The 57,671-nt window shown below is 46.7% G+C and carries 51 protein-coding genes and 1 pseudogene (2 of these 52 running past the window's edge); 7 read left to right on the top strand and 45 right to left on the bottom strand.

All coding sequences use genetic code 11. From position 1 onward, the window contains the following. The 3 genes from gltB to MHB43_RS06710 all read right to left on the bottom strand — a co-directional run. Positions 1–2,615, bottom strand: the 5' portion of a protein-coding gene (gene gltB, locus MHB43_RS06720) for a glutamate synthase large subunit (RefSeq protein WP_339182679.1). 1,984 nt of this gene lie to the left of the window's left edge; the window shows 2,615 of its 4,599 coding nt (coding positions 1–2,615); it begins with the start codon at positions 2,613–2,615; the stop codon falls past the left edge of the window. Positions 2,616–3,287: 672 nt separating this feature from the next. After that, positions 3,288–5,570, bottom strand: coding sequence for a YhgE/Pip domain-containing protein (locus MHB43_RS06715; RefSeq protein ID WP_339182677.1), 2,283 nt, complete (start codon positions 5,568–5,570; stop codon positions 3,288–3,290). A gap of 207 nt (positions 5,571–5,777) precedes the next feature. Continuing rightward, positions 5,778–6,359: a TetR/AcrR family transcriptional regulator gene (locus MHB43_RS06710; RefSeq protein WP_237176596.1), complete on the bottom strand. Its 582-nt coding sequence runs from the start codon at positions 6,357–6,359 to the stop codon at positions 5,778–5,780. 382 nt (positions 6,360–6,741) lie between these two features. Here MHB43_RS06710 and MHB43_RS06705 point away from each other — a divergent pair, with 382 nt between their 5' ends. Further along, complete coding sequence (locus tag MHB43_RS06705) at positions 6,742–7,956, top strand: MGDG synthase family glycosyltransferase (protein ID WP_221819331.1); 1,215 nt, start codon at positions 6,742–6,744, stop codon at positions 7,954–7,956. Positions 7,957–8,231: 275 nt separating this feature from the next. Here MHB43_RS06705 and MHB43_RS06700 read toward each other — a convergent pair whose 3' ends face one another. Then, on the bottom strand, positions 8,232–9,089 hold the full coding sequence (locus MHB43_RS06700; RefSeq protein ID WP_091033869.1) for a cell wall hydrolase: 858 nt from the start codon (positions 9,087–9,089) through the stop codon (positions 8,232–8,234). 130 nt (positions 9,090–9,219) lie between these two features. Continuing rightward, a complete protein-coding gene (gene thpR / locus MHB43_RS06695; protein ID WP_221819109.1) occupies positions 9,220–9,822 on the bottom strand; it encodes an RNA 2',3'-cyclic phosphodiesterase in 603 nt (200 codons plus the stop codon). A 207-nt stretch (positions 9,823–10,029) separates the two neighbouring features. On the opposite strand from thpR, the gene MHB43_RS06690 reads away from it, so the two are divergent. After that, a complete protein-coding gene (locus tag MHB43_RS06690; protein WP_221819108.1) occupies positions 10,030–10,986 on the top strand; it encodes a D-2-hydroxyacid dehydrogenase in 957 nt (318 codons plus the stop codon). A 178-nt stretch (positions 10,987–11,164) separates the two neighbouring features. On the opposite strand, the gene MHB43_RS06685 is transcribed toward MHB43_RS06690, so the two are convergent. From MHB43_RS06685 to MHB43_RS06560, 26 genes are all read right to left on the bottom strand, one after another. Then, complete coding sequence (locus MHB43_RS06685; RefSeq protein WP_260632579.1) at positions 11,165–12,142, bottom strand: TRM11 family methyltransferase; 978 nt, start codon at positions 12,140–12,142, stop codon at positions 11,165–11,167. 270 nt (positions 12,143–12,412) lie between these two features. Beyond that, positions 12,413–14,125, bottom strand: coding sequence for a methyl-accepting chemotaxis protein (locus MHB43_RS06680; protein ID WP_405131582.1), 1,713 nt, complete (start codon positions 14,123–14,125; stop codon positions 12,413–12,415). Positions 14,126–14,410: 285 nt separating this feature from the next. Then, positions 14,411–15,436 carry an MsnO8 family LLM class oxidoreductase gene (locus MHB43_RS06675; protein ID WP_221819106.1) on the bottom strand — a complete coding sequence of 342 codons (1,026 nt, stop codon included), beginning with the start codon at positions 15,434–15,436 and terminating at the stop codon, positions 14,411–14,413. 21 nt (positions 15,437–15,457) lie between these two features. Further along, a complete protein-coding gene (locus MHB43_RS06670) occupies positions 15,458–16,873 on the bottom strand; it encodes a deoxyguanosinetriphosphate triphosphohydrolase family protein (protein WP_076209597.1) in 1,416 nt (471 codons plus the stop codon). Positions 16,874–17,464: 591 nt separating this feature from the next. Then, the gene (gene htpG / locus MHB43_RS06665) at positions 17,465–19,345 is read right to left on the bottom strand and encodes a molecular chaperone HtpG (RefSeq protein ID WP_339182661.1); all 1,881 of its coding nucleotides are present in this window, start codon (positions 19,343–19,345) and stop codon (positions 17,465–17,467) included. Positions 19,346–20,068: 723 nt separating this feature from the next. Further along, positions 20,069–20,968 (bottom strand): nickel transporter permease, encoded by a 900-nt coding sequence (gene nikC, locus MHB43_RS06660; protein WP_076209596.1) that lies wholly within the window; start codon positions 20,966–20,968, stop codon positions 20,069–20,071. Positions 20,969–21,009: 41 nt separating this feature from the next. Beyond that, a complete protein-coding gene (locus MHB43_RS06655; protein WP_017690144.1) occupies positions 21,010–22,014 on the bottom strand; it encodes an ABC transporter permease in 1,005 nt (334 codons plus the stop codon). A gap of 207 nt (positions 22,015–22,221) precedes the next feature. Beyond that, positions 22,222–23,868, bottom strand: coding sequence for an ABC transporter substrate-binding protein (locus MHB43_RS06650; protein ID WP_339182655.1), 1,647 nt, complete (start codon positions 23,866–23,868; stop codon positions 22,222–22,224). Between the two features lie 924 nt (positions 23,869–24,792). Then, positions 24,793–25,749 carry a glycoside hydrolase family 25 protein gene (locus MHB43_RS06645; RefSeq protein WP_339182653.1) on the bottom strand — a complete coding sequence of 319 codons (957 nt, stop codon included), beginning with the start codon at positions 25,747–25,749 and terminating at the stop codon, positions 24,793–24,795. A 385-nt stretch (positions 25,750–26,134) separates the two neighbouring features. Next, entirely contained in the window at positions 26,135–26,635 is a 501-nt protein-coding gene (locus MHB43_RS06640; protein ID WP_339182651.1) for a phage holin family protein, read from the bottom strand. Positions 26,636–26,902: 267 nt separating this feature from the next. Next, entirely contained in the window at positions 26,903–27,343 is a 441-nt protein-coding gene (locus MHB43_RS06635) for a hypothetical protein (protein ID WP_339182649.1), read from the bottom strand. A gap of 21 nt (positions 27,344–27,364) precedes the next feature. Then, positions 27,365–27,928 carry a hypothetical protein gene (locus MHB43_RS06630; protein WP_339182647.1) on the bottom strand — a complete coding sequence of 188 codons (564 nt, stop codon included), beginning with the start codon at positions 27,926–27,928 and terminating at the stop codon, positions 27,365–27,367. Next, positions 27,929–28,543, bottom strand: a complete 615-nt coding sequence (locus MHB43_RS06625) for a hypothetical protein (RefSeq protein WP_405131581.1) — start codon at positions 28,541–28,543, stop codon at positions 27,929–27,931. It lies immediately after the preceding gene. Then, a complete protein-coding gene (locus MHB43_RS06620; RefSeq protein ID WP_339182643.1) occupies positions 28,543–29,154 on the bottom strand; it encodes a pyocin knob domain-containing protein in 612 nt (203 codons plus the stop codon). The genes MHB43_RS06625 and MHB43_RS06620 overlap by 1 nt, the downstream gene beginning before the upstream one ends. Then, complete coding sequence (locus MHB43_RS06615) at positions 29,154–29,744, bottom strand: YmfQ family protein (RefSeq protein WP_339182641.1); 591 nt, start codon at positions 29,742–29,744, stop codon at positions 29,154–29,156. Before MHB43_RS06615 ends, MHB43_RS06620 begins: the two co-directional genes overlap by 1 nt. A gap of 137 nt (positions 29,745–29,881) precedes the next feature. After that, positions 29,882–31,021, bottom strand: a complete 1,140-nt coding sequence (locus tag MHB43_RS06610) for a baseplate J/gp47 family protein (protein WP_339182639.1) — start codon at positions 31,019–31,021, stop codon at positions 29,882–29,884. Between the two features lie 4 nt (positions 31,022–31,025). Further along, positions 31,026–31,481 carry a DUF2634 domain-containing protein gene (locus tag MHB43_RS06605; RefSeq protein ID WP_339182637.1) on the bottom strand — a complete coding sequence of 152 codons (456 nt, stop codon included), beginning with the start codon at positions 31,479–31,481 and terminating at the stop codon, positions 31,026–31,028. Next, positions 31,474–31,884: a hypothetical protein gene (locus MHB43_RS06600; protein ID WP_339182635.1), complete on the bottom strand. Its 411-nt coding sequence runs from the start codon at positions 31,882–31,884 to the stop codon at positions 31,474–31,476. Before MHB43_RS06600 ends, MHB43_RS06605 begins: the two co-directional genes overlap by 8 nt. Further along, positions 31,877–32,863 carry a phage portal protein gene (locus tag MHB43_RS06595; RefSeq protein ID WP_339182633.1) on the bottom strand — a complete coding sequence of 329 codons (987 nt, stop codon included), beginning with the start codon at positions 32,861–32,863 and terminating at the stop codon, positions 31,877–31,879. Before MHB43_RS06595 ends, MHB43_RS06600 begins: the two co-directional genes overlap by 8 nt. Continuing rightward, a complete protein-coding gene (locus MHB43_RS06590; protein WP_339185358.1) occupies positions 32,860–33,492 on the bottom strand; it encodes a LysM peptidoglycan-binding domain-containing protein in 633 nt (210 codons plus the stop codon). Before MHB43_RS06590 ends, MHB43_RS06595 begins: the two co-directional genes overlap by 4 nt. A 54-nt stretch (positions 33,493–33,546) precedes the next feature. Next, positions 33,547–35,277: a hypothetical protein gene (locus tag MHB43_RS06585; protein ID WP_339182631.1), complete on the bottom strand. Its 1,731-nt coding sequence runs from the start codon at positions 35,275–35,277 to the stop codon at positions 33,547–33,549. 182 nt (positions 35,278–35,459) lie between these two features. Next, entirely contained in the window at positions 35,460–35,894 is a 435-nt protein-coding gene (locus MHB43_RS06580; protein ID WP_017690174.1) for a phage tail assembly chaperone, read from the bottom strand. 173 nt (positions 35,895–36,067) lie between these two features. Continuing rightward, positions 36,068–36,475, bottom strand: coding sequence for a phage tail tube protein (locus tag MHB43_RS06575; protein ID WP_036611426.1), 408 nt, complete (start codon positions 36,473–36,475; stop codon positions 36,068–36,070). 51 nt (positions 36,476–36,526) lie between these two features. Continuing rightward, positions 36,527–37,990 (bottom strand): phage tail sheath subtilisin-like domain-containing protein, encoded by a 1,464-nt coding sequence (locus MHB43_RS06570; RefSeq protein ID WP_339182628.1) that lies wholly within the window; start codon positions 37,988–37,990, stop codon positions 36,527–36,529. Further along, on the bottom strand, positions 37,990–38,190 hold the full coding sequence (locus MHB43_RS06565) for a hypothetical protein (protein ID WP_017690177.1): 201 nt from the start codon (positions 38,188–38,190) through the stop codon (positions 37,990–37,992). The genes MHB43_RS06570 and MHB43_RS06565 overlap by 1 nt, the downstream gene beginning before the upstream one ends. A 401-nt stretch (positions 38,191–38,591) precedes the next feature. Continuing rightward, on the bottom strand, positions 38,592–39,515 hold the full coding sequence (locus MHB43_RS06560; RefSeq protein WP_339182625.1) for a hypothetical protein: 924 nt from the start codon (positions 39,513–39,515) through the stop codon (positions 38,592–38,594). Between the two features lie 437 nt (positions 39,516–39,952). Here MHB43_RS06560 and MHB43_RS06555 point away from each other — a divergent pair, with 437 nt between their 5' ends. Beyond that, a complete protein-coding gene (locus tag MHB43_RS06555; protein WP_339182623.1) occupies positions 39,953–40,297 on the top strand; it encodes a DUF3139 domain-containing protein in 345 nt (114 codons plus the stop codon). Between the two features lie 4 nt (positions 40,298–40,301). On the opposite strand, the gene MHB43_RS06550 is transcribed toward MHB43_RS06555, so the two are convergent. After that, complete coding sequence (locus MHB43_RS06550; protein ID WP_339182621.1) at positions 40,302–42,152, bottom strand: DUF4127 family protein; 1,851 nt, start codon at positions 42,150–42,152, stop codon at positions 40,302–40,304. A gap of 344 nt (positions 42,153–42,496) precedes the next feature. On the opposite strand from MHB43_RS06550, the gene MHB43_RS06545 reads away from it, so the two are divergent. Next, a complete protein-coding gene (locus MHB43_RS06545; protein WP_339182619.1) occupies positions 42,497–42,979 on the top strand; it encodes a hypothetical protein in 483 nt (160 codons plus the stop codon). Between the two features lie 95 nt (positions 42,980–43,074). Here MHB43_RS06545 and MHB43_RS06540 read toward each other — a convergent pair whose 3' ends face one another. From MHB43_RS06540 to MHB43_RS06490, 11 genes and pseudogenes are all read right to left on the bottom strand, one after another. Continuing rightward, a complete protein-coding gene (locus tag MHB43_RS06540) occupies positions 43,075–43,728 on the bottom strand; it encodes a hypothetical protein (protein ID WP_339182617.1) in 654 nt (217 codons plus the stop codon). Beyond that, complete coding sequence (locus tag MHB43_RS06535) at positions 43,679–44,026, bottom strand: hypothetical protein (protein WP_339182615.1); 348 nt, start codon at positions 44,024–44,026, stop codon at positions 43,679–43,681. The genes MHB43_RS06540 and MHB43_RS06535 overlap by 50 nt, the downstream gene beginning before the upstream one ends. A gap of 126 nt (positions 44,027–44,152) precedes the next feature. Further along, a complete protein-coding gene (locus tag MHB43_RS06530; RefSeq protein ID WP_339182613.1) occupies positions 44,153–44,788 on the bottom strand; it encodes a VOC family protein in 636 nt (211 codons plus the stop codon). Further along, complete coding sequence (locus MHB43_RS06525) at positions 44,785–45,243, bottom strand: VOC family protein (protein ID WP_339182611.1); 459 nt, start codon at positions 45,241–45,243, stop codon at positions 44,785–44,787. Before MHB43_RS06525 ends, MHB43_RS06530 begins: the two co-directional genes overlap by 4 nt. A 46-nt stretch (positions 45,244–45,289) precedes the next feature. After that, positions 45,290–45,865 (bottom strand): NAD(P)H-dependent oxidoreductase, encoded by a 576-nt coding sequence (locus tag MHB43_RS06520; RefSeq protein ID WP_339182609.1) that lies wholly within the window; start codon positions 45,863–45,865, stop codon positions 45,290–45,292. 188 nt (positions 45,866–46,053) lie between these two features. Further along, a pseudogene (locus tag MHB43_RS06515) lies at positions 46,054–46,788 on the bottom strand (response regulator). Positions 46,789–46,806: 18 nt separating this feature from the next. Beyond that, positions 46,807–48,474, bottom strand: coding sequence for a GAF domain-containing sensor histidine kinase (locus tag MHB43_RS06510; protein ID WP_339182607.1), 1,668 nt, complete (start codon positions 48,472–48,474; stop codon positions 46,807–46,809). A gap of 119 nt (positions 48,475–48,593) precedes the next feature. Next, positions 48,594–49,091, bottom strand: a complete 498-nt coding sequence (locus MHB43_RS06505; RefSeq protein WP_339182605.1) for a protein-export chaperone SecB — start codon at positions 49,089–49,091, stop codon at positions 48,594–48,596. Between the two features lie 26 nt (positions 49,092–49,117). Then, the gene (locus tag MHB43_RS06500; RefSeq protein ID WP_339182603.1) at positions 49,118–49,390 is read right to left on the bottom strand and encodes a hypothetical protein; all 273 of its coding nucleotides are present in this window, start codon (positions 49,388–49,390) and stop codon (positions 49,118–49,120) included. Positions 49,391–49,396: 6 nt separating this feature from the next. Beyond that, on the bottom strand, positions 49,397–50,008 hold the full coding sequence (locus tag MHB43_RS06495; RefSeq protein ID WP_339182601.1) for a hypothetical protein: 612 nt from the start codon (positions 50,006–50,008) through the stop codon (positions 49,397–49,399). Positions 50,009–50,197: 189 nt separating this feature from the next. Beyond that, positions 50,198–50,680, bottom strand: coding sequence for an ArpU family phage packaging/lysis transcriptional regulator (locus tag MHB43_RS06490; protein WP_017690187.1), 483 nt, complete (start codon positions 50,678–50,680; stop codon positions 50,198–50,200). Positions 50,681–51,607: 927 nt separating this feature from the next. Here MHB43_RS06490 and MHB43_RS06485 point away from each other — a divergent pair. From MHB43_RS06485 to MHB43_RS06475, 3 genes are all read left to right on the top strand, one after another. After that, a complete protein-coding gene (locus tag MHB43_RS06485) occupies positions 51,608–52,051 on the top strand; it encodes a helix-turn-helix domain-containing protein (RefSeq protein WP_082219000.1) in 444 nt (147 codons plus the stop codon). Positions 52,052–52,093: 42 nt separating this feature from the next. Beyond that, the gene (locus tag MHB43_RS06480) at positions 52,094–52,510 is read left to right on the top strand and encodes an ImmA/IrrE family metallo-endopeptidase (protein ID WP_017690190.1); all 417 of its coding nucleotides are present in this window, start codon (positions 52,094–52,096) and stop codon (positions 52,508–52,510) included. A 173-nt stretch (positions 52,511–52,683) separates the two neighbouring features. Then, positions 52,684–54,483 carry a 5'-nucleotidase C-terminal domain-containing protein gene (locus MHB43_RS06475; RefSeq protein WP_221819069.1) on the top strand — a complete coding sequence of 600 codons (1,800 nt, stop codon included), beginning with the start codon at positions 52,684–52,686 and terminating at the stop codon, positions 54,481–54,483. Positions 54,484–55,082: 599 nt separating this feature from the next. Here MHB43_RS06475 and MHB43_RS06470 read toward each other — a convergent pair. Together MHB43_RS06470 and MHB43_RS06465 are read right to left on the bottom strand one after the other, a co-directional pair. Continuing rightward, on the bottom strand, positions 55,083–56,867 hold the full coding sequence (locus MHB43_RS06470) for a proline--tRNA ligase (RefSeq protein WP_339182597.1): 1,785 nt from the start codon (positions 56,865–56,867) through the stop codon (positions 55,083–55,085). A 369-nt stretch (positions 56,868–57,236) separates the two neighbouring features. Then, positions 57,237–57,671: the final stretch of an FAD-dependent oxidoreductase gene (locus MHB43_RS06465; protein WP_260632574.1), read on the bottom strand. Its footprint extends 1,512 nt past the window's final position; 435 of the gene's 1,947 nt are visible here — the last part of the coding sequence; its start codon lies beyond the right edge, outside the window; the stop codon is at positions 57,237–57,239.

Raw genomic sequence — 57,671 nt, 5'->3', positions numbered from 1 at the left:
TCTTCGAGTGGAATGGAAGCTCCCACCGGTTTCAGTTTCAGCATGGAGCGAATGGTCAACAATTGATCATTCTCACCTTGTACAAGTTTGGAATATTTTTTATACAGCTTGTAATCCCCGGTGCGTACTGCATGTTGCAGGGTATGAATGGTTTGCGGATTGAACAGATGCTCTTCTCCGTCGTTACGCCATTGATAATCCCCACCGGAATCCAATACTTTATCGTTACCGTCTTTTTCCGTAAAGGCACGGTTATGATGTGTCAACGCTTCGGCTGCCACTTCTTCCAACCCAATTCCACCGATACGGGAAGGTGTCCAGGTAAAGTAACGGTCAACGAAGTCTGATTTCAGACCTACCGCTTCGAAGATTTGAGCTCCACGATACGATTGAATCGTAGAAATCCCCATTTTGGACAACACTTTAGTAACGCCTTTGGTAGCTGCTTTAATGTAGTTTTTCACTGCTTTCTCATGCGAGATGCCACGCAGCAACCCTTGCTGAATCATGTCATCCAGCGTTTCAAAGGCCAGATAAGGGTTCACCGCACTTACACCGTAACCCAGCAGCAACGCGTAGTGGTGAATATCACGCGGTTCTGCCGATTCAAGCATAATGCTGACTTTGGTTCTGGTTCCCTGGCGAATCAGATGGTGATGCAGACCTGCTACAGCAAGCAATGCAGGAATGGCAGCATTCTCTGCGTCCACACCGCGGTCAGACAGAATCAGAATGTTATGACCTTTATCGATGACACGGTCTGCAGCTTCGAAGAGCAAATCCATCGCTTTGCGAAGTCCTTCTGCTCCTTCCGCAGCGGTGAAGAAGATTGGAATCGTCATGGAGCGGAACCCTGGGCGACGCACATGGCGAATCTTCGCAAAGTCTTCATTGGACAATACCGGTGTATCCAGACGGATCTGGCGACAACTCTCCGGTTCAGGGTTCAGCAAGTTGCGCTCAGGACCAATGGTTGTTGCCGTAGACGTTACAATCTCTTCACGGATTGCATCGATTGGCGGGTTGGTTACCTGGGCGAACATCTGTTTAAAGTAGTTGTACAGACGCTGCGGACGATCCGACAGCACAGCCAGCGGTGCATCATAACCCATCGAACCCGTAGCTTCCATACCTGTTGTTGCCATGGGCTCCAGGATTTTACGCAGTTCTTCAAATGTATAACCATATGCCAGCTGAAGCTGGGTCACGTTATCATGTTTTGGATCAGGAAGTTCCGGTGCTTCCGGCAACTCGCTCAGATCCATTAAATGCTCATCAAGCCAATCCTGATACGGATTCTCGGCTGCAATGATTGCTTTTACTTCCTCATCCGCGATGATGCGGCCTTCTTGTGTATCCACAAGCAACATCCGACCTGGACGCAGACGATCTTTGTACAGGATCTCTTCCGGCGCGATATCAAGTACCCCAACTTCGGAGGACAGGATAATACGGTCATCCTTGGTTACATAATAGCGAGCTGGACGCAATCCATTACGGTCAAGTGTTGCACCAATTTGCAAACCATCTGTGAAGGCCATTGCTGCTGGTCCATCCCAAGGCTCCATCATCGTGCTGTGATATTCATAAAATGCTTTTTTGGCAGGGTCCATGCCCTCATCTGTGCTCCAAGGTTCAGGAACCATCATCATCGCCACGTGTGGCAGGGAACGACCACTCAGATACAGGAACTCCAGCGTGTTATCAAACATGGCTGTATCCGAACCGTCCGGATTGATAACCGGTTTTACTTTCGCGATGTCGTTACCAAACAACTCGCTCTCAAACAAGGACTGTCTAGCATGCATCCAGTTCACGTTACCACGCATCGTGTTGATCTCACCGTTGTGGATCATGAAGCGATACGGGTGGGCACGTTCCCAGCTTGGGAAGGTGTTAGTACTGAAACGGGAATGCACAAGTCCAATGGCCGATTCCACGAGTTCTTCCTGCAGATCCAGATAGAACCCGCCAACTTGTTCAGTTGTCAGCATGCCTTTATATACAATTTTGCGACAAGACATGCTCGGAAGGTAGAACGAACCACCTTCTGCTTCATCTGCCGAATAACGAATAGCCAGCTCAGCGCGTCTGCGAATAACATACAACTTACGCTCGAATCCAAGCTCATCCTTCACATCTGCGGATCTTCCAATAAACACCTGACGTACATAAGGTTTCGCTGCAAGCGCAGAACGGCCAAGCATTTCATCAAAAGTAGGAACATCCCGGAAACCCAGGAACGTCTGACCTTCTTCTTCAATAATCTTCTTGAGGCTCTCTTCATGCGCACTGCGAATGGCAGGGTCTTGGGAAAGGAACAACATACCTACGCCATAGAATCCCTGTTCAGGCAATGCAAAACCAAGGCGTTTCGCTTCCTCTGCAAAAAAGCGATGTGGAATCTGAATCAGGATACCTGCTCCGTCACCGGAATTCGGCTCACTTCCCTGTCCTCCACGGTGCTCCATGTTACTGAGCATGGTCAGTGCCTGACTAACGATATCGTGTGAAGGTACTCCTTTGATGTTGGCAACAAAACCCATTCCGCATGCGTCTTTTTCGAACTGTGGGTCATACAGACCCTGTTTTGGAGGTAATCCGATGTGTCTCATGGAACGCAACCTTTCTATAATGAAGTATTTCGGAAAGATCAAGAACATAGGCAACAGGCAACAATGAAACGGGAGGAGCTGGCCTTTCGCTTGCGATAGAGCCTGCTAGATAGAAGAGGTGACAGCATGAGACTGTCAAAAATAATGCCTGCTATTGGGCAGAAGCCATTGTAATGAGATGAGCTGATCCGGACGATCCGGCAAACAGCCTGTATAAATCAACACGCAGCCGCTGGCACGGCTACTGAAATGGAGCGACGTTTTTTTGATATAGTTCTATTATTTTAACACCGACCTAACATCAGCGCAATTTAAACTTTTTAATACCTCTGATAAGAAATGTTTTGCAGTACAGCTTTACAGTAGTGACGTTTAAATTCATCTCTTTTTCGAATAATTATACACTTTTTAAGCCAGAGTACAACTGAATTAAATTGCTGACAGAAGAAAATCGTTCCATGTGCAGCCTACGTTTATCCATAATTCCACCAAATTTTCACTGCTTAAGCCAGCGAAACTTTACTTCTCTATGCATTTGTATACAAAATAGCCTGCAACCCCTTTTTGGGGTCACAGACTATTTGCACTATTTGACTACTATATTGCATAATTTCACTACAAGAAAATAAAGTTTTTCTCAAAAATATGTCCCTGCTGAAGATCAGGTTCGACTTATGCCGTCACAACTTGACCAGAATCAGCCTGTTCGACTTCTTTTTTCGGACGTCTGCCATTCCAGAGGAAGTAAGCAAGCGTCAGCAGAATGGATACCCCTGCATAGATGCTAAGAATACCTGCCTGATGCCACATCACATCCAGATTACCACTCGATACCACGGCTTTGAAGCCCATAATGCTGTGTGTCATTGGCAACCAAGGGCTAAATGCCTGAAGCCATGATGGAATCAGTTCTACCGGGAAGGTTCCTGCACTAGCCGCAAGCTGGAAGACCAGCAGCAGAATGACAACATAACGTCCAGGCAGATCCAGCCAGGTTACAAGTGCTTGAACAATCAACATGAAGGTCAGCCCCGTAATAATGGTAAACAGGTAGAACAGCCCTACGCTGTGTGTCTCCAGTCCAAGACCATATAACATGAAACTTGCCACAATAACCGATTGGAAAATGCTCACGGACCCAAATACCAATGTCCGGCTGACAAAACGATTCCAGCCTGTTGCACCAGGTACGGACGTTTCCCGCATTTTCAATACAATCGTGGAAATCAACGATCCCACAAACAAACCGATCGACAGGAAGAACGGTGTCAATCCTGTACCATAATTGCTCACGTTCTCTGCTGTGTTCTCCGAGGAGTTCACCGGTTCAGCGAACATGTTCACTACATCATCCGTTTTCTTAACTTCGGATGTTTTCTGAGCGGCGTCATTCAGCTTGGTTGCCAGTTCACTTGAGCCATCTTTTAGCTCGGTAAGACCGTCAGCCAGTTTGCCCGCGCCATCACCCAATTGCTTCGAACCATCGGTTAGTGAATTAACGCCACCACTTAGTTTACCTACACCCGTTTGCAAAGCTGTTGTCCCTGAGCCCAGCTGCTTGGCACCATCTGCAAGCAATGTACCGCCACTTGCAGCATCACCCAACTTGCCGCTGAACTGCTTCAGGCCATCGGAGAGCTGTGCTCCTCCTTGACTAAGCTGCCCGGCACCAGCCAGCAATTGTTGCTGACCATCCACTAACTGGTTCGCACCAGCCAGAAGTTGCTCCTGACCTCCATGAAGCTCGGCTGCACCCGCAGCCAGTTGCTGGTTACCCTGATGCAGCTGATCTGCACCCTGCGCCAACTTCTGCTCGCTCTCATGCAGTTGTGCACTGCCATCAGCAACAGCTTCACTTGCCGCAAGCAGTTTCTGTACATCTGCATTTTCGGCCAGTTCCGGATTTGATGCAGCAAGCTGTTTCAATCCGGCGGCTACACCCTGTGCACCATCAGCAACCTTGGAACTGCCATCTACTGCCGATTGTAGGCCTGTTGCCAGTGTACCGCTGCCCTGAACGGCACTTTGCAGACCATCCGACAGCTTCGCACTGCCCTGTTCTGACGATTTCAGGCCAGCCTGCAACTTACTTGTGCCATCCAGTGAAGACTGGAGTCCGGTTTCCAACTTGGCGCTGCCATCCTTCAACTGATCTGCTCCGCTCTGAAGCTGGCTCGAAGCAGCTGCCTGAAGCTGTTGCAGACCGGATACAAGATTCGATGTTCCACTTTCAAGCTTGGTTGCCCCTGTATGCAGCGCGTTAACACCATCACTTAATGGAGAAAGTCCTTCCTGAAGTTCAAGCGTTCCTGATGCAAGCTTCGCCAGATTATCCTTGAGCTTAACAGCACCATCATCCAGTTTGCCTGCGCCGGTATTCAGTTCACCAGCCCCATCACCTGCCTCAGCCAAGCCATCGGATACTTCGGAGAACTTGTCGAGCAATGTCTCTGCATAGGATTCAGTTACTTTGGCGGAAACTTTTGCTTTCAGGTCCTTAATAGCGGTCTTACCGATCTGCGCACCGACAAAGCTGTAATTGCCATTCGGTTCATAGATCAGATCAGCCGGCTCCGGCTTGTCATCGAGCAATGTTGTTGCTTGGGATGAGAAGTTCTCCGGAATCGTAATTTGCATATAATATTTGTCATTACTCATGCCTTCTTTGGCTTGACTCGCACTGACAAAGTCCCATTTGAAATCGGCATTTTTCTTCAGTTCATCCACTAGATCACTACCCACATGGAGGGATTTGCCCTCCAGCTCAGCGCCTTTATCCAGATTGACAACAGCAACCGGCATCTCATCCACATGACCATACGGGTCCCAATAGGCCGCAAGATAGATGCCACTATACAGGATCGGTATAAACATAATTGCAATAACAGGGATCAACACCTTCGGGTTTCTCACGGCCGATCCCACATCCTTGAAAAACACGGATAAAGATTTCATGTCATTTTCTCCCCTTAATCTCTCTGCTCCATGAGCAGGAATAACCATAATGAAATACAATGCGGCATTCCAGAAAACATACTGAAACACGAACTGACCACTTTCCTCAAACGGTCATTTTAGGACAAAAAAACAACCTGTCTTCCGACAAGCCTCCCTGCTTGATACGCGTGATAATCCATATATTATAGTAGATATAAATTCGGATTACGTTATAGCAGCAATTCCTTCCATTAAGAAAAGGCGAAAGTAAGTCTTGATTTCCTCTTTGCTCAGCGGTTGATGTTGTTTGCTCCAGTCTGAGGTGAGTGCAATGTACAGGCGAATCATCATAAATGCGACGACTTGCGGATCACAATCTCGAATCTCTCCATTGTCTTTTGCTTTCTCAAGCTCCTTAGCCAGAAAATCGGAGATTACTTTCTCCACCTTGTCCAAACCTTCCTTGGCCTGCAGCGTTCCAAAGTCCTTCAGCTCCTGAGATAACTTAACGAGCAGGTCGTGATCACGACGAAACTCTAACAATGCATCCAGTACCCGGAACAGATTATCGAAAAATGCACTTTCCAGATGTACTTCACGATGCGCGATGTTCTTCATTTCCTGAATCACTTCTATCAGGATCTGATCAAACAATTGTTCCTTATTGGTGAAAAACGTATAGATCGTTCCTTTGCCAACGTTCGCAATCTTGGCAACCTGATCCATCGTCGTTGCTTTGTATCCAAACATGGCAAACGACTGGGCTGCTGCATGAATAACCTGCTGTCTCCTGTCAATCGGAGCCATCGTATCCCTCCTTTAATCACATTCATGGTTCAATCGCTCTACATAAATGACCAGAAATACGATTCGGTCATTCGGTCAAAAACTACAATACCACCTTCGAAAACAGATTGCAACCCTAACATTTTAAAAATTGTGTTAATATTTTTTAACCTAAATGCAGTGGAAACTACTTCTGTCGTCGTCTATAGTGTAAGATGACTCAAATAATACGTATATATAATGAAGTTTAGGTTGTCTCATTGTATGATATATGGTGTAAATATTCATAGAAGAAACATGATTTTACGCTTCAATGTATATTCATGTAATAACGCATTCCCTAGCTAGAATAAACAATGAATATCTTCATTTTGAATTAAAACTTATGAATAAAGGTGAACTCATGCGAAAACCAAGAGTGCTCTTATTATCGGAAGGTTTCGGTACCGGTCACACTCAGGCCGCTCATGCGCTGGCACATGGCATCAAAAAAGTCAGTCCACATGTTCACAGTCGTGTCATTGAACTAGGCAAATTTTTGAACCCAACGGTAGCTCCACTAATTTTCTCTGCATATCGAAAGACACTATCGGTTCAACCCAAACTGGTCAGCCTGTTGTACCGCACACAGTACAATAAATCATTAAATGGTTTTACCAAGCTGGCGTTGCACCGAATTTTCTATACACAGACGGCACAGGTCGTATCCCAACTGAAACCCGATGCGGTCATCTGTACCCATCCTTTTCCGAATGCGGTCATTTCCCGGCTCAAACGCCAGGGTCTGAATATCCCGCTCTATACGGTCGTGACGGATTATGACGTGCACGGAACATGGATTAATCCGGAAGTGAACAAATATCTGGTCTCTACCCCTCAGGTCAAAGCATTGCTTGAGATTCGGGGCGTCGATCCCTCCCATATTCAGATCACGGGAATCCCTGTGCATCCAGACTTCTGGGAAGCAGGAGATAAGGTGAAGCTACGGGAAGAGATGGGGCTTCAGAACATGCCTACGGCGCTGCTTATGGGTGGTGGATGGGGACTTTCGTTTGATGAGGACCATATGAAAGCTCTCACGTCCTGGGCAGATCGTGTTCAATTGGTCTTTTGTCTAGGAAGCAATGAAAAAATGATCGCAAAAATGAAGGAAATGCCTTGCTTCCAGCATCCGAATATTCGTATTCTGGGATATACACGGGAAGTAAGCAAACTGATGGATGTATCCGATGTGCTGATTACGAAGCCAGGTGGCATGACATGCACCGAAGCACTGGCCAAGGGTCTACCGATGTTGTTCATTCCTCCGATTGCAGGTCAAGAGGAAGAGAACTGTGAATACTTTGTACAAGCCGGATACGGCCAGGTCATTCATTCTGCCGACGTGATCACCAATCGTTTCAGACAACTAGTTGAGCAGGTATCTACTCAAACTGAAAGCCCGCTGAACGTAGCACATATTTCAGGTAATCAGTCGGCCTATGATCCGAAGTGCTGTGCTCAAGCTGTTCATAACTTATTGTTCCCGACTACAGCCGAAGTCACAACAACCTCCGTGGAGCGCTTCACAGCCGGAATTGCTGCCACGTCCTTGTCAGGTACCAGAATACCATTCTGACGCCTCTAGGGGCCTATAGAACAGCTCTCACGAGGTGTTATAGGGCACAAGACAATTACTCAAGATATACAAAGAAGGTTCCCTTCCGAATTTTTGGAAGGGAACCTTCTTTTATTTTCACTAATTCCACCGTATGATTTGGCAGAAAAAAGGGTAATTTAGAGTATAACGATATTTTAAAATAACGAAATAAAACTACGATTCAGGCTTTTTCAAGGGCCGTGTGATGCCCACACAGTTAACTACCCTGCCTGTTTGCAGAATTTACGGGTCGATTACTTGTAAAAAGTATGATGACCGATCGTTTTTACTTTTTTCTGCGAGCGGGCAACTGTCAGATCGTCGGCAAGCGTCAATGATAAGAAATAATACGTATCATCGGCGACTTCCTTCTTCCCGTTCAACGCAGCATTCACTGCTTTGATGCTGTCCTCGTTAGGAACCACACGTTTCATACGTCCGTTCGCTACAGGACTAAACTGGGATTTCTGATAGATGACCTTGTAAATGGTATCGGGAAAATTGGCTGACCGCAGCCGGTTTAAGACAACATTGGCAACTGCCACTTTGCCTTCGTACGGTTCACCTTCTGCTTCTGCCATGACGATTTTTTGCAGCAGATGCAGTTCTTTATCGGACACACTGTATGACCAGGTTGCGAGTTTCGAGTCTTCCTGGTTCAGAAGTTTGGTCCGTGTAAAGTATAGTTTTTGGGGGGGAGTTGTTACAGCAGCAACTTCTTTGGCACGTTTCACTTTGGCCAATTTCAGTGCAGCTTCTTTTTTGGCTTTGGCCGCAGCTACCGCTCTAGCTTTGTTCTTGGCCTTCGCTTCTTGCAGTTCCTGCTCTTCCTGAGCAGTCGTAAGCCAGTTCTTCGCTGGCAGAGATTCAGTCCACGCTACGGTTTGGGCAGACAGATTAGAGGACAGACTTGTCCCATCTTCCATCATGCGCCTCTCTTCTTGCGTAGATGTTTGGTTATTTTGCACAGAAGCCGCAAGTTCGGTCATCTGTTTACTATCACTAGCTTCATTCCACTTCCCCGTCGCCTGAACGACATTTACCCCCACTATACATACAAGCAGCACTGATAACATCGGTGCTACCCAACGATTTTTGCTTATAATGTTCATTCGAAGATTCCTCCTGTCGAAACAATTCCCTTAACTAAGTAACCCAAAAAAAAGAATTTGAATAACGTTGGCTAATATTACATAGGGATAAACGTTATGTCAATGTGATTTTATGGCATAAAAATGATTATCAGGAAAAAGTGAACGTATCCACGACCTCATACATTGGCGATTGCCCCAGCCTTGTCACATAAAGTACAATGTCCTCCACCATCCATGAATTAGCACCTGTGGAATGTTCCGGAAGCACGCCAGATACCCCTTTATTCTCATTACCTGGAACTTGTCCCAGATATTTTCTGGCAACGGTAATATGGGGAGCATACGGTCTTAATTCAGCTTCATACCCAAGGGGCGAAGTCGCCTGCACGATTTGTTTTTGTAATGAAAACAAGTGCTCTATCTCTCCGCTAACACCTTTCCAAAGTACTTTAGGGGCTTCTTCAAGTCCAAATGTACCCCAGTTCGAAAGCTGAAGTTCAAATGGCTGAAATCCGCTTGTTGCTGAGCGCAATGCTTTTCGCAGGTGTCCGATGTCACTAACTAACGTATCCCCCAGAAATTGCAAGGTTATATGATAATCTCTATGATCTGTCCATTTACGAAAATCCAGCTTGTTCTGTACAAGCCTCGCATCCATCTGAAGAGACTGCTGAACAGCAACAGGAAGACGAATTGCTACAAACAATCTTTCCCGTCGGGATGATTGATCCTGATGTGATTGGTTATTCATTGCATACACCTCTCTAAAGTTCGCTCTATTATTTCATAACTATACATATCGTTTCAAGTTGGGTAAGTATAGATTGACACAAATATAACCATTTGCAAATAAGGCTAGATTCCTGCATTTCCCACCTTAATGCACATCCAACATCAAATCTGATACACTTTAATTATCAAACTCATCAAACTATTTATCTCAGGAGGACCACACATTATGGGTAAAATTGTATGTTTTCCATCTCTATCCGAAGAACAGCAACAACGCATTCAGAATGCTGCACCGGGATACACCCTGAAATTCGGAAAAGCCAAGGAATTGGACCCCGCTGAGTTGAAAGAAGCTGAGATTATTCTCGGCTGGTCCCCACTCGTCACAGAACATGCATTAAAACAGGACAGCCTGTTGAAGTGGGTTCAGGTCTGGTCTGCTGGTGTGGACAATCTCCCCTTCGCAGATTTGCAACAAAAAAACGTTCAGGTCACCAGTGCAAATGGAGTTCACGCGATTCCAATCACCGAAATTATTCTGGGCATGATGTTATCCCACAGTCGCTGGCTGAGACAAGCTATGCTGCATCAACAGCAGGCCGAATGGAAAGCTCCTGCCCAACCACTGCCAGAACTGCATGGCAAAACAGCGGTCATCGTTGGTGTAGGCGAGATCGGTACGGAAACAGCCCGTATTCTCAAAGCACTCGGCATGCGCACGATCGGAGTTCGCCGCTCAGGTAAGGATGTCTCCAATGTGGACCAAATGTACGACATGACCGGTTTACATGAAGCCTTGAACCAGGGCGATTATGTAATTAACATTTTACCGCTAACTGATGAAACCAAACATATATATGATCAAACTGCATTTGAGCAGTTCCGATCCGGTGCCTGCTTCGTTAATGTGGGCCGTGGCCCCAGTGTGAAAACGGAAGCGTTGCTGAATGCACTCCAAAACGGCCAAGTTGCCTTCGCTGCACTGGACGTGTTCGAAGAAGAACCTCTTCCTGCAGACCACCCGCTATGGGGCATGGATAACGTGTTAATTACGCCTCATATCGCAGGAAGTACAGAGCAATACACGAATCGAGCAGTCGATATTTTCGTCAAAAATCTGGAAGCTTACGTCGCTGGCGATACTCTGCCGTTGAACCTTGTGGATTATAGTCATAAATATTAACACAAACACCCGTTCCCATGCAATATTGTGCAAATCAGATCAACGATATCAATGGAACTAAAGAAATATTTCTGTCCTCTACGTTCTAGTGTAAACTGTTAGTTCAATGGATATGTAAGCAATAAAAAAATCTACCTCTGGAAATTTCCCTAGAGGTAGATTTTTTGTTTTTTTACGCTTACATACACAGCCAAATATGACGTACAAACGTGCCTTTATGTACTGTTCGGTACTCTTTTACAGTCCATCCTACTTCCAACAAGTGCTCTTCTACCCACTCTGTGGAAACAATCACTGCCCGTTTTGCCAATCTGCGCAAACTCTCCAGCATGGCTCGTTGCTCAGCATCCGGAAGTACAGAGCAGAGATTATAGGGCATGTCCAGAATTGCTGCATCATACAAATCTTGCAGTTCATTCATATCCCCGAGTGTGATTCGATCCGAATCATATCCATAATGCGGCAGATTGATACGTGCACCTCGGACAGCCAGAGGATTGAGATCGTTACCTTTTGCGTCAATTCCCATGGATAAAGCTTCAATCACAACCGTTCCCATACCACAGCATGGATCAAGCAATCGATGATTTTCTACTCTCGGAACAGCAATATTAACCAGCGCTCTCGCAAGCGTGATGCCAAATCCAGTTGAGTAATTTTGCGGCTTCTGCCGATGAATCTGCCATGATCGATCCGCTTCTGTCCACTGGCCCAAGATCCATTTTTCTCCTGTTCGGATTAGGCCGAAAGTCACCTTAGGTTGTTTCATCTGTGCCTTGCCTTTAATGCACATGCCAACTTCTTTTTCCAGTTGACGAGACTGTGCATAATCAGGGGCTTGATCCCCTTCTTTCAAACAAATCACCTTAAATGTCTCTTCTGGCAACAGATGAATATCCCTGGCAAAAGGAAGCAGATCAGTCACGCTGCCCCCTTCGCCGATCACGTCCAGTCTGCCATGGATAAAAGGACTGCGTCCAGGTGGAGTACATCGTTCAGACCACACATATGACCCCATATCCATACGGATCTCCAAACTCGGTTCAAGCAGCGTATTCAGCTCCAGCATGCATAGTTCTTGCTCGTTCTCGTGGCAAGCAAAGGTGTAGAGGTGTTTCCCAGAAGTGGCGTACATACCAAGTGTTTCATCAGGCAAAATTCCCCTCTCCTTCCTTCATTAATCATGTTTCTTCTATATAAATAGTAAGCTCATTGAAGACATATCAAATACGACTCAAACGTTTGCTTCAGGTAGCCATTGTATACAATGTTAGGCTCCTAGACAACTATCCATTTCCTTGCACGTATCTTTTTGGAAAGAAAAAAAATAAGGTGTTCCCATTGTTGAGGAACGCCTTACTTTATTTTGAGACTCTCACTAATCGCCACCTGCGTGATTCCAGCTTCTTCTATTATAAGGAGAAGGTTATATTTTTAATTTTTCAATGGATGTAAGCAAATCTTCCGATAATTCTTTCAGACTTTGAATGTTGCCGCTAATCGTTTCCATGGAACTTACTTGCTCTTCCGCCGATGCAGAAACTTCTTCCACACTCGCTGCCGATTGTTCCGAAACAGCGGAAATCTGCTGACTGAAATCATTCATTCGTCCGCTTGCTTCCTGCATGCCTCCCAGTCCATCTGTCATCGTGCCGATGACACCAACCATGCCTTCCACCGATTCATTAATTGTACGGAAGAGTTGACCTGAAGTAAGCACATGTTCCTGACCCAGTTCGGTCTCCTGAACGTTCGTACGTAATTCCGCAACCACCCCTTGTGACTCCTGCTGAATATCCTCGGTAATCGCCGTGATCTCTTCAACCGAAGTCTGCACAGCCTCAGATAACTTCCTCACTTCTGATGCCACTACGGCGAATCCGCGTCCACTCTCTCCCGCACGTGCTGCCTCAATGGAAGCATTCAATGCAAGCAAATTGGTTTGGCGTGCAATGTCATGAATGACCTGAACCAGCTTGGAAATATCATCATTTTTACGATTCAACCGTTCCATCTTGTTCATGGAAGCCGAGACTGAACCGGAAATCTGTTGCATCTGCTGCACCGACTGTTCCATCACCTTGCGACCATTCAGACCTTGTTCCAGTACAAGATCCGACATGACGCGCAGCTGGCTGCCTTGTTCCGTATGATTCTGAATGTGATCATTCAACACTTCAACCGTACGGGCTGATTCCACGGCTGTCTCTGCCTGGCTCTCTGCGGCCTTGGCTGACTCTTCCATGGTCACAGCAATTTGCCGACTGCCTATCTTAACCTCTTCTGAGGATATTGCCAGTTCCCCACTTTGCAGATTGACAGCTTCGGCAATTCGTCTGACGCTCAGAACCATGGAAGTCAGGTTACCTTTCATGTCATTCACCGCTTTGGCCAGAACACCGACTTCATCCTCATGTTTGGTATGTATGTCCTGAACATTCAATTGGCCTTCTGCAATCAGTTTCACCGCACTAATGACACGCAGCAGTGGTTTCACGACCTGTGAACGAATAATTGGAATGCTGATCGCTGTAATGGCAATCATAACAAGAACACCGATAATGATGATTAATCTACCATCCTGTACCGATCTGATCGTTTGGGCCGCCGCAAGATTGGACTGTTCCTGATTGTATTCCACGAGATAATCGAGGTCGACTTGCATGGTGTCAAAGGAATCAGCACCTTTATCAGCTACTTCCTTCGCCAGCTGTGTCTGCCCCTCATCACTCAACTTGATCGCTTGCGTATTAATCTTGAGATACGCTTCCCATTTGTTCTTGAACGCTGTCCAATGTTCGAGCTCATCCGCAGACTTCTCCTGCTGATCATAGATTTTAATCGCCTGCGTCGTTTCACGAATATACTTGGTACGCTCTTCTGACAAAAATGCCTTGTCTGTCTCTTCCGCGTCAAAGTGGCGATAACTTAGTGACAGGACATGCTCTGTGGTATAATTTAACCGGTTAATTTGCTGGATTGATGGCATCCAATTGTTCGTAATTTCATTGGTATTGGTTTCGATTGAATTCATCCGGGTGACAATCGTGACACTCAAAACAATTAAACAGAGGATTAACAAGTAGAACGCGATGCTGATACGCAGACCGATACTCTTGATCTTGAATCTGCTGAACATATGATTTCCCCCTTGACCTCTTCGGTCATCCCGAATACAGGTGCGTTTGTCATTGTTTTCCCCTTCTATTGACCTCTTGTCAAAAGAACTTATCTATATTATATCGGTAGGAAAATAGACGTAAAGTATTATAACATTATTTTGTCATTAAGATGCTTGATTTTGTAAGAGATTGTTGAATCTTGACAAAGTCCAAACTGAAGAGCTGCAGCATACGGTAAAGTCCCGATCTGCAGCTCTTCGGTTTGTTCGGATTTCAACGGCTACCTTCATAAAGCGATCAGCCTAGTTCAGTATTGCTGTCTTATGCTCAGCCAGCAATCGATATGAATCCAACCTGCGCTCATAATCTGGTCCCGCCGTAACCAGAAGCAACCTCTCCGTATCCAGCCTGCGACTCACCTGTTGCAATCGCGCCCATACCTGCTCAGGTGTACCTGCATAGTGCCGTACCGATTCATTTTGATCACTAACGGCTACATCATTCGTGTTAGAGACCACGATACCACTTGAATTCGGCCCGGTCGAACGTTCTTTTCCATCCAGCTTACGTCTCTCCGCCATGTTAAGACTCCAGCCCAAAGCATCCGTCTCTGACTCGGCACACAATACGCTGACTGCCACCATAACCTCAGGCTCCTTCATCGTTGCACTAGGAATAAATCCTTCTCGGTATCGCCTTACAGCCTCTGTACCATCGGCATCACTCATGAACTGACCAAATACATATCCCATGCCAAACCGAGCCGCAAATTCTGCACTCTTCACGTTAGTTCCCAACATCCAGAGTGATAACGGGAGCTCGGGAATCGGACGAGCTGTCACGGGATGATCCTCGTACATGTAGCGGTCTTCGAGCAGTTCTGTGAGTGCTGCGAGCGATTCAGGCAGTTTGGATACATGGTGCAAGTAATTGCCACTAAGTGCCATCGTGGCATGAGGTCCACCGCCCGGAGCACGTCCGAGCCCAAGCTCGATGCGCCCCGGATAGAGCGCAGCCAGCAGGCGGAACGACTCCGCAACCTTGAGTGGGCTGTAGTGTGGCAACAAGACCGCACCAGAGCCAAGTTGGATCGTTGTTGTCCTTGCTCCGATGTGCGATAACAGTACTTCGGGAGAGGCCGATGCCAGTTCAGCCATATCATGATGCTCTGACGTCCAGTATCGGGCGTATCCCCAAGCCTCGGCATGTTGCGCAAGTGTCACCGATTGTTGAAGCGCCTGTTCCGCTGTGGCATCGTTTAACCTTGGAACAAGGTCAAGTACGCCCAGACTGAACGTCTCACTCATTCGCTTAGCCACGCGTCTCATCTCCCTTTATATCGGTTAATTTTAATCCAGATCGTAGATCGAACCCACCTTCAGACCGTAGAGTTCATTATATATTTTCTCGGCAAATGCATCCGTCATACCTGCGATATAATCGATCACCATGTGTTCCCAAGTCCAGATCGGCTGGGCTTTGGCTTGATCCTTCTCATACCGTTGCAGCCAGTCGGATGGAATAATGGATTTGGACGTTTCCGGATCGAGGAATGCATCCCATAATCGCTTAATCATCCACTCACTGCGCTTCTGTAGCCGCTGCACACGTAGATCACGAATCATGGTCACCCAGGCAAAACTCTTGAGCACACTCACCGTACGCAGCATATCAAGGTCTTCAGCCCCTTCACGGACAAAAGTTACCTTCTTCCAGTCGCCGTCGTCAATAACGCCCAGGCTGCCTACAAAAAAGCTCACCCAGTAGGCTTTCACCTCACGACGGGTACGCGAGTAATCATGCTCGCAGAACGGCATCTTCTCATTCCAGATGCGCAGGAACGAAGCGAGGACCTCTTCTACCTTTTGCCCAATCGCTTCTCGGGTCCATCCGTTCCAGAACAGATCCTCCAGCGTTGTAATCTTATCCACAATCAGTCGATTCACATGCGGATCTTGCAGGAAATGCTCATGTACTTCAATTTTGCCTGCTTTGATGCCATCCTCCAAGTCATGCGAGGAGTACGCAATATCGTCGCAAAGGTCCATCAACTGTGCTTCCAGCGTCTTCTTGCCTGCCGGCACGTTCCAGCGATCACGGATCTCCCGAATATATTGCCACTCATGATGATACATGCCTTTTTTGCTCTCTGTCCCAGGGTACGGATACTTGTTGATTCCTAGTAATACCGCATCAGACAGGTTCAGTCCATCGATATCTTCACGCTTCTCCAAGTGCATAATGAGACGGAAGTTGTGCGCATTGCCTTCAAAATGCTCGTATTTCCGTTTTAACTCGGCACGGACTTCAGACTCCACCTTGGGAACTTTGGCGCTGCGGCTTTTTTTCATGATTTTCTTAGCCTCGGTGTTGATGAGGTCATCCAGAATGCCATCCAATACTTCTTCACCTTTATGTCCAAACGGCGGGTGGCCAAAATCATGTGCGATTGCAGCGCACTCCACCACTTCTGAATCAATAATAAGACCGGGGTTGTCCGCGCGGTCCCAGTCCACCTCGGGAAAACGGCGAATTAGGCTTCGGGCAGCTTCTCGGGCAATCTGTGCCACCTCCAGGGAATGGGTCAAACGAGTACGATAATAATCACCCGTTCCTGCGCCAAACACCTGCGATTTGCCCTGTAACCGACGGAAGGTCGGTGAATGAATGAGTCTCGAATAGTCCCGTTCATACGCTGCACGAGATCCATCCAATTTGGTTAATTCAGGATATTGTCTATGTTCTCTCAGATCGTTCCATTGCATGGGGATCACTCCTAGCCGACTGTCTCTATTTTGAGTGATTATACACAACATCTGTGGTTTCGAAAAGTAAAACCTGTCTGTGATTGTCATCTCTTCTTACATCAATTTGTGATGAACAGTCATCTTCTCTTATTATACCCTGCCAGACTATCATCCGTGCATCTAAATGATAATGATTAAAATTGAACTCATTATTCACATATGCTCGCTCCCATAGCAGAACAACCATAAGTACTCACTGTGACACCAGGTAGCCGTTTCGGTTACGGATCGTTCTTCTGATCGCTGTTGTCTCCAGGTTTTCTGAATTCCCTTTACTAAGGGAAAAACCCGGAGAAAAAGGCGAACGCTTCGCTTCTTCAGAATCGATTCCGTCCCCTTCACTACTTTTGCTGTCCTTATAATACATAATGGTATTCATCATTCAACTCGCTAAAAAATCGAGTGAAAATCAAGTTCAATTTAGAAAATATCATCATTTGCTTCAATGATAGTCTGCCTCCCCCGCGCCCTCCCCGTTGTTGGTAAAAACAAAAAAAACCGACAGGACTGAAACGCCCTGTCGGGGTGGAGATGGTGGGTGCAACGGTATTACACCATAACCTTACAGATATCATTGGTGAATTCTACTGGATCTTGAATTGGCAATCCCTCGATCAGCAATGCCTGGTGGTACAGGAGGCTGGTGTAGAGGTTCAGCTTTTCCTGATCCTGTGCGAAAGCGTCTTTCAACGATTTGAAGACATCGTGATTTACATTGATTTCGAGCACTTTGTCGGCTTGTACGTTTTCGCTGTTTGGCATAGCTTTCAGGATTTTCTCCATTTCAATCGTCAATTCACCTTCGGTGGACAAACATACCGGGTGGCTTCTGAGACGTTTGGAAGCTTTAACCGCTTTGACTTTACCCGCCAATTGAGCTTGCATCGCTTCAAACAACTCTTTGTTGTCGTTGTCCTGCGCGTCCGTTTCTTCTTTATCCGCGCTATCTTCGATACCCAGGTCACCACTGGAGATAGATTTGAATTCTTTCTCCTTGTAGTTCGTGATCATCTTGATTGCAAACTCGTCGATGTCATCGGTAAAGTACAATACTTCGTACCCTTTCTCAAGAACACCCTCGATCTGTGGCAGCTTCTCAATACGGCTAATCGATTCACCGGATGCATAATAGATGTACTTCTGATCTTCCGGCATTCTGGAGACGTATTCGTCCAGGCTCACGAGCTTGCTCTCTTTGGAAGACGTGAACAACAGCAGATCCTGCAATGTATCCTTGTTCACACCATAGTCGCTGTATACGCCATATTTCAACTGACGTCCAAACGCTTGGTAGAACTTCTCGTAGTTCTCACGCTCGTCCTTCAGCAGGCTTTGCAGTTGGCTCTTGATTTTGTTCTTGATGTTCTTCGCGATCAGGCTAAGCTGACGGTCATGTTGCAACATCTCACGGGAGATATTCAGGGACAGGTCTTCCGAATCCACCATACCTTTGACAAATCCGAAGTAATCTGGCAACAGATCCCCGCATTTATCCATGATCAATACACCGTTGGAGTAAAGTTCAAGGCCTTTTTCATACTCTTTGGTGTAGTAGTCAAACGGCGTGTTCTCCGGAATAAACAGGATTGCATTGTATACCACTGCGCCATCTGCGCTGATATGCAGGTGTTTGAGCGGTTTGTCAAAACCGTAGCGTTTTTCCATATAGAAGTTCGTGTAGTCTTCTTCGGTCAATTCGCTTTTATTTTTACGCCAGATCGGCACCATGCTGTTCACGGTTTGTTCTTCTTGGTATTCCTCGAACTCGTTCTCCGTGCCCTCTTTCGGACGTTGACCCGTTACATCCATCTTGATCGGGTAGCGAATGAAGTCGGAGTATTTCTTGATGATGGATCTCAGGCGGTACTCTTCCAAAAATTCGTCATAAGAATCTTCTTCGGTATTTTCTTTGATCGTCAGGACGATTTCCGTACCTACGGAATCTTTCTCAGCTGGTGTGATCGTGTAACCATCCGCACCTTCGGACTCCCATTTCCAAGCCTCGTCGCTGCCCAGCGTTTTACTTGTTACGGTGAGCTTGTCCGCCACCATAAATGCCGAGTAGAAACCAACCCCGAATTGTCCGATGATGTTGTGGCCTTCTTTAGCTTCATTTTCCTTCTTGAACGCCAAGGAACCACTCTTCGCGATAACCCCCAGGTTGTTCTCCAGCTCTTCCTGCGTCATCCCGATTCCGGTATCCGTCAGTGTGAGCGTGCGGTTTTCTTTGTCAATCGTGAGTTTGATGAAGTAATCCTCTTTGTTGAAAACGAGCGCATCATCCGTAAGTGCTCTGTAATAAATTTTATCAATGGCGTCACTGGAGTTGGAGATCAATTCTCTCAAAAAGATTTCTCTTTGGGTGTAAATGGAGTTGATCATCATATCCAGCAAACGTTTGGATTCTGCCTGGAATTCTTTTTTAGCCATGAGTGGTTGGACTCCTTTCAAATTGGGATATCGAATGATTTGATTGAAAATAGAAAGTAACTGAGATAATCCTGCGGCCATTAGTAGACTTAAAAACTCGATCGCTCTAGTCCACAGATATTGTGCTTCACTTCTAACTGGCTCATTGTTAAAAATAAGTGCACGACGTTCTGCAATGTAGCCGTTCCGGTTACGAATCGTTTTTCGGATCGCTGTTATCCCCAGATTTCTTTGATTCCCTTTTTAAAAGGGAGAAATCCGGTGATAAAGGCGAACGCTCTGCTTCCTCCAAATCGATTTCGTCCCCTGCACTACTTTTGCATCTGATCAGCACTGATTTTTTAGGATAGAGCACATCAATGAAGTGATATCTCTTAAACGTGGAATGCTACTTCAAGTCTGTTGCTTCCTTGGCTTCGCATGTCCTACTCAGGTTCAATCTCTATTTTCAAAAACAGAATCATTCCATATGTAGGCGTACAGTAAAAACATCATTTGTTAGCACTCTAATGATCGGAGTGCTAAACCCTTCCTTTTATATAACATATGGGAAAATTGGGTGTCAATACGCAGGCGGTTATTTTAACAAAAAGATCGAATAACCCTTCGACTTTTGCACATCACCAATCATTTTAACGTAATCCAGCAAGTAAAACAAAAGCCGCCTCGAACCAAAGTTCGAACCGGCATAGGGAAAGATACTACGGTTAGGATTAGAAAATTTTACTTTTTCACCATTTTCGGATCAAGGGTGTCGCGCAGGCCATCGCCCATTAGGTTGAAGCCGAGAACGGTTAACATAATGGAAACGCCGGGGAAAATCAGTGTCCACGGTGCTTTTTGTATAAACTGACGGGAGTCCGACAGCATTTTACCCCATTCGGGATCGGGTGGTTGTGCGCCCATGCCTAGAAATCCGAGCGCAGCAGCTTCGATGATCGCCGTCCCAATTCCAAGTGTACCTTGCACGATCAGCGGAGTAAGACTATTGGGCAAGATGTGGCGAAACAAGATTCGCCCATTACCCGCTCCAAGTGTCCGCGCCGACGTAATGAATTCCTCCTGTCTCAAGCTGAGTACCCGTGAACGCACCAACCTTCCGTAGGTCGGGATGTTCACGATGGCGATGGCGAGCAATGCATTTTGCAACGACGGGCCCAATATCGCCACAATGGCGATGGCCAGCAAAATCCCGGGAAAGGCGAGCAAGATATCAAATAGACGCGAGATAAGCATGTCAGCCCATTTTCCATAAAATCCGGCAATTAAACCAAGCAACGTGCCCGCGATAATGGAACCAATAACAGAGAAGAAGCCTACCCATAATGAAATACGCGCCCCATGCATCACTCTGGAAAACACGTCACGCCCCAGATCATCGGTACCAAACCAATGCTCTGCCGAAGGGGCCTGAAGCCGATCCACCAGCACCTGTTCCTTATAATCGTAAGGAGCGATATATGGCGCGAGGAAGGCCAACAGGATAAAAAACACGATAATAATTAGACCTGCAAGGGCAAGCCGATTTTTCCGAAACGTTCTCCACGCTTCCCGCCATGGACCGGATGTGCTCGCCGACGCAGCGTCTATGGATGGTCCGGTATTGGTTGATAATTTGGCCATGCGGCGTCTCCTTTCTTGGATATGAATGAATGATAAATCCCCTATTTATAACTGATCCGTGGATCAAACACGGCGTAGAGCAGGTCCACAATCAGGTTAATCACCACGAAAAAGAAGGCCACTATCAAAATCCCACTCTGGATCACCGGATAGTCCCGCGAACTAATCGCTTCATATATATAACGTCCGACGCCCGGCCAAGCAAAGATCGTTTCGGTCAACACCGCACCCCCAAGCAGCGATCCGGTCTGGATGCCGATAACCGTGAGCACGGGAATAAACGCATTTTTGAGTGCATGCCCATATACAACAAAAAACGGACCCAGCCCCTTCGCCTTTGCTGTACGAATGTAATCGGAACTCATCACTTCCAGCATGCTGGAACGCGTCATCCGGGCAATAACAGCCATCGGAATCGTTCCCAGTGCAACACTTGGCAGAATCAAATGTTTCGTTACGGTCCACAACTGATTCCATTGTCCAGCAATCATCGTATCCAGCACATACAAGCCCGTAATGGCTTCCACCGGATCACGTGCATTCATGCGCCCAATGGATGGTAACCACTGTAACTTGTTCGCAAACAGCCATTGTTCCATCAGACCGAGCCAGAAGATCGGCATGGATACACCCACCAAAGCAATGACCATACAGCAATAATCAAACCAGGAGTTGTGCTTCCATGCACTGACAATACCGGCATTCACCCCAATAATGACAGCAAATAACATACTCGCCATCGTTAATTCAAGGGTTGCTGTCAGATAAGGCACAATTTCCTGGGCAATAGGCACCTTGGTGCGGATAGACGTTCCCAGGTCACCTTTGAGCAAATCGCCCAAGTAGGCGAAATATTGCTGGAACCAGGGTTTATCCAGACCGAGCTGGTCACGAAGGGCCTGCTTGGATTGTTCGGTTGCCTTTTGCCCAAGTATGGTCTCGGCCGGGTCACCCGGAATGGCGTGGATGATGGAAAAAACAATCAGGGTCATGCCCAGAAGTACGGGCAGCAACACAAGCACACGTTTGACAATATAGCTGTTCAATCCTGTTCACCTGCCTTCGACATATCGTGCAAAATAAAAAGCGCCGGCAAAAACGCATGCTTTGGATAGTTACGTCCGGATGTGGGTTCTGCCAAGCATTTCGTCTCACCAGCGCTTTGAAAGAAAGAATTAAAACGTAATCACTCCGAACTGTAGTGCCATCTTCAGATCGCATTTATCCTGAAATTGATAAGTTCAGCTTACAGCTTACTCGAAATAAGCACCGGCATAGGATTCGGTGCCCAGTGGAGAAGGAACGAAACCTTTCAGGTTCGATTTACCCGCCAGAATTGGCGTCGTGTGTACCAGAGGAATCCACGGTGCGTCTTCCTTAATAATTGCCTGCGCTTGTTTGTAAAGCTCCGCACGTTTCTCCTGATCTGTTTCTTTCTGCGCATCCGTCAGTAGTACGTGCAACTCTTCGTTAACATAGAAGCTGCGGTTGTTGCCCGGAATGGCGTCTTTGTCGAGCAACGTGTACAGGAAGTTATCCGGGTCCCCGTTATCACCTGTCCAGCCGAGCATGTAGATATCGTCTTTCTCCCCGGCTTTCGCATCATCCAGATAGGTCGCCCATTCTGGGGATTCAATGTTTGTGGTAACACCAATTTTCTCAAAATCAGCTTGGATCGCTTCCGCTACCTTCTTGCCATCAGGCATATACGGGCGAGATACCGGCATTGCATAGAAGGTTACCGGATCAGGCAAACCGTCAGGGAAGCCAGCTTCGGCGAGTAGAGCTTTTGCTTTTTCCAAATCATATGGGTAATCCTCAATGGTATCGTTGTATCCCCACAGCGTTGGAGGCATCGGGTTCACGGCAGGCTCAGCTTGTCCAGCAAAGAATGCATCAATAAGGGCCTGCTTGTTCACCGCATGGTTGAGGGCTTGTCTGACTTTGACATTATCAAATGGTTTCTTCTTGAAGTTAAAGCCGATATATGCCACGTTGAACGGTGGACGCTCGATCTTCTGTAACTCGCTGTTGCCTTCAAGAATGGACAGATCGTCCGGGTTCAGGTCTTCCATAACATCAATCTCGCCGTTTTGCAGGGCATTGAAGCGAGCGGTATTATCCGGAATGGAACGCACGATCACTTTGTTCAGCTTTGGCAGTCCTTCTTTCCAGTAGTCCGCGTTTTTCTCCAGGGTGATGGAGTCGTTACGCTTCCATTCTTTGAATACAAATGGGCCGGTGCCCACAGGCTCGCTCTTAAAGTTTTCCTTTTTCTCCTGAATCGCGGTTGGGCTGGCAATGCCAAATGGCGTCATCGCAATATTTTGCAGGAAAGGTGCTTGTGGCTGGTTCAATGTGAACTCCACCGTAGTTTCGTCGGTCGCCTTCACTTCCTTGATCACACGTCCGTCCTCTGGACCAAACATGGAGTCGTAATAATCGAAGGAATCTCCCTCGAATTTATATTCACTCGCCGGATCACCCCAGCGGTTGAAGTTGAACACAACAGCCTCGGCATTAAAATCAGTTCCATCATGGAATTTCACACCGGATTTCAGCTTAAACACATACTTCAGCCCATCCGCCGAAATCTCCCAGCTCTCTGCTAGTCCAGGAACGACTTCTGTTCCACCTTCCTTGTAGTCCAGCAACGAATCAAACACCTGATGCCCAATCTTAAGCGACTCCCCATCGGTTACAATCGCCGGGTCGAGTGCTACCGAATCCCCACCACGGCCCATAATCATCGTATCCTGTGCTACCGTTTCGGTTGGAGGGTCGATTCCTTCCGCCGGAGCAGGTGTAGCCTCTCCACTCTCATTACTGGAGCAACCAGACAACACCAATACGGTACTCAAAGCCATCGTTAGAACACCGGACATCCATTTTTTTCTCATTCGCATACGTACAACACCCTTCCCTGTCTCATAATGTGTGTGATGCTGGCATGAAAGATCTCCAATGTTGGCAATCGGTTTGGTGCTATGTATCATATAAAAGGCTTTAGATGCCTGCGATACCTGAATTAAAGTTCTGGGGAAAGTACGGCATGTATATGAAATGTAAAAACAGCATGGGACACGTATGGAATACAGGTAAATTTCAGATCGTGCACATGGATTGAGGACGTCGGTTGATTACTTTTATAAAAAAAAGAAAAAGGTTCGACAACGTATCTTGTGAGATGAATCTATGAAAATGAATGAAATTGATGCGTTTTATTTGAACTTAGGTCAATAAGCAACAGCGAGTGGGTATGGACTGGTAAGAGCAAGTTTAAGTTGGTAGATCGAAAATACAGATGGGCATACGGATACTACGCTGCTGGCTACGCAATAAAGTCTGTTCCTTGAGCGTGTCGTCTTGAGCATGGAGTGTGGAAGCCGGATTAGGTATCGTTCGTTTGCAATACGGATGAAAGAAACTCAACAAAGGCTAGGTTGTTAGCTGTGTAAGTTGTTTATTAGAGTGGTTTTCTCTTGCAGATTGGATGTGTAAAACGTATGAACGAGTCATCTTGAGATGTTGGATTGTACAACAGGAGACATTACAATAACTTCATATGTTATGGTTTTGTCATGATGAGGAGGATTGTGTAAATAAACTGTGGTGAAAAACAATTTCGTGTAACTTACTTTACATCACATTAATCAATTAGACAAGAGATTTACAGACATAAGTCTTCAACTTTATTATATGTGTTAATATCACTTACACTAAATACAAAAAAGGAACACAGTTCGACAAGAAACGTCCCGTGTCCCTTCTCCATTCAATCCATATTCAGATAAGATCAACATTTTAATTTGCTAAGAATCAGCTCACTTTTTAAACAAACCTCTGCGATGCATCACGGTAATAAAACGGTAAAAATCATAACTCGCCCCATTATCGATGCTGAACAATGGATTTTTGGTGTCATATGCTAGTGCTGCATCCACAGCTGCCTTTGCCCATACTGGAACTTCCATTTGCTGACGTGCCTGCAGTTTATCGACCTGGGATTTGAGCGCATCAAACGCTGCTTTCTCTTCGGCTGTCATTGGTTCGCCCCCTTTCGGTGGTTCGGTTGGTGGATTCGGATGACTTGGATTCGTCGGATTGCTCGGTTCGGATGGCTCCGGTGGTTTCGGCGTAGCCGCTGTGTACCTTGCTCTGAGCTGTGCCGCTGTTCCCTCGAATTCATTCATATCCACGTTGCCGCTAATGCCATTCACCTTGCCGGAATCCGTATACTGCCAGAATGTCCAACGCTTCCATGCTGGATGGTCGTCTGGTACACGGGTGTTGCTGTAACGTGCGATCCACAGATCGTAAGAGCTGAGTGATGTGTCAAAATTCCCGGCAAATGAATTGCCTGTGTATATGATCGGTTTTACACCTGTCAGACGTTGTAATTCAGTTAAAAAAGCTTTGGCAACTGTATTCATCTGCGCTTTGCTCAGGTTGCCCGGGTTGTTCTCGTAGTCCATGACGGGTGGCAGTTGTAGCGCTTTGGCGCCTCCGACTTTTTTCAGCGTATTCGCATAATGTGCCGCTTCTGCCTTGGCACCATCGGTGGATGTCGCGCGAAAGAAGTGGTACGTTCCAACCAGCATGCCCGCTGCAAGTGCACCTGTTACATTTTTTTGATAATTCGGATCGGTATACGTCTGTCCCTCGGTTGCCTTGATGAATACAAATGTCATGCCACTTGCCTTCACTTTCGCCCAGTCAATATTACCCTGGTATCGGGAGACGTCAATGCCCTGTGTGTTGCCCGAACTCCTCGTTTGCATGTTTCTCACACCCTTTATGCGGCAAATTGCCGTTTGTATATAGTTAATGCGGTTGGATCAAGGGTTGCTTGTGTGCGTGTCCTTGATGTGTTGGAAATGAACTGAGCCTTGTTCACACGGACACTCCGATGACAGAATAACCTTCCAATCGCTGTTATCCCCGGTTTTTTTGATTCTCTTTATAAAGGGGAAAATCCGGGGGATAAAGGCGACCGCTTCGCTTTTTCAACTTTTTTCTGTCCTCTCCGTTATTGTGTGAAAATGTTAAGTTCAATCTGTATAGCCGCCTAATATAGCTTTGCTTATTTAGATTAGTTCTGTTTAATCTGACATTCGTACTAATCAACAAACGTTTAATATAACTATACACTCGCAATATTAATCGCTACTTAACGTTATCTTTGGTTGTCGGTGATTCTGTGTCGTCCGGATCTGCCTGTGAAAAAGAGTCTTTGGCACTTGGGGAGAAGTTACCGGGGAGTTCTCCGGTTCCCCCTTTGCCCTTGAGCACTTCAATTGCTTGCCGAATCACCGGCGGAATGGGTGCACCCAGTTTGCCTCCATTTTCGATGATCGACAACAACTCATTTGCGATATAAAAAAAGGCGACCGCATCCCTGAACAAATGTCCGTCTCCCAGAACACCGTCCACCAGATGAGCCACCGATACCATTGCAAATATAAATACCTTTCGGGCGATGCCGAACATTCCGACATTGCTCTCTAACTTGCCAGTCATACCAGCCGCCGCGATGCCCGTTAGGTAATCGAGGATGACGAACACAAGTAGTACGCCGAGCACGCCTGACCAACCTCCGAAGAAGTAGGTTACTGAGCTGCTCATGAGTGCAATTCCCCATTTCCATAAGGTATCCCATCGTTCCATGGTTTCACCTCCTTTAATTTTTGTGATAACTGCTTCAAAAGGTAGTAAAATAGCGCTCCGTATTCGGAACGCTTGTTACACAATACTTCCGTTTTGGTCTATCCCTGCTGTTTCCAGAGCAGCCCTCACTTTATCACGATTACCGTTTGCAGTCGGAACATCGTCAATACCGATCATTCCTTTATGAATCATCATTATATATACAGCCAACATATTCTCACCCCTTTCGTGAGTGTTACAGCCCAACGGATTAACAATCTTGCAAGTTTATCCCGCATCAGGCATCAAGTTAAGCAACATCATGTGCAATTCCATGAGCGCCAATTGATTCGAGTTGTTTTCTTCCCGCAATCGCTGATTTTCTGCCGCCAATTCAGCAATTTGAGACGTGAACGATACCATAGGTGGTTGCGTTTCCTCGTCTCCTTTGGGTGGATAATCGAATAACGGTTCCAATGTTTCCAGATCAACGCGTGCAATCATGCCACCTTCTGCACGATCAAGGATGTACGCTCCGTGATCCAATTGAATCATGCCCACCGAATCAGGTACTTTATCAGCCAAGGCTTGAAACAATTTAAAATCCTGATCCCGCGTGGTTTCGACAACGATCCCGGCACTTTCTGGTGTAATAACAATGACGTTACCTGATTGCAAGTCGTAGTAAACCTTGTTACCGATTTTATTTTTCGGTTCTTGTTCGGTCATTTTTCCACTACCTTTCTATTTCTACTTTGCTACCGCTTCGAGATTGAGAAAATATATCTGTATTCTTTGGGTTGCTCCAGTTGTATTTGTTGCGATCAAGGAAAAGTAAACAGGACCATTCACATCAAATCCAGCAGGTTTATTTGCCAAGTCTGCTTTATTCCACCCTACCGTGGCGCCAGATGTTTCCATTGGCGTTATTGGTGATCCACCGGATACGGACGTCCATACGGTTCCCTGTTCTAAGTCAACAAAAATCGGTCTAAGCCATAAATAATAAGTTACTACAGTCGTTATTGGCCATCTGTTTCCAAACCTATCGGTTAATGCGTAGTAAGCAGTTATACCACTTTGTGACGGTACGCTTAGTCCCAATAACGTATACGTTGCAGCAGCAGACGGCCCTATTCGTAAGATTTTTGCGCCGCGAATTGTAAAAAATGACGCCATCTCTCTTTCACTTGACCCATTCGGCACATCATAACTAACGGGGTTACGCGTCGGGAGGGATATACGTTGTAGTTTTTCAAAAGCTGACCCGTCAATTGAACTATTTTCCAATGAGTAACCATTAATTAAAGGCATCTATACCACCCTTTCTAAAACGATTGAGACTTGGACGGCTGCTGTTGTCACAACCCCTATACTCAATGTTTTAGTTGGTAAAAATATATCAGGGTTTGGAATAATAAGAGTGTCATTTGCTATCACACTTTGTTCTACCATTAACTTCCTTGTTGAATCAATGTCGATAGTTACTTTGGCATCCACGTTTGTCGTATTACAAATAACTATGGACTTGATAAGATAGTTGTAACCAAATCCGCTAAAATTTCCAGATGTAGTAAATAAAGCTGTCCGTTTAGAATAATCGTAATCAATTGCTACATAATCCTCTTCAAACCCACTTATCGTAAACTCTACTTCACTCCCCCCTGATCCTTGTACTTGGATAGTCTCCCCCGCCATTAACGGTATATCTAAATCGTTAATAACTAAAGTTTGTGACCCTTGCAAGCTGTGATCATACGCAATATAAGCGCCGCCAACTATCAACCGAAAGGTTCTATATAAATTGGCGGTAGTATTAACAATTACGATTGACTTTATAACGGCGTATTTACCAGCCGGGACAGAATAAACTGTTGTCGCTGCCGATGATGCCTTACCTGCGTATAATGCCTTTATTGTAGCTGCCATTAACTGATCGGCCCCCAAACGTTTCGTTTTGGTGTTTGCAATTCCCAAGGGTTCCAATCAGCATTCATTTTCACCCTTTGATATGTTCTTGTCCTTCCTGAATAATTCGCTTGTGTCAATCTCTGCAAAGTCCAAGTTAAACCAGAATAATTCCGTGTCAACACTTCCACATGGTAAGCCCCGCCATTATTGTTAGGACCATTAATGAAACCAGATATAAAGTAAAACCCAGTATTCAATAACGTATTCAAGTCAACCGACCCAGTCAGATTGGTAACAAAACCTTCGTCACTGGTAAGTTTGTATTTTTGCCACGCTTTATCATCCACGTATTGTTGAGCCGCTAATCTAGCATAACTGAGCGCCTTTTCAGTAGGTGCAAGTTTTTCAGAGTCACCATCAATTTTATTAGATAACTGGACCTTCCCTTTCTGCGTCAAAGACGCATCGGGAATATCCATCTGACTCACAGCTTCACGAAGCGTATCCAAATCCTCCTGCGTCGCCACACCTGCGTCAATCTTTTCAAAAATTCCATTAATACTCTCCCGGGTTACATTCTCGTTCCCCAAGGGCAGAGGCAATTTCAGTCGATCTGTTTCTTGTGGCATTACGCCCACACCTCCAGTTCATTCCACGTCAAGGACGCGGCATCGAGTTCGTCCCATGTCATCTGTTTGTTGTCCAGATCGTCCCAGACCAGATAGCGATATTCATATTCCACGGCCATATGGGCCGGTTTCAATTCTTCAATCGCCTTTTTCAGATCATCGATATTGAGCGGGCTGCCCATCGTATCCACAAAGCTCACCGTAAAACTCCACGTTTCCGGCTGAAATGTCACATCTACCTTGCCCCCATCATACGCCTCAGCCACATTCGCAACTTGCCTGCCCGAGAACTTTCCTGCCCCGCGCAGCTTTGACTCCACCACCGCACGCCGTTGCTCCACAGGTTTGAGACGGTCCGTCTCAATACCTAGCTCCTGCTCCCAAAAGTCCAGCCCCCACGTCGCTGTACGGACAAAAAACTGCTCCAGCGTCTCATCCAGCGCCTGGTACAGCAGATCCATTTCGCTGCCTTTGGTCTGCATATCAGCCTGCATCACACGTGAAGTCTCATAATACCTGGGCAAATACGAGAACAACTCCCGCCCTTTCTCACTCGTCAGTCCAACATCTACAGTAGAAGGAGCACTCATGCCCTGTCCCCTCCCTTCCTTGCACATCATCATGAAACGTCTCGCTCACCAGCTCTAACTCAGATCGGCGTACTTCTCTCAATCTCCCTAGGCCTCCGCACTCCCAAACTACTTTCTCATCCACCATCTGCCCAACACTACTCATACACATCCACCGTCCCCAGCACGGCCACCTGGCTCGCGGTCATCTCGATATTCTGGTCACTTACACCGTTCACAGTAAGCTCCGAATAGTCGATAATCGGCGGAATGTCCAGCAAAATCGCGGCAATGCGGGTGTAACGAACGAGTGGATCGGCAAAAGCCAACTGCTTCAAGTACGCGGTCACCCCGCGTTCGATCAACGCCCTTACATCGGCCAATGTCGCATCACTGGCAAGCGTCAGTTTCACCTGAATATTCATCGGCACTTCCACGGCTGGCATCACGGACACGACTGGCCCCGCCGGTGCCACGCCTTCACCCTGTCCATCTTGCGTGGGGTCAACGTACTTCTGTACCGCCGCCACCAGATCGGTGCCCGCAGCACGTTTTTCCGTGTCCAGCAAATATAGTCCCACCGTGCCAGGGCCTTGCCATAACGGAATAACACGCGTTGCGCCAACACCTGGCACTTCACTGGCCCATTGCACATATTGTGCTTTGTTGCCGCTTGTCCCTTGGTTGCGGACTTTGGCATAAAAACGTTCCAGCAATGCCATATCTGCCTCAATATCTGCACCGCCTTTGATCACATCAACATTCGTGACAGAGGTCACGCCACTTACAGGTGTAGACAGCACAGTTACGGTGCCCGCAGGCACATTGCTTTCTTTTCCGGCAACAAGCGCTCGCACGCCTACCACCCCGGAACCATCTGCATCCAGTTCCAAACGTCCCACTGTCTCATATTCGAGCGAAGCTTCAGCAGATACTTCATCCGCGAGTGTAGCCACGACCGTGCCCACAGGCACAACTTTCCCCGGCGTACCCATGAACCTCACTGCACCTTGTGCCGCCACAGCAGCCCGCCGCGTGATGCCGTGCTCTCCTGCCCGCAGATCCAGCTCTTCCGAACGAAAATTCGGATCACTGCTCGCCGCCGTACTAGCAAACCCGCGCCGCAGTAATTCCTTCGCCCACAAAGCCGCCTCAGACAGCATAAACGCAACCGGAGCCTCCGCATCCCACAGAAACGAACCCTCTGACTTATCCAGATCCGCAGGCAGACGATCCAGCATGCGCTGCATAATCTGTTCCTCCGTCTGGTCCTCCAAATAACGCGGAATCTCAGCCATTCCGTCAGATCACCTCACTTTCCAGAATAAACATCTCTTCCTGCACACTCGCCACCCGGCACGAGAACATGCACTGCTCCCGATTCCAATCAAACGTGAACTGGTCTACCGAATCCGTGCGTGGATCAGCCAGCAACGTCTCCGTCACCATCCGGGTAATCTCACTTTCCATCACACCCCGGCTGTCACCCTGCCCCACCAGATCCTCCAGCTCCGAACCATAGTTTCGGGAGTAAATCACATGTCTGTACCGCGGCGTCTTGACCGCCTTGATGCACCATTGCACCCAGGCTTCATGTGCATCCGCCGAGGCTACTTTGCCACTTGGGGTCAGCACAAAATCCCCTGCATCGTAATCGAATCGCCAGCTCCGTCCAAAGCGTACCTCTTCCGAAGCTGCCCCCGACAGATCCTCCTCATCTCCCCAGACCACACCCGTTTCCGGAAACAAACTAGGCATGCGCACTCACCACCTTACACAGCACCACAATGTCGTTACCGCCATTCACCCGCATCGCCAGTACGCGATCTCCCGCTTTTAATCCTTTACCAAGAGACCACACCGCTTCTTCCACTTCCTCTTCTTGCAAAAGAAACCGTCCCGTGCCCGTTGTTCCGCCGTTTGCCACGTCAGGTATACCGGAAATCGCGCCAGCAGCCTCGCGCTCCGGCAGTCCAAGCGTGCCCGGCAACTCGGCCACGAGGTAATCCTGCACTTCGTGCTTGAAATCATCCAGCTTCACGCCGGACGATGTCATCGTGCCCAATACCGCGCCCAGCCCGCTCACAGCCTGACGGGAATGCATACTCATCACACCCCTCATGACGTCGGCAAAATGCCCATACGGATCATCTTTATTCAAGGTAATACCTCCTTTTCACCAGCTCAGCCGTCCCCAGCTCTAACGTCATCGTTCCAGGCCCGGCAGATAGATCACGGCTTACCGACATGACGATTAGCTTCAGCCCTTTTAACAACACCGCGTCCCCGGCCCGAATCGTATTGACATCCGGTGCAGATATCGTAAAGGTCTCCTGAATACCCGTCAGATGACTTTTCGCCAGTTTCTTGGCGGCGGTTGTCGATTTCACCTGATCGTCCTCGACCAGCTTTTGCAATGTGCCCAGTTCTTCCACATTATCCTGCTCAATCGCGAGCACTTTGGAAGGAACTTCTTTGCCACTTGTAGACTCCGACGCTGCCATGACTTTAACTTTGGTAACCGCCCCTTCGAGCGTACGCATCTGGGTCAGATCAATCAGTCGATCCAGCTCATACACCTTCGCATTACTTCCGACCTTGAAGAGCTGCAGCCCACCAGGTGTCATCCGTGGATGGTACATGTCCCCGCCGGACTTCGCCGTTTCCTTCAGATCGGCAAACATCATCGAAAAGATCGTCTGTGACCGATACACGGCTTTTCCCAGCTTTGTCTTGGTTTCCGGCAACGTAGCATATGGAATCTTCCACTCTTTGGCGTAGGTTTTGAGTCGTTGCGTAGCAGTCTGATCCTTCGGCAGCAGGAACTCGTCCTCCGATTTTTCCAGATAAATCATCCGGTCGTACACCGTGAGAGACAGCCGCTTGGTGCCGCTGTTGGAACTCTCCACCTCCCAGATGACCGCAGGATGCAGCAAGTGAACCATGGATTTTTCACCAAAAGGAACCCCACTAATCCGTACCGCCATGCCCGGTGAGATCGAAGGCAGACCCGAAGAAGCGGACACCGCCAGCCGGATGTTGGCCTGATAGGCAATCTGGTCAAGCGAGTCCTTCAGCGTAATCGTCTCCACCAACTTGGTGATGTCGTATTTGTCGTCGACAATGACCTTGTAGGTCATGGCATCACCAGCTTTTGCCCGGGCTTGATCCGGTTTGGATCACTCCCGATGATCTTGGCGTTGAGCTTGTAGATCTCGTTCCATTTGGAACTGCTGCCCAGCTCAAGCTTTGCTATTTTGGAGAGGGAGTCGCCAGATTTGACGGTGTAGGTCTTGCTGCTCTTTTTCAAATCGGTACGAGAACCTGACTTGCTCGCGGATGCCGCAGAGCCCACCTTCTCCACCTTGGAATCCCGCCATGTGCGTAGGGTCAGGTCGAAGTAAATATCTCCTGTCTCCCCCCCACGAAAGCTCGAATTAAGCGAAACAATAAAAACAGGCACGTTCACACCCGTCTCTGAAATGATGAAACGCAGCGGCTTTTTGGAGATCAGAAACGTGTTCAGGACATTCATCGCCACACGCGGATCAGGCAAATTTTCTTTGTACATGCAGTAGAAGGCATCATACTCTTTGGGAAAAAAAGAAGAGAAGGTGATCTCCTTCACCTTCTCCCCCTGAGCAAAATCAAACTCGCCATGCTCCAGCATATTAATCGTTTCATAGCCTTTGGACCTGGAAATACTCACCTCTTCCGGGTTCACCGGGAATTGAAATGAAGTGCCGCCATCCTTCAGCGTAAATGCCATTTTGTTAGGACCTACTTCATCTTTAAGTACAAACATACACGGCCTCCTTTCTGCTTAGGCCATAATCGTTTTTCGGTTTTCCATCGCACGGCGGAACTCGCCCGTAATCCGTTGTCCGACCTGCTTGGTAACAGCATCGTAATCAATCGCATTTTCGCGCACAGTCACCTGCACCGCACCTGGTGGAATATTGATTGCAATCTGATTGGTAGTTTCTGTTTTGAAATCCTTCAAGTATCCGGACAGACTGCTCATCTGGTCTTCGGATATTTGTACCGTCATTGTGGAAGATTTCCCATTCGTCTGCGCACCGTTACCAAGCGCCATTGCTTGGTTCTGCATCATGCTTGTTCCCATGAATCCAGCAGATGTAGGCTGACCGACCTTGCTGTTCATATATGCGGCTGGGCCTGTCATGGTCAGTGCAGGTGGCATATAGGCAGGTGCCATCTGCGGGCCGGTTGCAACTGGAGACGGTGCAGCCACCGTTGCTGCCGAGATCGTCTTCTCTTCTTTTTTGGAACCAAATCCAAAGAAGCTGGATATACCATCGGTGATATTTTTTGTTTTCTCAGAGACGTAATCGGCTGCACCCGACAATGCATCACCTACACCTTCGGTAGCACTAGACATAAAGTTTCCAATATCCTTCGCTTTGTCTCCAATCCAACCGCCTGCTTCACTTCCGGCCCAACCACCTACTGCACCACCTACCCATGTCCCGATGCCAGGCAAAAGAACGCTACCGATGGCGCTACCAATCGCAGTACCTGCTGTGCCGCCAATCATGGAACCCACAGCTCGGCCACGCTCTTCCGGGGGCGCTGTCGCTACATTCGCAACATCAGCAAGCATGCTGATGGGTCCGAGCAACCTTTTTGCTCCTTTGGCAAAGCCACTACTTAAATTATCCATCAATCCATTACCAGCCAGCATGTCGGTTAAAGATCCCAATCCACCATCCGCAAATCCTAATCTACCGCTTCCTCGTATTCTTCTACCGCCTCCCCTATTACGGTTGCGATCGGCCGGAGGAGTTGGAGTATCAGGTACAGGATTGGGTACTGGTGATGGGCCCCGGTTCGAACGGTTACTTGACCTTCTACCACTTCGATAATTTCGTCTGCCACGATCTGAGCCACCGCCATCTGCATTCGGTGAACGCACTCTACGGTTCTTGCCCATCTTCCCACCTGTGCAACAGCAGCACTTGGATGCTGGACTTCTGGTTGGATCTGATGCAGGATTATCTTCTTTTTTCTTTTTGAAACGATCAATAATATCTCCAATATTGTTGAACGCATCCATAATGCTATTAGCTACTTCTAGTGCCTTTTCCCACCACTTTTTAGGTTCTTCTTCCTTCGTATTGTTAGTAATGTTTTTGTTGTTCTGAATCATGACAGCCATAGTTGGGCCAGTTTGCCCTCCTTTACCCATCGCCACTTCAATCTTCTGCCGAACTTCAAGGGATACTGTTCCCGAAGCCGTAACCATCTGGTCCCTGAATTTATTCAGTTTAACCCATGCGCGATCCAGTGCCGGACTCAGCTTATCAATCAACCCAATCGTCGGTGTAATTCGCAGCCTGCTGATTCGCACAGCCATACTATAAATATGCTCCAGCCTGCGTCCGGTCGTTCTCAGTTCATTGTTCACCTTAATCAGACTCTGATAACGAACTCTGCCCAGACGTTCGGTTGAGCGTTGGATCTGATCCAGATAACGAAGGGTTGTCCGCATTTCCGCATTGGACTTGGATAAACCTACAATCATTTCTGCCATTTTTTCACCTCCTGCCCTATATTGTTATCGATTTATTTGCGAAGTTATCGCTGACATTTCCTCTTCCGAGAACGCAATTAACAGCGAGCGCTCCCCACGTGGCAAAGACCAGAACTCTCCGGGCCGGAGATGATGACGCACCCACATGTGATACAGGAACGTGGTCATCCCGCCGGAGTGAATCAGTTTTTTAGGTCTTCAATCTCCACACCAAAGCCGGACAGCTCCAGCACTTTATCACCTACGGCATCCAATTCACCAGCCAGCAGCATACGACGTACTGCCTGTTCGCCACCGGACAACTTCATGCGGCCGGTAATGCGTGTGTCACCCCAGCCGGACAATTCCAGGCTGCGGACTTTTAATTTCACCGTTGCTTCGGAAATGAGCAGCGCGTTAAACGTTTCGGTGTCCACCTTTTCCTCGGTGCGGCCTTTGGTCGTTTTTCGAATGGTACAGCGTTCGCGAATGTGATCTACTTTGGAGGACGTCAGCCCACGCAAGGTCAACAGCAGATCCAGACGCTGAATGCGCACATTCTCCTCTGGCAAACGTTCTGCTGCTTCAAACAACTGATCCAAAATCTGTTCTTCGGACATATTTTCATTCATACTCATCGGGTGTTATCTCCTTCTTATTTCATAAATGGGTTTATCATGCCAGCTTCCAAGCCTGTAGAGACAACAAAGAGACCGAGATCATCTCGGCCCGCATTGGTGTCCATATTATACGAAGTAACTATGCAATCACGCTTGAGCATACTAGCCTAATCACGTGACTATTTCAAAGCTTAGTTCGCCACAATCGGATTCAGCAATTCAAATCCTTCAAATGTAAAGCCCGTTTCCTCCGGTACTTCCTCACCCGCTGTCCAGTTGGCAAGCTGGATTTTGTCCACCATGCAACCTCTCAGCAATACACTCTCATGTCCATATGATTCTGGGTCGTTCAGCTTGGAAATGATCTCGAATTTGGTGAAGCCGCGCTGGATCATATCCGAAGTGACTTTGTAACCCGTCATCGTGCCTGTTCCTTTTTTTGCACCATTTTTGTGCACCTTCCAGTCGTTACCGACCAGGTTCAGCTCACGCTTTTCAATCTCCACACTCGCTTCCAACTTGTTAATGTTTGTCTGCCACACACCATCGATATGCAGCTGACCATGGGTACCGAGAATTACTCTTGACGCATCCAACATATATTTTCCTCCTTGAAATTATAAAATATCGTTCTTTCCTTTCACACAACCTTATTGCACGTAAAATGTACCAAACAACTGCTCCATTACATCCGTCAGCTTCACATTCCATTGCAGGAATACCTGATCCGCTTCCGGTTTGAGAACTGGTGCCGCGCCATAATATGCCGGGTCAAGAATGACATCATAACCGTCAGCTTCAATCACATTGCTCTGTGCGAGCAACGCCAAATAGGCCTTCATGGCACTAATCAGTGCCTGACGACCCTCTTCGGTATTGTTTACTTTACCGATATACGTATCTTCCGCGGAGCGCTGCAAATCCGTGTTGATGGCATCCAACACACGAATGGAACGGATTTTTTTCCACGCATTATTCTGTCCAGCGGCCGGAGTTACCAGGGTGTTTACACCGCGAAGTGCTTTCACCTGCCGTCCATCATGGAAGAAAATAAATACGCCATTCTGTACCGCCTGCTCCTGTTCTGCACGCGTCCAGCGACGTGTCACATCATCGAACGGAGTAGCTGCATAGGTTGTGGATTGGTTCAGACGTTGTCCGGCGATCAGTCCTGCAACATAAGCGGATGTTTCCGCCGAGCTGTAGAATGCATCTCCAAGGCGTACGCCTGTACCTACATTAATCACACCTTCATGGTTGAGCGCAAGCGAACGTGCTGCTGCTTTTTGTGCTGCTGTAGCAGAAGTGTCATCCGCTGCGGAACCGCCAAATACAGCCACCACCGGTTTACCTTCACTACGCACACGTTTCACCCATGCCGCAAAACTCGCAAGCAGAGGTGCATCTGCCGCCTGATCCAAAGCCAAGACGTCGAATTGCTCCCCTTCCAGCGTACCTTGCACAGCAATATACTCTGCATTGGTCAGGTCATCATTGCCACTTACTCCACCTTTGAATGCCGCACCCGCAATTGTTGCAACTACACCTGCACCATCGCCAATCGCCTGAGCCGTTACCCAGACATTTTGTTCATCCGCGTTAATCTCTTTTGCCAGAGAAGCTGCTGTAATATCCGCTGTCAGGAGCGCATACAACATCCGGTTACCTTCGAAGAGACGCACTTCATGCTTCGTATTATCAATCACACCTGGCTGGATGGTGACGTAGAATCCATTTGCACGATCCCCCGGATACTTCGCATCCAGTTGCAGCACATTGGCGTCACTGCTGTCCTTCAAAGTAAGCGTAGCAACTTTAGCCGCAGCACTTGCTACACGATAAGCGAGCAACTTCTTCGGCCCACCCAACAGGGCGAGCTTCAAGGACGTATAAGCCGTACCGTTGTCCAGCACATTCGCCGCATAGATACGTTCAATCGCCGCTTCGCTCCCTACTTCAACAAAAGTTCCTACCGGACCCCAGTTGGCCTTGATTGGCACAACGACCGTCCCCCGTGTTCCCGCTTGAATGGCCGAGGATGCCGCCGCCTGAAAATTCATATATAAGCCCGGAAGGACCGGACGATTCGTTTGCTCCCAATTTCCGCCTGCCATTATCCCTTCACCTTCGCTTTCATAAATTGGTTAATTCGTTCTTGCGTTTCTTCTATGGAAAACGTCTCTTGCGCCGCTTCGTACAGCGCACCGTACAGCACCTCTGCCTTAACGGCAAAGAGGGCTTCTGCATGATTCATCAGTTCTGCCCGTGTATACCGCGGGGCTGTCTGTTTGCTTTTTTTCACTGAGCTTGCCATTGCCATCTCACCTCATTTGTTGGACTACTGATTTCGTGAAACGATGATCTTTAAGCTTGACCTATGAATTTTTGATCCTATGAACCTATGAATTTGAAGCTATAATGTTGAAGCTAAAGCAATCTACTCAAAGCTATAATCTGGAACCACTCTTAAAAGTGCATGTTCAAAAAGATCGGTTTTCAGTACCGAGAAGATGGGATGAAGTTAGAAATGGAGTAGCAGAGCGTAGGGAAAACTACGTGAGCAACTACAATGTTTCCAAAGGAAACATACTTCGTAAGCTTATGCTTATTCGGCTGAATTCCATATTCGATGCTGATGATGCCGTTAGGCATCCTTTGTAATCAAAAGCGGGCTTTTTGAACAACCTCTAATAGAAGGTTCCTCTCGACTAACGTTTACTCCATACCTTTGCTATGGTAAATCTCACGGATCAAAGGTACATTCGTACCCGGACGACGAATCCGCTGTTGCAACGTCAGGCGAATCTGTCCGTTCAGATACGCATCCGTCTGTAAGTCTGCCGTGACTTCATCCACTGTGATATATCGCGTGTTACCTTCGTGCTCTTCGCCACCCGCTTCAGTGATGGCAAGACGAGATTGCACTGCAAGTTGCTCTACCAACCGAGTAACGGTCTGCCGTGTTAGCACCGGTTGATCGGTGAGCACATGCCCAATCCACTGTTGTCGAACCTCCAATGCCGAAGTCCCCGCCACAGACGTGCTGCATCCAGCCAATCGCCATAACACAGACGGCATCTCATATCCTCCGGGCCATGCATCACCATATACCGACCAATTCGAGCCAAGCTCCTGCAGTGTCCAGCCTTGAAGCGTAGCTAACCACGCATCCCCTATTTCAGTGACAGCAGTTCCTGAGTCTTCAGGAACATACACCCCGAATCGCAGACTACGTGTAAGCATTCCAGACCCTGTATCCACCCGGTCACTATCTGAAGAACCCAAATAGATGCAAGTGAAGGCCTCACCTGCTTCATCCACCAGCCTTACCTGGTGCAACCCTTCGATTAGAAGGGCTGACCAAGCTTCCACCTGTTCAGCGCCACCATCTTCTGGACGAGCGTATGGGGAGATTTTGATGATCCTTCGGTATCCCGCCCAGGCAGACTTCGGCACTTCTTCGGCAAACGCAACCACTGCACAAGGCCCGGCCAAAACTTCGCCTGACGCAGGTGCATCCAGCACACGACCGTCCCAATCTGGGACAAGTACCGCGAGCTTCTGTTTCAGCGTTTTTTTAATGAGTGTACTCATTTTACTGATACTCACGGCAGTGCTAATTTCATTTCTCATAGACACATTCATTTCGCCCCCTTTGGCTGCAAGTTTGAGATCTGCCCACACCGTGCAGCGGCAATGCAGCAGCTGCAGTAGACTCCCCCTTTTAACTCAGAGTCTGTATTCCGACCGAACCAGTACCGGGACTACATTCACCGCATCAAAAAGACCGGCCACCTGGCCGGTCTGTACATTAGCGTATGTGCTTTCGGTGCGTCCCTTGTTATTGATCCGATAATACAATCTTACACCCTTTCATTCCTAGCGCGGATGGTGTTCCGTACGACTTCGGTGCGATTAAGGGCGTCGTTCGGGTGGAAAAAAGACGATTCTGGAATCATCATTTTAAAGAATACCTAAGTAAGCTTTAAGATCAAATAATTGATAAATTTATCCAAATATATTAATATTTTATTATCAAATTCATTGTCGCTTACGTAAAAGAAGGAGAAATACCTATGAGTAAAACATTCAAGATCACTTCACTTGTCATCTTAGCATTTATACTCGGGATATCCTGCTGGGCCTACTTCGGACTGCTTGGTAATCCGCTGAAGAAAAATGATGCTGAACAACAGGTAACCACTTACCTGATTGAACAGAGAGGTTATTCACCCGAACAGCTTATCGAAGTACAAGGTACTTACTCCTCAAAAAGTTCTGAAGCACCTTACGGTGCCTCCGTAACATTCGCGGATGAACTCGAAGCGAAGTATCAATATATCATTTTTAACAACGGCGAGATTAAGCAGTACAGTCATACCAGTGATGATCCCAAACATGAGGAGCCCATGGTGAGATAACAGTTTAGTTCAGCGTAACCTGCGGGTTCAACGTAATCTCAAATGCACGCCCCCAGATGAAATCGGGATTTCCATATTCCAGCAGCGCACTGCCATACGTCGCATAGGACAATTCGTCATTACAGATCTGCTTAATCGCCACATTGCCTGTCTGGAAGGCTGTTTTATTCGCAAGTGCCGTTGTGTAAGTTTGCATCAAGTCACGAAGCAATGTTTGCAAATGGGCATAGTCTTCCTCTGAGTTGAACAGCAACATATTTTGATCCGAAAGGGTAGCCACGTTGGTATAAAGCGCATGAGCTCGGGAATACGTGCGGATCTCTGCAATCGCTACCGCTTTGTAGTAGTAATCCTTCAGGAAACGCTTAAACAACAACGAGCCATGCGCGTTCATCGCATCGCGCAACTTATGCTCATGCTTCTCTGTTGTGATCAACGCGTACCTCGCCTGCCCCATGCCTACAGCAATACCGATCTTATTACCTGGCGTATTCCATGCACTATAACCCAGAACCCGTCCGGTATATGGACTGTTTAGCAACGCTTCAGCAACATCAACATTCGCTGGTCCTTTACCCACAAAATCAATCAATACCGAAGGCAGACCTTGCTCACTATTCAGCGTCAATTGCTCCAACGCAGCCTGCACCTGATCCAGAGCCGTAATGGCGATAATCTCAATGTCGATGCCCGTGTTCTCCCCGGAATTACCCGGGTGACCCTTCGTCATACGATCCAGTTCGGAGGTCATGTCAAACGGGACAACTTGATCAACTGCTACAGCCACTAGCTGTTCATTTTCCACACTAGCACTCACATCCGTCACCACCTCCGGTTCAGGATATGCCGAATCCGCTACAAGCACACCACCTACAATATCCACATGACGAACCACATTCTCGTGTACATCCATGTATTCATACGTGTTAATGATGGAATTGCCGTGAGGACCAAAGTATCTCACTGCGTAACGTGTCCTCGCCCCGCCTCGGAACAATTGGTTAGCCATCCGAGCGACCAAAGCGTGCCCCAAACCATCTGCATCCGGCAAGATGATAGCACGATCCGGATTTTGCCCATTGGTTCCACCCAGCCATTCATTGATCCGCGCTTCTACATATTTGATTTCATTGATCTGAACACCCTGCGTGTTGGCATCGTCGACTCCAACCGCGAGGAAATCGATATAACCTGTGCGAGCCAGCCGATCCAAAATGTACAGATTTGTTTTGAATTTATGCTGTCTTGTATTGTAATACTGTTCTTTATCAAAATAGGTCGTTGTCCCATATTTCACTCCATCCGGGGACAGGTTATAACCTTCGATAATATCCTCAAACTCAGTGTATGTCTGACGTGGCTGCTGCATCAATGCACGGGACTCATTATATGCATCAAGCGCCAAGCCATCTGCAAACGAAGTTGTAGCCAAACGCATGATGGTGTCCATTACAAATACGGGTTTGCGTGGATATTTCTGCTTGATCACGCGGATCACATCCAGCAAACGCGTCGTCTCATCATCGTATTCTGGATAGGCGCCTCCTCCATCTTCACGGAGCTGACGACTACCAATCAGGCCGCCATAAGCGAGCATATCGGATGAAATAATGAATCCGTCGACTTTGGCAGCATGTTTCAGAATAAAGTCGTGAATCTTGGACGGTTTGCCATAAACCGGCGTGGAGGTGCCGAGCAGCGTTGTGCCATCTACGGTTTTCTCCGAGTCCAGACGATTTTTAATATCACTCAGGTTCGGTGTAACGATATGGATACCGGCTGCTTTCCCTTGCACAATCACATCATCCAGATTCGCTGGACGATCATCCAGTGGAACATACAATACTGTTTTCATATCACGTAGCCTCCTGTTATCTAATTAGTCTTATTACCCGATCAGGGCAAGGAGGCAATCACCTAATTAAAAAACCGGCCCCATGGCCGGTCCGTACTTTAGCGTATGAGCTGTCGGTGTGTCTTCCTTGCTGCTGATCCGATAATATCATCTTACCGCCTTTTCCCACTCGCGCTGATGGTAATCGGGATGAATTACGCATGAATGTAGTCGTCTCTATGGCGGTTAATTGTCGGTTTCTCGAGAGAAACTCCTATCGATAGTCCAACCAAACCCATCCTGATGATGTTTATATGACATAAGTAGCTTTCAAATCCTACGAACAATAAAGGATGGATATGACCATGAAAAAGAGGTATTTCTTTTATCTTTGGATTGCTGTCACCAGTTATATGGCGGGCCCCGCTATGTATGCGTTGGCGATGTACATCTTATATCAGGAAACAGATGTTGTAACAACATCTCTCATTGGATGGACCGCGGCAACATTCTTATCCGTTGGTATCCTGTTCATCCTGATCACAGTCATCATACTACGATTTTTCAACATCTATTATTTCTGGCTGCAAACCCTGCTCTTCGAGTTGTTTTTCCTTGTCCTCGTCTATATGACCACTGTTCTTCTTGGGGCTGGCAACAGGGGACTGCCCAAGCTATCCTTTTTATTTACGCCCGAAGGCATCTCCTTATGGATGTTCTGGGGGAGTATTGCACTTATGAGTTCCTGGGGAATATGGGCAGCGAGTCAGCCCGTACGAAAATCACCATACATGCTTGTGTCCAGAGTCATGCTGATCCTTTTTATCCTTGAAATTTGGCCCCGTTAATAAGGTGCAGGCTGCCCACGATTCGGTAGACTAGAATAATGCCTAGAAGGGGTGTCCGTCATTACGGACACCCCTTCTTAAATGTATGTTTTTACTCACGCGATGATATAACGAAAGTTCTCCCATGTTTCCGGTACGGGCTCCCCGTTCTTGGCATGATGATAGAAGCTGAACGGGAATTTGAATACATGACCTCCGTTCCAGTCGCGGGAACGTCTGTCGGTGAGCCAATATTCCAGCTCATGAGGGAGCGCCACTGATCGTTCCGCCCGTTCTAGTGGCAGCAGATCTACGGGTGATTGCAATGTCGGCATCTCCTGTTCAATATCCACATCTCGGCTTAAGCGTAGCGCCTTCACCATAGTAAGGAAAGGCGGAATGCCTTTGTGGAATAATGCCGGATAACCCAATTCATATAATATGTTAAGCGCATGTCCGTAGGTGAGCATATGACCGATTAGATCATGGTGCGCTTCCGCGTGATAGATGGTCTGGAACGCCCCAAGTTCATCCAGAATCAAACGTGACAACTGAATTGGATCATCAATCTCGGGGAAACCATCGCTTTTTTCCGGCTTCAGACTGCGAATTTCTTTCATCGTTGTGTTCATCCAGGATCTTCCCGGGATGGTCCGATCGAATGAATCGATCAGTTCAACCAGCCGACCAATATCCTCTGCAGTACCCCATCCATCCAGTTCACGAATGGCTTTCAGACTGATTTGCCCCGTAGATGGCCTGGTGCCCAACCCAGTGCAGCTCTCCAATCGTTCGATCCAATGCGTCCGTAATACGCGCTTCGGCATCTTCCCTGGGCATCATCTCACCAATCGGAGAGGTCTGGCCAGGGCTGATTCCATGCTGGCGAAGCATGGCTTTTGCTTCGGCCGTAACACTGCCGGCGGCAAGGGCAGTGAGACGATTTTCCCGTAACCAAAAATATGCCGCAATCGCACCCGCCCCATAATGGGCGTGCCACAGATCTCCTGTACGTTCCCGACTGGAAACGATAATCGCTAGTCCATCTTCCAACAAACGTCGATCCAAGCTTGCCACCACCCTTCATCAAATGTAAGCCCATCAGAGAAACTACCCTGGAATAAATAAAGCGTTTACTTCTATAACATGATGGAAATGCTCCACATATGCCCGTTTTGCCCCGGAATGCAAAGTTTAGCCAATTCGAAGCTTGCCCACCCCACGGATGGATACTTCCAGTGGATAGATCTCAGCTTTTTGCTTGGAGAAAAACCACGTCCGATCCTTCTTCACCACAATAAATAAACCATGTACATCTCCTACAGGAGCAAAGGTATCACTAACCTCACCCCATCGCGTGATTCCAATCTGCTGAAGCTCATTCACCGCAGACAGAACATCATCCGTCACCAGGCCAATCTCACACACCTGTAATATATCTTTAGTGGAGAAGTCATGGTCACTCTCGTTCTGAATACGATGATGAGCAATCAACTCGATAATATTGCCTGCCGGATCTTCAAAATAGAGGGAATGAGAGTCCCAATTAGCAGAGTATGTCTCATCCCGATGTTCTTCCCTGCTTAAGGCAACACATGATGCAGCCCACTGCTTCGCTTCCTTGAACCGATTTGTCGGAATCAACCAGGCTACATGATAGAAGGGCTCCGGATCTGTTTCACACGGTTTGAAAATCATCTTTGTCCCTCCAACCTCCAGGTTGAAGGCCTGATCTGTCGCATTGGACACCTCCATGCCCAACGTATCACGATAAAAATGCTTGAGGTCCTCCAGCCGTGTTGTATATAACTGTAATTCTTCAATCATCATACGGTCTTCTCCTGCATCTCCTCCCACCGACTCCATGGCACCATGCCAAGCTCAGGCTTCGCTTCATCCGGGAGCATAGCAATGAATTCAAGCGAATGGCCATCTGGATCGTTAAAATATACAGATACTGCGGGCATCCAGCCGAAGACGTACAGTTCACCGATATCATCATTCAGGAAGTTCTGTGTCTTGATTCCTTTGTTCTCCAAGTGAGCCATCGCATGTTTCATATCCTCCAGAGATACATGAAAAGCAAAGTGCTGACGCCGCACTTCGGAAGGTTCCTTTTGCCACAATCCCAGCATGGCATTGCCTTTTCCACCAATCCAGTAGAAGGAGTTTCCACGTTCTTTCTGCCCGTAGGCATGAGGTAATCCCAGGACCGTTTCATAGAAATGATGGGATCTCTCCAGATCCGTCACGTTTAGATGTGTTTCAAATATGCCTGTAATCATAATGCTCAACCTCTTTTCCTTTTCCCATTTTCATCTTCGCTTGTTCTCAACTCATGGTTGAATTCCGCGCATTTGTTAACGTCTGTGCCAGATTTAAAAACGATCCAATAACCCGCTGCACCCGGTCCTCTATATCCTGACTGCCTTCGTACTCTTCGTATCCGTCAAATGTTGCTTCGAATCGTCTGCGCTGCGCACCACCAATCGAAATCCACTCTTGGGCATTGATGCCATGCAGATTGCGAACAATCGCTTGCAGTTGTAAAAGCGAACTTACCCCCACCGCTCCGCCAGAGGAGCTGATGGACAGGACGGGCTTGCCGCTGAAATGAGTCTGACTCAGATGATCCAGTGCATTTTTGAGCACACCGCTTATACTGCCGTGATACTCTGGTGTAGACAGGATGATTGCATCAGCCGCGAGCATACGTGTATTCAGGTCTGCCAGATGTTCATGATCCGCTTGTTTTTCATCTGGCGCGTAGAATGGAAGTGATGTCTGATACAGATCAAACAGGCTGGCCTGATGCCCCTGACCTCGAATAATCTCCACAGCATACTCTCCCAGACGTGTACTGGTTGCATTGTTCCGATTGCTGCCTGCCAAAATAACGATATTCATTCATGTCACTCTCCTTGGTTTTTTAATAATTCAAACGCTCATGTTTCAACCGATCTGTTATTTCTACTCTTATCTTACCTTTCTTTGGCATCCAAATCGTCAGCAGATAGACTTAACTTGAAATACCAAAAAACTCAACCTTTAGGTTGAGTTTATACGACTTAAGTATGAACATATGTCGGAATTGCTCAGACGACCCAGCCATTTCTTACGGCATGAAGAGCCGCTTGCGTCCGATCCGCCAGTCCCAGTTTGTCGAGCAGATGACTGACATGTGTTTTGACCGTTTTTTCGGTGATGACCAATTGAACTGCAATTTCCTTGTTGCTCAATCCTTGAGCAATCAACCCCAAAACCTCTTGTTCACGGCGAGTGAGCATATCCGGACCACCAAGGGATGTTTCATTTGATTTTCCAACCTGCTTCAGCTCTTGAAGTTGACTGTCTGCTGACTGATCTGTCGGTATATCCTGTGGTTACTGTTCATTTATAGACCAATCGGATGAAGCCATCACATGCATCAATTGACCTGCTGCGGCAGGATGCAATTCTACCTGACCTGCATGCACATTGCGAATGGCCACAGCCAGATCCTCCGGTTCAATATCCTTGAGTAGATACCCCTTCACCCCTGCACGTACAGCAGGAACCACATGATCCTGATCCGAAAACGAGGTGAGCACAATGATTCGCGTTGCTGGCATTAATGCACGCAATCGTCTGGCTGTTTCAATTCCGTCCATGACCGGCATATGCAGATCCATTAATACCACGTCAGGTTTTAACGCTTCCGCCTGCGCCAGTGCTTCCTGCCCGTTCGATGCTTCACCGACAACCTCCATGTCTTGCTGTGTGGTCAAAAAAACGTGCAAACCTCGTCTCACCATCGCATGATCATCTGCGAGCAAAATCGTAATCGGCATCTCTTCTTCCCCCTGACTTTATACAGATTCGAACGGAAGTGGAATGACTGCCGTTACTGTTGTTCCCTTACGGGAAGAACTCACTATTTCTAAGCTACCCCCGAGCGATTGAGCCCGTTCCTTCATAATGGACAGGCCAAGGGAGCTTCCAGACGAGGCTTTTGGCCTTTCCGTACCACCTTTTCCCTGATCTGTGACGGTGAGCACCACTTCATGATCACTTAATTTGAGGGTGACCTCAGCAGAAGGAACATCCGCGTGTTTCCGTACATTATTCAGCGCTTCTTGTCCGATTCGCCACAATGCTTCTTCTATATTACGCGGTAAAGACATCATTCCCGTCCGATTCATCACCACTTGAAGACCCTGGCTGGTGCCGTATTCCTGTAGCGCATGGAGCAGCCCAGCTTCCAGTCCCGCGGGACGGAGCTGCATAATCAATGCGCGCATTTCCTTGAGAGCCGACTGAGACAAAGCCCGAATATCCTTCATCGCTTCCGCAGCCGGGTGTAACTTCTCGGAGTCGGATAACATACTTTCCGCGCCTTTAGCCGTTAATGATAGTGAGAATAAAATCTGATTAACCGAATCATGCAGATCGCGAGCCAACCGGTTTCTCTCTTCCATTCGTGCAAGTTCGCGGCGATTCTCCGCCAGCTTCAGACTCTCCCATGAGGCCGCAATATGTTCGGCCAGTGCCTCCAGCACCTCACGATCCGCCTGCGCAGGACCTGATGTTCCTATTCCGATCACCAGAATTCCCTTTTCCCCTGGCGTATGGTATGGAAGGGGAGCGGCAATTCCGGAGGCAATGGAATTCGTATTCTGGTCAGGCTTGCACAGGGTAAATATCTCAGTGATCTCTGTCCCAGACAGAGATGTTACACGATGACTATTGATTATATGGTTAATCTGGCTCGTCACTTCGGAAGATAACGGAGTACTTGATAACGTTCGAACCGTATCATTTGCATAGGCTGCCTGCAGAATGAACATTCCATTTCTCTGCTGAATAATGGTAGCGAAAGGCCAATCATACTGCTGCCCAAGCAACTGTACAACTTTTAAAGAAAAAGCATCCGAATTGTTGCATTCGTTCACTGCAAGACCCAAAGCCGTGCTGAACTCCCCCAGCTTGGCATACAGATCAGCTCGTCGCTGCTCCGCACGATACAATCTCATCCGCTCTATCGCACTACCAATCTGGTACGCCACGCCCTGTAACAGCGCCAGTTCACTGTCGCTGAAATGTTCCTTGGCTGGCGCAGCCACATTGAGCAGGCCGAGCATCTTCTCACCTGACCTTAACGGGACGGTTGCATGATGGGTAATATCATGGGTATCTCCCCATTGGAATTCCACCGCATCCTCCAGCCGTTTACAGTTAATGATGTTGACCACATGATTGAGCTGACCATCCTTAAAGCGGTTCACACACCAGCAGGTACCCGTTCGCATGGGCTCTTTATTTTTACGCAGTAATGCCGGGGGCAGATTGTAATCCGAAACACAGGTATATTCTCCACGTTCATTAATCAGAAACATCCAGCCTGCCGTTAATCCGGTCAACTCCAGTAATTTGCCGACCACGGTATCCAGCATTAAGTTCAGATCATTGGACGTATTGAGCGTTTCTGCGATTGTCTTCAATGTGACCATTTCCTGCATTCCGACTTCTTCCGACATGGCAGACTTCTCTCCATATTTATAAAATTTTAATTTCAATGAATAAATGCATCTACTTCAACAAACAAAAAAAAGGTATCTGCTGTTATTAGCAAATACCGTTTGTCATTTTTTGAAAACTAATCTTTATCAGCATATTGTTCGGAATTAAGTATTAACTCATTTATATCTTGAGATTCAATGAATTGGTGAAAATTAATAGTAGGTAGAATAATAGGATTATGATTACTTTTACTCGTAACATCAGTCAAAACTGATCTAAGATAAGGAAATAACACAGCACATCCATTTGTAAGAAAAAATCTGCGTCTATCATCAAAACCAAAATTATCTTTGTTATCATTCTTGCTGTTGAATGAGTAGAATCCACGTAATACAACTTCTGTCATAAACGGCACTCTCTCTTCCTCATCAAAACCTATTCTTGTGCCAATTAAAATATTAAAATAATTCTCGTCTTCTTCCCTACTGGTTTTTGGCTCCTGTTCAACAAGTTGTACCAAGAATTCTGGCGATATACTTATATTCAAATTTCTCTCATCTGGTCCAATTTGCTTATGCTCATAATTTAGCTTTTCAAGCCTAAATCCATGAAATTTAATTATACCTTCTATCATTCTATTAACACCCCATTATCAAACTATTACGCAACAAAAGGAATCTCTATTTCATTAGAAAACTTATTTTTCAAATTTATACTAACATTGATATCATTACTCCAATTAACTTCATTCTTATATCGAGTCCATGTATCTTCAGGAGGACTAACATTAAATATGTTGTTCATATCCTCAAACGTTATTTTTTTTACAGTTCCATCTTCTTGAAGAACTGTAGGATAATCACTGTTCAAATCATATCCAAGACCATATCTTCCGGCAGTTTCTTTGATTAATTCTTGAATAGTTTTGTCCATTGTGAATCATCTCCAATCAAATTTAATCTTTGGTTTTATCGGATACTTATCACTAGGGTATTCAACACTTACAATTTTTATACATGAATCAGATGTAACACAAATTTGACGTTCTTTGTAGTGAACATTTAACTTGAAAATTTCAGAATTGAAACGTTTGGTGTCCACACTGCTGTATGAGGGAGATCTATCAGTATGTTCAAAGGTTTTTATAACAACCTGAAAACCATAAATTGAAACAAGTAAATCTAAAATAAAACATCGATTCCTATGTTCATCTGAAGAAAAACCCACTGTTTTCAAATGATCTCTAAGCTCATAAATTCCAGAATAGAACTTATCAACGCCATCTATAGAATCTAAATCAAGGACAAGATCTAATTGTGATGTTATTTCTGCAGTTATAAGAGCCAATTTAGTGCCCTTTCCCTTTTTTCGAAAATCACTCTCACTATTTTTAGTTATGAACCAATGAGCAAGTTTCGGATCATCATAAAAATATACTCCTTGACCTAGCCAATGATTATTTCTATTGACAGTTGAAAATCCTTCTTCACTTATATACTCTATTACTTCAGAAAACGTGCCATGGTAACCAAGAATTCGAAAATCACTCAATAGTAATACACCTTTCTAGGTATTATATCGGTCTACTAGTTATAATGCTATATAAGATATTTTTTAAAATTGCAAGGACTTACGCATATAAATAGAATAACACAATATTTTGGAGAATTATACCACGAAGATTTAATTAAATGATAATGAAGACATTTGTCCTCTATCATTACTAATGAATACTCTCGCTCAGCCCAGCTTCTGTCGCTCTTTGCGGGATACAGACAAAGGCTCCATATTAATCAGACCTCGATCTGACAGTGCCAGCGCCATTTTGTAGAAAGCACGTGTACGAATCTTCGTATACGTATCCTTGCTGACAGGTGGATCAAACACATGGTTATACACCTTATAGTCAAACACATCATCGTCTTTCAAATATCGTTCACAGACGAGTACACGTTCCTTTTCACTCAGCCGGGACACTACAAAATCAATCGTATCGCAGTATGCCTGACGCGCGCGCTGCACGTCCACATTGTAGATCGCCGTTCTCGCCGTGGAATCCCCCGTCACATTGGTTGCACCGTGGAAACGCTCGGCATAACTTGCCGTCACCATAACCTCTCGTTCTTCAAATGCAATGGTTTTATAAATTCGGTATTTTTCCAGCGCAGCTTCAACAGCTGTTTGCGTTTTGCGTCGGTCCAATTCGGGCAGCATCAATTCCATAATCATTTTCCTCCTTCAGTATTCGCTATAGAATGAAAGTCTAGTAGCTTCGCATATTCACTCTGATGATAGAACAAGCTTCCGATGCAGCTTTCTTTCAGAAAACTTTCAACTCCGCTTCTTCAGGTTATTTCTGTCCTCTACGTTTCCGTTCAACTTATATACTCAAACATTCAAGCATCTCATCTGTAGCACTTTTATTTCTCAGTTCATATCAATCACTCTATCGTTCACATGATATTGCTTTGCCATCGTTTTTTTGAACGATAGCAAAAGACTCTTATTCATAGAGTTGTCCAGTTCTCCAAAAAAGTAACGACAATTCTTCAATTTTCCCTGTTGCCTTTTGGAATCAATCCAAATCCCTATATTTCGCAGAATTCCATTGTTCGGAAGGTACTCCACCAAACTCTAACCTGTATCAAGTTTACATTTTGTTCGTATAGTGTTCGCATTTCTATTTGAGGATACCACTTTCTGGAGATCAGAGTAAACCTCCATTTTGGTTCGTTTTGACGATAAAATAAAACCTTCGCTCTCATTTCCTATGCCTTTTGGCATAATTGTTTCATATCTCTTTACCTAATGGTATATATACGTTATAGTACTGTTTAATTAATGAACTTCCGTATAAGTCATTTGATTTTTAATATTAAGAAGTTCCCCTTCTCCTTAATGCCGCTAAGGTACATATCAAGCGCATACGTAGTGAAGGAGACGGAATCGATTCTGAAGAAGCGAAGCGTTCGCCTTTATCAACGGATTTCACCCTTTAGGAAAGGGAAACAGGAAATCCGGGGATAACAGCGATCAAAAGAACGATCCGAATCCGGAACGGCGCACCCGCAGAGGGTTTAGGAGTTGTCGCATTCAAGTTTCTTCTTAATATTAATTCAAGTACTTGTACGAATCGAAGGAGTTGGCATAATTGTGGAGCACGCTTTTGGTCCTTATATGAAACAACTGCGCGAGCAGCAGGGATACAGCATCAATCAGCTCGCCGAAGCAGCCGGAATAAGCAACTCACAGATTTCACGTATTGAGAATGGGGTCCGGGGTGTGCCGAAACCAGCGACCATTCGCAAGATTTCAGACGCACTCTCGGTGCCCTATACAGAGATGATGAAGCAGGCCGGTTATATTGAACCAGGGAGTGCTGCTGAACTTCAGGACGTACCGGAATGGGCTACATACAAAGACCGTCGTGATTTCAAAAAGATGCTGGAAGACGATGATGATCTGATGTTTGACGGCATTCCACTCGATGAAGAGGACAAGAAACGAATCAAGGATGTGCTGACAGGTCTGTTCTGGGAAGCCAAACAGATGAACAAACGCAAAAAGACAGACGAATCGGACAATCGCCCATGAGGCATGACCCACTGAATTTAATGAAGCAGCAGGTGAGATCATATGGATGACATCGTAACAAAGCTGATTCGCAAACACCGGACCAACTGCCCGTTCAGCATTGCCCGCGCGGTTGGAATACAGATTCGTTTCACCAATTTGGGGAAGTCCACCAAGGGACTGTACTTTCGCAAGCTCCGGCGCAGGTTTATCGTCATACACAATGATTTGCCGCCGGAATGGCAGCGGTTCGTGTGCGCACATGAGCTTGGTCATGATCGGCTTCATAAAGGAATCAATCGATTCTTTCTGGAGGAACATTCCTATTTTGCTCCAGGCAAGCTGGAGAGACAGGCCAATCGTTTTGCCATTCAATTGCTAACCTCCGGAGTGATGCCTGAACCGGATGAATCTTTGGAGAAATTTTGTTTACGTACCGGACTGCCGCGTGAAGCGCAGCATTTTTTTTACACTCTTTAAGAACATATGTTCCTTCCGAAGATTATATTATCCAACAGCAGATTTCACATGTAACTTTCAGGTTAGCTATTTTTACGTAATTCGCGAGATTTCCTAATAATAGTCTGTTAAAATACTACGTGAGCTGTGTAAACGCTCAAGTAGATTATTAATTGGGGAGGTTTCGGATTCATATGAAAATCTGGAAGAATTACGTTTCACTTCTGCTAACGGTCTGTTTGCTGTTTAGCAGTGTAGGTATTGCCGCGGCTGCAACGGATACTACTCCGGGCACAGGCAAACACATTACCATTCTACATACAAATGATACGCATGCTCGTGCAGTTGAATCTTCACCTGCTATGGGTTTTGCCAAAGTAGCTGGAATCGCTGACAAATATCGCAGCGAAAACCCAAACACGCTCCTGCTTGATGCTGGAGATGCTGTACATGGTACAACTTTTGCCACTCTCGTGAATGGTGAGAGCATCGTGAAAGTCATGAATGAAATGGGCTACCAGGCCATCGTACCGGGTAACCACGAATTCAACTATGGTTCGGATCGCTTGATCGAACTGGCAGACATGATGAATTTCCCAATGATTAGTGCCAACGTGAAGAAAAAGGACGGAACTCGTCTCTTCGATCCTTACCTGATTGAAGAAATTGATGGTGTAAAGGTTGGAATCATTGCCCTGTCCACACCTGAAACGATGTACAAAACGAATCCGAAAAACGTAGCAGGTCTAGATATTACAGACCCATCTGCAGAGGCTAAAGTTCTAGTGAACGAGATCCGCAGCAAAGTAGATGTTGTGGTGGTATTGGGACACCTTGGACAAGATGCGTCCAGCACAGATACTAGTTTAAAAGTCGTTAAAGAAGTTCCTGGCATCGATGTATTCATTGATGGTCACAGCCACACCATACTGCAGGACGGTCTTGTGTCCGATAACGGAACGTTGATCGCAAGTGCAGGAGAATACACTAACTACGTAGGTGTCATCGACCTGTGGGTAGATGGTGGTAAAGTAACGAAGAAACAAGCAACATTAATTGATGAAACTGCAGCAAAAGACATCAAACCAAATGAGAAAGTCGCAGCTCTCGTGAACTCCATTCAAAAAGAACAAGAGCCTATTTTGAAAGAAGAAGTAGCCAACACAGCCATTCTACTGGATGGTAAGCGTGAACAGGTACGTGCAGGTGAAACCAACCTGGGTGACCTGCTTGCAGATGCCATTCGTGATGTCAGCAACGCTGATATTGCACTGACTAACGGTGGTGGTATCCGTGCTTCCATTGAAAAGGGTATCGTAACCAAAGGTGATGTTATCACAGTGCTTCCTTTTGGTAATCAAGTGGTAACCCTTGAAGTGAAAGGGTCTGATATTCTGGCAGCCCTTGAAGTTGGTGTAGCTTCCTACCCGGAACCAAGCGGTGGATTCCCGCAAGTATCTGGAATCAAGTTCAAAATCGACACTTCCGCTGCAGAAGGTAGCCGTGTACATTCCGTAACCGTTGGCGATAAAGCCCTTGATCCGAAAGCAACATATACACTGGCAACCAATGATTTCACAGCTGTTGGTGGTGACGAATACACCATGTTTGCCAAATATCCAACTACGGGTATGTATGGCGCATTGGATGAAGCATTGATCAACTACATGCAAAAGCTTGGCGCTGTAGACATCAAAACAGATGGTCGATTCAGTGAAGCGAAAAAAACTGCAGTAGAGCCGGAAACTCCGGTAACAGAAACACCAGCTCCAACCAAGCCAAAACCAGAAACACCAAAACCGGAAAAACCGTCTAAACCAACACCAAGTAAACCAGCTCCAGCCAAACTGCATGTTGTGAAATCCGGAGATTCCCTGTACTCTATCTCCAAACAATACGGCACAACTTGGCAGGCATTGCAGAAGCTGAATAATATCAAAAATCCACACTGGATTTATCCAGGTCAACAATTGAAATTGCCTGCAGCTTCTTAAGCTCAGCAAAGCAAAGTGCATATAGGCATGATCGCTTATATGGCGCAACAACATAACGAATCTATCTTGTCATACCAAAAGGGTGTCCCCAAACCAGATTACTGGTTAAGGGGACACCCTTTCGTATGTCAGTTCTTAAACATCCATCCACATCAGAGACTTCAACATTTCCTGTGGACATATCCTGCTGATCCTGACAATCATCTGAGGCAAAAATAAATCCCAGCGCAGCCTTTACGGACCAACTTTATCATGTAACTTCGACACCGAACTATATAAAAACTCTCCGGAATGACCGTGTTCATGCGGTTATTGTACATTTAATTTCGACATGTCTGTCTTCTCAACATTGCATACTTGCACATAGATCCGCCTGAGTAGGATCATCTTCAAATCCTAAATCATAAAACCATTTGCATACTAAATACATAGATCCAAATATAGTTATTTCGTATGATATCACTCATAAAATCCTGCCAAATTGCATGCCTATAGCCCTCTTTTTCATGCTCAGATTGGAATTTCAGCAATCAAAATCATCTACCGCATCATATTCGGTACTATTATATGAACTCATATAATTAGAAGATCCCCTGAATTTAGGAAGTGAGCTGTTCCTTCACATAACGTACAGCTTCCTGAGCCATTAACCCGATTCGTTTCGATTCACCTGATGCTGCAAGTGCGTGTGATCCCAGTTCGACCTGTCCTTCTGCTGCTCCTCTGCCAATGACGATCTGCACAGGCAATCCGATCAGCTCCGCATCCTTGAATTTCACACCCGGACGTTCATCCCGATCATCAACCAATACAGTGAATCCGCCATTGATCAATTGTTGTTCCAGTTCGAGAGTGAGCTGACGCTGCTGCTCATCCTTCCAACTTACTGTAATCAGATGCACATTATAAGGCGCAACAGCAACAGGCCATTTTATGCCATCATCTCCTGCATACTGTTCGGCTATCGCAGCCATCAGGCGGGATACGCCAATGCCGTAACATCCCATGACTGGCGCACACTGGCGACCATTACGATCCAGGAATGAAGCACCCATGGCATCACTATATTTCGTTCCCAATTTGAAAATATGTCCAACCTCAATACCTTTGGTAAACACAAGTGGTGATCCACATGTTGGACAAGTATCCCCTTCCGCAGCAAAGCGAATTCGTTCTACTCGCTCCAATGCAAAATCAATACCTGGGCGTACGCCGGAAACGTGTACATCCAGTTCATTGGCTCCTGTAATTGCACTCTTCATCACTGACACGTCAGCGTCTACCACCATCGGCAGATTTAGTCCAATCGGACCCAGGAATCCTACCTTCAGATTTGGATGTGCCGCAATGGCTGCATCGTCTGCAAGGATCAGTTCCTCTGCCCCCAACGCCTGTTTCAATGCGATGTCATTCAGTTCATGATCTCCACGCACAAGCGCAGCGACGAGCTGACCATCCGCTACATAAAGCAGCGTTTTGATCATATGTTCAGCACCTTTGCCCACAAAAGTGCTTAACTCAGCGATCGTACGAACGCCAGGTGTCGAGATGTGTACTACGTTTTCCGCTTCCGAATGTTCATCCGCTTGAAGCGCGGAGTCTGCACTCGCAGAGTCGGCTGGAACTTCCAAGCTTCCTTCTGTTTTCTCCATATCTCCAGAAGTCTGATAATCCGCTTTCTCCAGATTTGCAGCATATCCACAATGTTTGCAGGTTACAATCGTGTCCTCACCCACGTCAGCAAGAGCCATGAACTCGTGCGTTTCACCTTGACCGCCAATCGTTCCCGCGTCCGCCTCAACACGGATATAGTCCAGACCACAACGCTCCAGAATGCGACTATACGCCGTGTTCATCGCCTGATAAGTACGATCAAGCTCTTCCCAGTCCGAAGCAAAAGAGTACGCATCCTTCATGATGAACTCACGTCCACGTAGCAATCCAAATCGAGGACGACGTTCATCCCTGAACTTGGTTCCGATCTGGTACAGGGTGAATGGCAACTTCCGATACGAGTTCACTTCATCCCGTGCTAAAGCGGTTACGACTTCCTCATGTGTTGGTCCAAGAGCAAATTCCCGTGCATGACGATCCTTCAGACGCATCAATTCAGGACCATACTGTGTGTACCTTCCGGATTCTTCCCACAACTCCGCAGGCTGCATAATCGGCAGCAATACTTCCTGACACCCCGCACGATCCATCTCTTCTCGAACAATACGTTCAACGTTCAACAATATCCGCCGTCCGAGGGGCAGATAACTGTAAATTCCCGACGCCAATTGACGAATCATACCGGAACGCAGTAACCAGCGATGTCCCGCCGCATCTGCCTCCGCTGGCGCTTCACGTAAGGTTGGAACAAGCATTTCACTTTGACGCATCTGAACACTCTCCTAATTTTCCTTTTTTGTTATCAAAATACGGCGCATAAACAGCAAAAAGACACATCCGTCAAGGGACGAATGTGTCGTGGTACCACCCTTGTTTAACTGCAAATTAATCCGTTCGCAACCTATGCGATCTGTGACCTGCAGTCCTACGGGGCGTAACGGGCCCTGCCGGCGGAGGTTGCAACCCTGGATGGGCATTCTCTTCCGCAGCTCGCGAGGTAGGAATTATGAAGCAGCTACAGGAACCTTGCACCACACTGTTCCCTCTCTGTTGAAGCTGGCTTGCACAATCATGTCCTCGTTATAACGCTGTTCTCATTTTTGACCACATTAGTTCATTTACAAGTAATTGTCAACCAATTAGTCGAATACAACTCCTGAATAATACTCCACTACATCACGAATGAGCATAAACGCATCCCCATTGGTAAGTTTGTTCTTGTCAGCAATGCCAGCAAGCGTGTCGTCACTTATAAAGTTTTGCGTTTGCAATTGAGCAAGTGCCTGTTCAAGTGAAGTTTCCGTTTCTGAAGATCCCATTGCCAGACATAACATATACGCAGCCTGATCCAACGTTAAAGGTAGGGTTAAGGCATTCTCCATATTTGCTAGAGCTTGGTCGGCACTGCCTGTGTAGGCTTCTGGAAACATCGCTTGCATTCTTTTCAATTTACTTAAAAATCGTTCTGGATTCATTCCTTTATCCAGTTCCCAACCATCGTTATTATAATTGCCTGAAGTCATATACATACTCGCTGCAGCCAATAATCCCCTGTAATCCTTATGCTCCATATA

Source organism: Paenibacillus sp. FSL H8-0317 (assembly GCF_045040685.1).
Taxonomy (GTDB): domain Bacteria; phylum Bacillota; class Bacilli; order Paenibacillales; family Paenibacillaceae; genus Paenibacillus.
Note: the sequence above shows the minus strand (reverse complement) of the source record. Positions and strands in the feature narration are given on the sequence as shown.

Coding starts and splice junctions, on each gene's coding strand:
- MHB43_RS06715 (WP_339182677.1), bottom strand. CDS start 5,570: ATGAAATCTTTATCCGTGTTTTTCAAGGATGTGGGATCGGCCGTGAGA.
- MHB43_RS06710 (WP_237176596.1), bottom strand. CDS start 6,359: ATGGCTCCGATTGACAGGAGACAGCAGGTTATTCATGCAGCAGCCCAG.
- MHB43_RS06705 (WP_221819331.1), top strand. CDS start 6,742: ATGCGAAAACCAAGAGTGCTCTTATTATCGGAAGGTTTCGGTACCGGT.
- MHB43_RS06700 (WP_091033869.1), bottom strand. CDS start 9,089: ATGAACATTATAAGCAAAAATCGTTGGGTAGCACCGATGTTATCAGTG.
- thpR (WP_221819109.1), bottom strand. CDS start 9,822: ATGAATAACCAATCACATCAGGATCAATCATCCCGACGGGAAAGATTG.
- MHB43_RS06690 (WP_221819108.1), top strand. CDS start 10,030: ATGGGTAAAATTGTATGTTTTCCATCTCTATCCGAAGAACAGCAACAA.
- MHB43_RS06680 (WP_405131582.1), bottom strand. CDS start 14,125: ATGTTCAGCAGATTCAAGATCAAGAGTATCGGTCTGCGTATCAGCATC.
- MHB43_RS06675 (WP_221819106.1), bottom strand. CDS start 15,436: ATGAGACGCGTGGCTAAGCGAATGAGTGAGACGTTCAGTCTGGGCGTA.
- MHB43_RS06670 (WP_076209597.1), bottom strand. CDS start 16,873: ATGCAATGGAACGATCTGAGAGAACATAGACAATATCCTGAATTAACC.
- htpG (WP_339182661.1), bottom strand. CDS start 19,345: ATGGCTAAAAAAGAATTCCAGGCAGAATCCAAACGTTTGCTGGATATG.
- nikC (WP_076209596.1), bottom strand. CDS start 20,968: ATGGCCAAATTATCAACCAATACCGGACCATCCATAGACGCTGCGTCG.
- MHB43_RS06650 (WP_339182655.1), bottom strand. CDS start 23,868: ATGAGAAAAAAATGGATGTCCGGTGTTCTAACGATGGCTTTGAGTACC.
- MHB43_RS06645 (WP_339182653.1), bottom strand. CDS start 25,749: ATGCAAACGAGGAGTTCGGGCAACACACAGGGCATTGACGTCTCCCGA.
- MHB43_RS06640 (WP_339182651.1), bottom strand. CDS start 26,635: ATGGAACGATGGGATACCTTATGGAAATGGGGAATTGCACTCATGAGC.
- MHB43_RS06635 (WP_339182649.1), bottom strand. CDS start 27,343: ATGACCGAACAAGAACCGAAAAATAAAATCGGTAACAAGGTTTACTAC.
- MHB43_RS06630 (WP_339182647.1), bottom strand. CDS start 27,928: ATGCCTTTAATTAATGGTTACTCATTGGAAAATAGTTCAATTGACGGG.
- MHB43_RS06625 (WP_405131581.1), bottom strand. CDS start 28,543: ATGGCAGCTACAATAAAGGCATTATACGCAGGTAAGGCATCATCGGCA.
- MHB43_RS06620 (WP_339182643.1), bottom strand. CDS start 29,154: ATGCCACAAGAAACAGATCGACTGAAATTGCCTCTGCCCTTGGGGAAC.
- MHB43_RS06615 (WP_339182641.1), bottom strand. CDS start 29,744: ATGAGTGCTCCTTCTACTGTAGATGTTGGACTGACGAGTGAGAAAGGG.
- MHB43_RS06610 (WP_339182639.1), bottom strand. CDS start 31,021: ATGGCTGAGATTCCGCGTTATTTGGAGGACCAGACGGAGGAACAGATT.
- MHB43_RS06605 (WP_339182637.1), bottom strand. CDS start 31,481: ATGCCTAGTTTGTTTCCGGAAACGGGTGTGGTCTGGGGAGATGAGGAG.
- MHB43_RS06595 (WP_339182633.1), bottom strand. CDS start 32,863: ATGACCTACAAGGTCATTGTCGACGACAAATACGACATCACCAAGTTG.
- MHB43_RS06590 (WP_339185358.1), bottom strand. CDS start 33,492: ATGGCATTTACGCTGAAGGATGGCGGCACTTCATTTCAATTCCCGGTG.
- MHB43_RS06585 (WP_339182631.1), bottom strand. CDS start 35,277: ATGGCAGAAATGATTGTAGGTTTATCCAAGTCCAATGCGGAAATGCGG.
- MHB43_RS06580 (WP_017690174.1), bottom strand. CDS start 35,894: ATGAGTATGAATGAAAATATGTCCGAAGAACAGATTTTGGATCAGTTG.
- MHB43_RS06575 (WP_036611426.1), bottom strand. CDS start 36,475: ATGTTGGATGCGTCAAGAGTAATTCTCGGTACCCATGGTCAGCTGCAT.
- MHB43_RS06570 (WP_339182628.1), bottom strand. CDS start 37,990: ATGGCAGGCGGAAATTGGGAGCAAACGAATCGTCCGGTCCTTCCGGGC.
- MHB43_RS06565 (WP_017690177.1), bottom strand. CDS start 38,190: ATGGCAAGCTCAGTGAAAAAAAGCAAACAGACAGCCCCGCGGTATACA.
- MHB43_RS06555 (WP_339182623.1), top strand. CDS start 39,953: ATGAGTAAAACATTCAAGATCACTTCACTTGTCATCTTAGCATTTATA.
- MHB43_RS06550 (WP_339182621.1), bottom strand. CDS start 42,152: ATGAAAACAGTATTGTATGTTCCACTGGATGATCGTCCAGCGAATCTG.
- MHB43_RS06545 (WP_339182619.1), top strand. CDS start 42,497: ATGAAAAAGAGGTATTTCTTTTATCTTTGGATTGCTGTCACCAGTTAT.
- MHB43_RS06530 (WP_339182613.1), bottom strand. CDS start 44,788: ATGATGATTGAAGAATTACAGTTATATACAACACGGCTGGAGGACCTC.
- MHB43_RS06525 (WP_339182611.1), bottom strand. CDS start 45,243: ATGATTACAGGCATATTTGAAACACATCTAAACGTGACGGATCTGGAG.
- MHB43_RS06520 (WP_339182609.1), bottom strand. CDS start 45,865: ATGAATATCGTTATTTTGGCAGGCAGCAATCGGAACAATGCAACCAGT.
- MHB43_RS06510 (WP_339182607.1), bottom strand. CDS start 48,474: ATGTCGGAAGAAGTCGGAATGCAGGAAATGGTCACATTGAAGACAATC.
- MHB43_RS06505 (WP_339182605.1), bottom strand. CDS start 49,091: ATGATAGAAGGTATAATTAAATTTCATGGATTTAGGCTTGAAAAGCTA.
- MHB43_RS06500 (WP_339182603.1), bottom strand. CDS start 49,390: ATGGACAAAACTATTCAAGAATTAATCAAAGAAACTGCCGGAAGATAT.
- MHB43_RS06490 (WP_017690187.1), bottom strand. CDS start 50,680: ATGGAATTGATGCTGCCCGAATTGGACCGACGCAAAACGCAAACAGCT.
- MHB43_RS06480 (WP_017690190.1), top strand. CDS start 52,094: ATGGATGACATCGTAACAAAGCTGATTCGCAAACACCGGACCAACTGC.
- MHB43_RS06475 (WP_221819069.1), top strand. CDS start 52,684: ATGAAAATCTGGAAGAATTACGTTTCACTTCTGCTAACGGTCTGTTTG.
- MHB43_RS06470 (WP_339182597.1), bottom strand. CDS start 56,867: ATGCGTCAAAGTGAAATGCTTGTTCCAACCTTACGTGAAGCGCCAGCG.